Consider the following 57,671-nt stretch of genomic DNA (forward strand, 5'->3'; position numbering starts at 1 on the left):
ATCTTTCCCGCCTTGACAAACACCCGCCGCCCGTCAGCACACTCGGGCTTCGGGGTGCCCCACGCAACCACGGCCCCAGCCGAAACACGTGAAAACAATTCACCCCCGCTCAGGCAAACCCCCCGTGACATCCACCCCCGATATCACCCCTTATGGGGTATTCCTCCCCGAGCGGATCTAGCTAACCCCGGCAAACGCTCCTAGCATGCCGGGCATGGGGACCTTGCCGCCAAGGCGGGTAAATTGATTTCGCTGACCTTCCGGATCCTGGGGCCGCTGGAGGTCATCGCCGAGGGCCGGGCCGTACCTTTGGGCGGCCCGAAGCCCCGTCTGCTGCTGGCCGCGCTGGCGCTGCAGCCGAACATCGTCGTCTCCACCGAAGCGCTGGTCGAAGTCCTCTGGCCGACCACCGCCCCGCGCTCCGCCGCGGCCAACATCCGCACCTACGTCCACTCCCTCCGCAGGCGCCTCGCCGAAATCTCCCCCGACCTGGCCGACCGCATCACCAGCCGAGCGTCCGGCTACCTGCTCACCGTCCCGGAAGACGAACTGGACCACCTCGTCTTCACCCGCCTGGCCACCCAGGCCTGGGAAACCCAAGACGACCCGGAAGCCGCCCTCACCCTGCTGGACGAAGCCCACGCCCTCTGGCGCGGCGAAGTACTCGAAGGCCTCCCGCACGACCCCACCTGGGGTCCGGCTGTCGCCCGTCTGGACGAGCTTCGCCTGGCCGTACAAGAACAACGCCTCCGCGCCCGCCTCGCACTAGGCCGCCACAACGAGGTCATCGCCGAACTACGCGCCCTGGTCACCGAACACCCGCTGCGCGAAGAACTCTGGCACCACCTCATCACCGCACTGCGCGACGCGGGCCGCAGCACCGAAGCCGCGGAAGCGTACGAGCTGGTCGAGCAAACCCTCGCCGACGAACTGTCCGCTAGCCCCGGCGCGGCCCTGCGCGAACTGCGCGCCACCCTCGAAGTCCCGTGCGCCAAGGTCCCGCCGATCTGCCAGCTGCCACTGGATCTGCCGGACTTCACCGGCCGCAGCGAGGTAACCGACCACCTGGTCACGAAACTCCGCCAGCACGCCGAAGCGGAACGCCCCACGATCGTCGTCCTGTCCGGCGCGCCAGGCATCGGCAAATCGTCCATCGCCGTCCGGGTCGCGCACGCGGTCCGCTCCGTGTTCGCGGACGGACAGTTGCATGTAGACCTGGCCGGAACCTCGTCGTCCCCGCGCGCACCCATGAGCGTCCTGGCCGAACTCTTGCGCGCCTTGGGCATCCCGGATTCCGGCCTGCCCCGCGATCTCGCGGAACGCGCCGCGCTGCTGCGTTCCCACCTCGCCAGCCGCCGGATGTGCATAGTCCTGGACGACGCGGGCAGCGCCGCCCAAGTCCGCCCGCTGCTCCCCGGCGCGGGCGCGTGCGCGGTGCTGATCACCAGCCGGATCCGCCTGCCAGACCTCGCCGGCGCGCTTCCGGTGGACGTCGATCTGCTCCCCGAGCCGGAAGCCGCCCGTCTGCTGGAGGGCATCGTCGGCCACGAGCGAGTAGCCGCCGAACCCGAAGACGCCGCCGCGATCCTGCGCCAGTGCGGACATCTGCCGCTGGCGATCCGTGTCGCCGGGGCCAAGCTCACCCACCGGCCGACCTGGTCCCTGCGCATCCTCGCCGACCGCCTCCACGACGAGCACCGCCGCCTGGACGAACTGCGCGTCGGCGACCTAGCCGTCCGGGCAAGCGTGACCCTGAGCTACGACCTCCTGCCCATGTCCGCCGCCGCGGCCTTCCGCCGGCTCGGCGCGCTGGGCCCGGTGCAGTTCCCGGCCTGGGCCGTCGCCGCCGTCCTGGGCCGTTCGTCTGCCGACGACGTCCTCGATGTGCTCGTCGACGCCCACCTGGTCGAACTGGTCGCCACCGACGTCGCGGGCCAGCCGCGCTACCGCCTGCACGACCTCCTGCGCGTGTACGCCGCGGAGCTGGCCGAACCCGGCGAAACCCGCGCCGCGATCGGCCGGGTGCTGGAGGGATATCTGGCGCTGGCGGTAGAAGCCGCGGAACGCATGCCGATCCACTTCTTCGGCCAGTACCACGACGACGCCGGACTGCCCCTGCCCTCGGAAGCGAACCGCCTGCTGACCGACCCGGCCGCGTGGTTCGCCGCCGAACGCGCCACCTGCGTCGCCGCCGTCCGGCTGGCCGCCGAACGCGGTTTCGACGACCTGACCTGGCGGCTCACCGCGGCCCTCACCCCGTACTTCGACCTCCGCGGCCACCAGGACGACTGGCACGCCACCCACCTGATCGCCCTGGAGGCAGCGCGCCGGGCGGGAGCGGTCCGCGGCGAGGCGGTCGTCCAGCGCAATCTCGGCCAAGTCCTGCTGTACCAAGACAACGACGCGGACGCGATGGTCGCCTTCGAAGCGGCACGCGAGCTGTACCAGCGCATCGGCGACCAGCAAGGCCTCGGCGAAGCACACGCCGGCCTCGGCACCGTGCTGCGGATGCAAGGCCAGACCGACCGCGCTCTCGAACCGTGCCACGAAGCGCTGCGGCTGTTCGACGAGGCGGGCGACCCGCACGGCGAAGCGGTGATCCGGATCGCGATCGGCTCGATCTGGGTGGCGCGCAAGTGCTACGCGACCGCGCGCCGCTGGTACACCGACGCGCTGGAGCTGTCCTGCGAAATCGGCGACCGGCACCGGGAAGCCCATGCGCTGCAACGGCTCGGGCTCCTCCACCAGCGTGAGGGCAACCTCGCCGAAGCCCGCGAACACGTCACGCGCGCCATCGCCGTCTTCACCGATCTCGGCGACGATCACTGCGTCGGCTACGCGAACCAGAACCTCGGCGAGCTGTGCCTGTACAGCGGCGATCTCGCGCACGCGCAGCTGCTGCTGGTGAACTCGCTGAGCGTGCACCGCCGCAACGGGGATCGCCGTTCCGAGGCCCACGTGTCCCAGCTTCTCGGCGAACTCCACTCCGCGCTCAGCCAGCCCGAACGGTCCCGCAGCTACGCCGAGCGCGCGCATGCCATCCGTCGGGAGCTGTCGGCCGACCTCCCGGCGGGCGCCCGGCCGCGCAAGACCGGACCGCACCGGATCGTGTCCGCCTGACGCGCGGGCCCGGTTGCGCGGCCAATCCCGCGCGCCGGGCCACGATGCGCTGATGAGCAACAGGAAAGCTGCTGGTCACGTCCTTCTGACCCTGATGGTTATCGCTTTGTCGACCCCGGAGCCCGCCTCGGCCAAACCCAAGCACGGCAGAAGAGTCCTGGAAAGACCGCTGACCTACCGCCTCTACGCGACCCGCGAAGGACTCGTCGGCGGCACCACCTCGAGCGGGCACCGGATCACCGAACGGGACCATTTCGTGGCGCTCCCGTCCACGAAAACGGTGTCTTCCAAGGGAAAAGGGACCTTCACCGTCCGGGTGTGCCGCACCGACGGCACGCGCTGCGAGTACGCGCCAGTGCTGGATGTCGGACCGTGGAACGAACATGACGACTACTGGAACCCCGCCGACCGTCGCGCGACGTTCGGTTCGCTGCCGCAAGGCGTGCCGGAAGCGCAAGCGGCGTACCAAAACGGCTTCAACGGCGGCAAGGACGAACGCGGCCGCACCGTGCGCAACCCGGCCGGTCTCGACCTGGCCGACGGCACGTTCTGGGACGGACTCGGGCTCAAGGGCAACAGCTACGTGGACGTCACCTTCCTCTGGACAGGCAGCTCCCCGGCCAGCGGCGTCGTGACCACCACCGGGGCACCGCTGGTCGTGCGCACGTCCGCGGCCAACGACGCGCCGCCGGCCGGACTGGCGGCCGACTCCGCCCAAGTGCCGATCGAATGCTCCGTCCAGGGCGAACCGGTGGACGGCACCACCCGCTGGAACCGGATCGGCCCCGGACACTATGTGTCCGAGGCCTACCTCCGGGCCGACGCGGCCGTGCCGTCCTGCTGACCTCAGTGCTGGTGGTGGGCATGCACCACGGCGTGCCCGCGGCCGCGGCCGATCATCCACTTGTTGACCGGAACCGTGACCACGAAGGCGATCGCGAGCGACAAGGCCAGCGACAGCCAGAACAACCAGCTCGACAGGCCCGCGTCCATCGCGCCCGGGATCGCCACGACGACCGTATTGTCGATGACCTCCATGACCGCGATCGACACCGTGTCGGCGGCGAGCGCGACCTTGAAGGCGGCGGCGAACGCGAGGCCCGACTTGAGCACGCCGCGCATGGTGAGGGCGTAGCCGAAGACGAACGCCAGCGCGATCGACAGCACCACGGTGGCCGCGTTGTGCAGGCCGAGCGCGGTGCCGAGAACCATGCCGAGCACTTCGCCGATGGCGCACCCGGTGAGGCAGTGCAGCGTCGCCTGGGCGGCGGTGGACCAGGACGCTCCGTGCTGGTGTTCGTTCATACCGGTCACTATACCCCCCAAGGGTATCAATCGCACAAGGTCGCCCGATGTGATGACTGTCGCCCGGAGGCTCCGGCGAATCGGTATAACCGGAAGGGTGGTGATCAACTCGCCGCGCCGCCGCGCCGCCGCATTCGTCCTCGTTCTCCTCCTTCTCCTTGTCGGAAGCTTCCTCAGCGCTCCAGCCGCCGGCGCGCGCTCGTCCTCGCTCAAGTGGGGCGAATGCCCGGCCGGGACGCCGCGGCAGGTGTCGTGCGCGAGCCTGCGGGTGCCGCTCGACTACGCGAACCCGGACGGCGAGCAGATCACCCTCACCGTCTCCGGCATGGGCAGTCTCAGCTCGCCGCACTACCTCCTGGTGAACCCCGGCGGGCCGGGCGCGTCCGGGCTCGGCACCGAGAAGCTCGTGTTCAGCCAGCTGCCGCAGGAGGTCGCCCAACAGTACGCGGTGTTCAGCTTCGATCCGCGCGGAATCGGTTCCAGCACACCGGTTTCGTGCGGCGACACCGCGAAGCTCACGCCGCATCCGGCCGCGCCGTACCAAGCCGGCCTTGAGCAGGAACGGAATCGCGAGGACCTGGCCAGGCAGATCGCGGAGCAGTGCGCGGCGAACGGGAAAGACCTGCTCCGGCACGTCACCACGGAGAACGCCGCGCGGGACATGGACCGGATCCGCGCGGCGCTCGGCAAGGACAAGATCGACTATCTCGGCTATTCCTACGGCACCAAGCTCGGCGCCACGTACGCGACGCTGTTCCCCGGGCACACCGGCCGGATGATCCTGGACAGCGTCGTCGACCCCACGGTCACCACCTATCAGACGCAGTTCCAGCAAAACGCTGCCTTGCAGGCACGGGCCGAGCAGCTGTTCGCCTGGACCGCGGAGCGCGACAGCACGTATCACCTCGGCGCCACCACAGCCGCGGTGCAGACCTCGTGGAACGAACTGCGCGACAAGCTCGCGGCGCAACCGGCGGACGGCAAAACCGGAGTGTCCGAATTGGACGATCTGCTGTCGTCCGCGATGTACGGCGACGGGGCGTGGCCGTCGCTGATGCAGGCGGTCGCGAGCCATCGCGGCGGGGATTCCACCGGGCTGAACGTCGCCGCCGGACAGGCCCAGTACGCGGTCGATCCCGGCCAGCTCGCCTACAACTGCGCCGACGCGGGCTGGCCGCGCAACTGGGCGACCTGGCACGCGGACACCGCGCAATCGGCCAGGACCGCGCCGCTGTTCGCGTGGCTCAACAGCTGGTACAGCGCCCCGTGCGCGTTCTGGCGGGCGCCGCCGTCGCCGGAGGTCCGGATCGGCTCGGCACCCGTGCCGCCGATCCTGTTGCTGCAAGGGAAAGACGACCCGGCGACGCCACTGGTCGGCGCGCAGCGGATGCACCGGGTGCTGCGGGGTTCGAGCCTGCTCGTCGACGGCGGCGGCAACCACGCTGCCTACCTCAACGAGCCGAACCCGTGCATCGACGGCCCGGCCGCGCACTATCTGCTGACCGGTGAACTGCCGGAGGACGGGACGTGTCCGCCGGGTGGATCCGAGGCTGCCCCGTCCGACCCTGCCCCGTCCGACCCTGCCCCGTCCGACCCTGCCCTGTCCGACACTGCCCCCGCCCCGGCCGACTCTGGCCCGTCCAGCACTGTCCTCTCCAGCGCCGCGCCATCGGACACCGTTCTGTCCAACACCGCCTTGTCCCACGCTGCCTCGCCCGGCACCGCCCCGCCCAACACTGCCCCGCCCGGCACCTCCCTATCCAACGCTGCGCCGCCCAGCACCGCCCCACTCAACGCTGCCCCGCCCGGCACCGCCCCATCCGCCACCGCGCTGTCCGAAACCGCCCCGCCCGCCGCTGCCCCGCCCGGGGGTTGAACTCGCTTCCGTAACCGTTTGGTCGCGTTCGGTTGACCCCTTGCCGCCGCTGGCCCTACCTTCGGCTGCCAGGTCACATTGCCGGGGAACGGTGGGGGATGCGAGGGCGGACCAGAACGCTCGTGCCGGGCGCGGCGCTGCTGACGGCAGCGGCGATGCTGATCAGCAGTTGCTCGTCGGCCATACCGGACTCGGGCCCGGGACCCGCGAAGATCGCGTTCGTGCCGAAAATCGGCGGGATCCCGTACTTCGACGCGATGAACGCGGGCGGCATGCTGGCCGCCGAACGGCTCGGGGCGAAGTGGATCACCCGCGCCCCGGCGACGGTCGACCCGGCCGCGCAGACCGCGATCCTGCGGCAGCTCATCGCCGAACGCGTGGACGTCATCGCGGTGGCCCCCAACGATCCGGCGGACCTGGCCCCGACGATCGCCGAGGCGCGGGCGAAGGGCGTCCACGTGCTCACCACGGACACCGACGCCGCCGGTTCGCAACGCGAGGTCTTCGTCAACCAGACGACGGCCGAGGGCATCGGCACCGCGCTGGTCGACTCGCTGATGAAGAAAACCGGCGGTGCCGGCGAGTACGCGATCATCTCGTGCGGGCGCGCCGCGGCGAACCTCAACTCGTGGATCGAAGCCGAGAAAGCGTATGCGGCGCAACGCTATCCGCGCGCGAAGCTGGTCGAAACGGTGTACGCCGACGAGGACACCACCACCGCCACGAAAATGGCGAAAGACATCCTCAACCGGCATCCGAAGCTCACCGGGCTGATCGGCCAGTGCACGACAGCCACGCCGGGCATCGCGCGAGCGGTGCGTGACCAGCAGAAGATCGGCCAGGTGTTCACCGTCGGCACCGGCACGCCGCAAACGATGAAGCCGTATCTGGTCGACGGTTCCTGTTCCATGACCGTGCTGTGGAACGTCGAATCCCTCGGTTACCTCACCGCCTGGACCGCCGAGCAGCTCGCGACCGGCACCCCGCTCCGGCCCCGCAACAACGTGAGCCCGGAGCTTCCCGCGGTGCGCTACGACGCGGCCACCCAGACGGTGCTGCTCGGCGATCCCCTGCTGATCACGCAGAACAACGTGGACCAGTTCAAGTACTAGCGCACGTCGATAGTCACGGTGAGCGTGCGCGCCCGCGCCGGCAGCTTCGTCATGTCCACCCGCAGGTACTCGCCGTCGTCCTGACGGCCGTTCGGCTGCGTCTTGGCGTGCAGCGTGTACGGAGCCGCCGAGTTCGCGACGCCGTCGATGCCGAAGTCGCTGTCGTTGCTGATCACCACGGTACGGCCGCCGTCGGTCGTCGCGACGCCTTCGATCTTGTCGTGCCCGAAGAAGCCACCGCTCGGATCCAGGCCGGTCACCAGTCCGCCGAGGTCGAGAAACAGCTTCTTCGCCACCGGCGTCACGCCAACCTTCGCCAATGCGTCAGCAGCTTCCGCGGTCGTGGCCTTACCGACGTACGCCTCAATGCTCTTGCCGCCGCCGACGAGCAGCCCGCCCTTGGCCGCGTCGTAAGTCGCGCCCGGCACCTTCGCCGCCGGCCCGAGGTCGGTCGCCTTGCTCAGGTCGATCTCGAACAGCTTCTTGTACGCACCGGGCTCGGCCTTGCCGTCGCGCTCGTCCACGAGGAACCGGGTCGCCGACAGCGCGGTGATCTCGGAAACCGCGGCGCCGGTCTCGTCCGGGTTGTCGAGCAGGTAGGCGTACTCGTGCGTGGCACGGGTCCGCAGATCGACCGTCACGATCCGCAGCGCCGGGACCTTGCTGGGCTTCTTCGTGAGATCCGGCTGCTGCAGCGCGGACTGCATGATGCCGACGAGCGTCCGGCCGTCCGGAGTGAGCGCGAGCCCCTCCATGCCCTTGTTGGGCACGCGGTTCTTCAGTTCACTGGGCAATGAACCATTGAACGGAGACAGCCGCTCGATCGCACGGCCGTCAGCGCGGAAGTGCGTGATGAACGGGCCGTACTCGTCCGACACCCAGAACGTCCCGTCGCGCTGGGCGATGAGCCCCTCGGAGTCGTAACCGTCCGGCGAGGCGGGCAGCTTCGCGCCGTTGAGGTCCACGATGGTCTCGCCGGTGTTCGCCAGGGTGCTGACCTGGCCGTTGTACGGCGAACCGTCGGCCGCGCGCAGCGGAATATTCCGTTCCAGCACGGCTTTCCCGCCCCGGAGCCGGAACTTGCCGACGGCGGGCGTGAACGACGGGATCGGCTCCACTTTGGACCCGTCCGGCGCGTCGACGTTCGGGCCGCGGTCGGTGAGACCGTAGAACTCGTCGAGCGAACCCGGCACCGGCGTGAGCGCGGAACCGTACCCGCCGCCGGTGATCTTGACGCCGCCGACGGCACCGAGCGGCGGCAAGGCCGTCGGGTACAGCCGGACCGCGTCGCTGACGGTGTAGGTGAACGTGTCGCGCCCGGTGAACCCGGCGGCGGGCGTGTAGCGGAACGATCCGTCCGGGCCGATGGCCAGCGCGCCGTGCCCGGGGTCGGTGTGCCGGACGACCGCACCGTCGCGCTGCGCGTCACCGCGCACCTGCAGCGTGTGCCCGGCCCGCACCCGGTAATGGTCGTCCGGACGCCCCTTGGCCTCGGCCGGCCCCACGACGGCCAGCGGCAGCACCAGCACCCCGGCGACCAGCCCGATCTTCACGCGTTTCATCGGTCTCTCCTCCTCTGGCGTCGCTTCGACGCCCGACGGAGTCTCAACGGCCGAGTTGGACAACGTCCGTCATCGAGACGACTGCCGCGTTAACGAGCACGCCGTGCCCGAGCCGCTACCGCACCCGCCCCGACGATCAGCAGGATCGTCGTGATGCCCCAGCGCCGCTGCTTCTTGACGGTTTCCCCCGCTTTCGCCGCGCGTTTCTCGGCCTGCTTCTGGACCGCCTTCACCCGGGTGACGCGCGGCGGCTCCGGCGGGCTCGGCATCGGTATGGGCTGGATGATCGCGTCCGGCGGCTCCGGGGTCTGCGTCGGGGTCGGAGTCGGAGTGGGCCGAACCGGACTCGACGACGGCGTCGGTGTCGGACTTGGCGACGGGCTTGGACTTGGGGTCGGCGACGGAGACGACGATGTCGAAGACGGCGGCGTTGACGACGAGGACGGCGGCGAGGACGGCGTAGGACTGGCCGAGGTCGACGGCGTCGGAGAAGGCGAAGACGACGGCGGGGGCGGTGGCGGCGGCGGGGGCGGTTCCGCCAAACACCCCGCCCCGTCGGAAATCGCCAACGACGGCCCCGTACTCACCTCGACCGCGACCCCGCCGTCCAGCCGATACGTGACACTCCGCCCGTCAATCCAGTTCGCCGTAGCGTAAAGCCGGTGATCCGGCCCGAACACGACCGAACCGTAAGTCGCGTCCGGAAACTTCTCCCCCGGCACCCGCGTGACCCGCCCGCTCACCGGGTTCACGGTAACCACCGCGCCGTCCCCAGTGGACGAAACCCCATACAGCAGACCATCTTCCGGGTTGTACGCGAAATCGTCGACCCCTGACGCGAGCCACCACGGCTGCAACAGCAACGGCCCAGTCGCGGTAAGATAGCCGGAGCTGCGCGGATCAACGTCCACTGTGTACAGACTGGTTCCCTCTTTCACATACCAGGAATTGCCCGACATCGCCCCGGCCGTCGCACCGGTCACCCAGCTCCACACCCCGTGGTGCGTCTGGCGGCCAACCGGGCCGAGATCGGTCAGTTCGCCGTCGGAGTCGATCCGCACCGCGTGCCAGCCGTCGTGGAACCGGCCGTTCGCAACGCCGTACGTGACGTCCTGCGAAGCCGAATACGCGATCGCGTTCAGCGCGAAAGGACTGTGGTGCAACAGATGCCGCGCGCCAGAGGGCAACCTCAGCCGCATGATGTCGGACGACACTCCGTCCTGGCTCTCGACCTGCAGCACCCGGCAGGACGCCGCGGCCGCGCGCTGCCGGGCCGGGGCCAGCCAGCCGGACGCGACGAGCAGCCCGGCGACCGCGGCCGCGGCGGCCACCACAGTCAGGTACCGGGAACCCCGCACCGGTCAGCCGAGCCGCGAGATCGCCGCGACGAACGCGTCCGGATGCACGTTCGCGCTTCCGGCATAAGGGTTCTGCAATTGGTAAATCGCGTACAGCAGCACGACGATGGTGCCCGCCAGCGTCGACACGATCACCAAGTGGGCGGCCATCCGCGTGCCGCCGAAGAGGTTCGGCAGCAGCACCGAGATCACGCTGCCGAGGATGAGCGCGAACCACATCACCGGGCCGACGCTGTCGGTTTCCACGCCGGTCAGCCGCGTCTGGCGGGCCTGGTACACCTGCCAGATCTCGTCCGAGGCCCGCCGCTTGAGCTCGGTCGTCCACTCGTCACCACCCGGCGCGGCGGCGATCGCGCGGCGCATCTGGTCGAGCTGGGTCCAGCCGGTGGCCGGGACCGGCCCCTCGACGACAAGCTGCGGCCATTCCCGCTGTGCCACCGTGGTCGCGTATGCGATGGAAAGCCGGCGCACCTGTTCCCCGGTGTCTCCGGACAGCGCTTGAGCGGACCAGGTGGCCGCGACCAGGTTGTCCGCCTCGGTGTAGGAACCTTCGCGCGCGGAGGAGACCCCGTCGAAGAGCGAGATCAGCACGAACGCGATCAGCACCGCGTGCAGCCCGCCGACGATGGTGAACACCTGGCCCGCTGCGTCGTTGTTGTCGCGCCGCCCCTCGTCCCAGCCGAAACGCCGCACGAGATAGCCGACCGCCGCCGCCGCGATCGCCGCGCCGACGACCCAGAACACCCCGGTCACGTAGACGTTCATCCGGTTCCTTTCGCGCGGGGAAATACGCTGGCCGACGCTATCCAGCCGATTCCGGAACGGACAACGGCGGAACGCGCGATTCAGCCGGGTGGTCGCCCGGGGCCGCCGCGGTTCGCCGGATCGGAGCAGCGGGCCGGACACGCGTTCCCCCGATTGCCGTTGCTCGGCAAAGGAAAAGACCCGGATACCGGCCGCATGCGCACGACCGGGTTACGGCAGCGGACCCACCGTGACGCGTACGTGGTTGTCAGCCCGACAACAGCGTCGGCGAGGCCCGAAATAAAGCTCCGGCAAACAGGTGAATCGAACCCGGCTACCCGATCGAGTGATTGTCGGCGTGATCCGACTTGCTAAGTTGATGCGCGGCGCCGCTTACGATTCGCATTCCTTCGCCCGCTCCCGGAAAACACTCTCCCGGCGTATTCGACGTTAGGTGGTTTCGCAGTGACCGTCCCGTACCCCGCCGCACTGTCCACTTTGGCCGCTGCGCCGCGCAAGGAAGCGGAAGAACGATGACGACGGTGGACGCGCGCACCGGAGCCCGCTCGGTGGCCGAGGTGCTGGACTGGAGCCGGAGCCGATGGGAACCGGCGATGCGCGCGGCGGTCGACCGGCTGCCCGTGTCGATGCGCCGGATCGCCGGCTACCACCTCGGCTGGCGGGACGAAACGGGAGCGCCGACGACCGCGTCCGGAGGCAAGGCGCTGCGCCCGGCGCTGGTGCTGCTGTGCGCGGAAGCCTGCGGCGGAGACCCGGTAGACGCGATCCCGGCCGCGGTGGCCGTCGAACTGGCGCACAACTTCTCGCTCCTGCACGACGACGTGATGGACGGCGACCGCACCCGCCGCCACCGGCCCACGGCGTGGACCGTGTTCGGCACCGGACAAGCGGTGCTGGCCGGCGATTCCCTGCTCACTCTCGCCTTCGACGTCCTGTCCGCGGACGGCCCCGCCGCCGCGCGCCTCCTGAGCACCGCGGTACTGGACCTGCTGCACGGCCAGCACGAAGACCTGGCCTTCGAACAACGGTCGAACGTCGAAGTAGCCGAATGCATCAGGATGGCACAGGGAAAAACGGCGGCCCTGCTCAGCGCGGCCTGCACACTGGGCGTACTGGTAGTCGGCGGCCGCGGCGAACACGTCGAACGATTCGGCCGATTCGGCCGCTCGCTCGGCCTGGCCTTCCAGCACGTCGACGACCTGCTAGGCATCTGGGGCGACCCGGCGGTCACCGGAAAGCCGGTCTACTCGGACCTGCGCAGCCGCAAGAAATCGCTGCCAGTGGTCGCCGCACTCACGTCAGGCACCCCAGCCGGAGAGGAACTGGCGATGCTGTACCGCCACCCGCTCCCCGACGACTCCCTGGCCAAAACCGCAGCCCTGATCGACGAGGCCGGCGGCCGAGCCTGGAGCCACACCCAAGCCGACGAACTGCTCACCGACGCCCTCACCGCCCTGACCGCCGCCAACCCCGCCCCGCGCCCGACAGCCGAACTCACCGCACTGGCCCAGCTCATCACCCGCCGGGACCACTGACCCAGACGACCGCCCCGCCCTAACCCGGGCAACCGTCCGCCCTGGACAACCGTCTGTCCCGGGCAACCGCCCAACTAGGGCAACCAACCGCGCCCGACCCGGGCAACTGCCTGTCCCGAGCAATCGTCTGCCCTGAACAACCGCCCTGGACGATCGCCCAACCAAGGCGAACGTCCGCCCGAGGCAGCCGTCCGCCTCGGGCAACCGCCCAACCCGAACCATCATCTGCCCCGGGCAACCACCCAACCAGGGCGACTGCCCAACCAGGACGGTTGCCCGACTCGGGCGACCGCCCAACCCGAACGATCATCTGCCCCGGGCAACCGCCCGACCTGGACGACTGCCCAACCAGGACGACCGCCCGACTCGGACACCCACCAGGTCAACCGTTCAACCAGGACGACCATCCGCCCGCCCCAGGCGAACGCCCAACCAGGGCGAACGTCCGACCCGGGCAAACGTCCGACGGAGCGAACGCCCGACCAGTACAACCGTCCAACCAGGGCGACCGCCCAACCCGGCACCCAACCAGGGCAGTCGCCCAGGCCGATCGCCCGCCCAGGGCACTCGCCCTATCCCGCAGGGAGCACCCCGGCAGCCTCCAGCGCACCCGGCCGATCGCGCCACCACCGCACCGGACACTCGCGCCGCCCCCACCGGAGCCCCGGCCCGCGTCCAGCGCCCCAACGCCACGACGGACCAGCCCCGAACCGTCACCGCCCCGGGCGGCTCAACCCGTCATCCCCCGCACCCCGGGACAGCACCACCTCGTCGGTATTCGCGAGCGCTTCCTTCCCCCGCGGAGCAGGCGGCGCAGTCGTAAGGTCGCGCAACCGGATCGGCGGCCCAAGGTCGATCAACGTAGGCACGTACTCGGCCTTGTCCACCGTCCACTTCCCACCAGCACGGCTGAACCGGAACCGCGCCGCGACCCCTTCCTCAGTGGACCCACGCGGTTCGTCATGCCGGGCAACCTCATTGCCCAGCCCGAACGCCACCCACTTGCCGCCGACCTTCTGGAACGGCTGCACCACATGCGCGTGATGCCCGACGATCAGGTCGAGATCCGGCGACGCCGTCAGCTTCTGCGCCAACTGCTTCTGCTCAGCCGTCACGTCATGCTGATACTCGACCCCCCAATGCAGACTCGCGATCACGACCTCCGCACCGGCCGCCTTCGCCTCGCGTGCCGCGCCAAGGATCTCGTCGGGGTCGATTTCGTTGGCCAGCCACGGCTTCCCGGCCGGCCGCTTGATCCCGTTGAACCCGAACGAATACGACAGCTGCGCGACCTTCACCCCGTGCACGTCCAGGATCAGCGGCTTCCCGGCTTCCTCGGCCGAACGCGCGGAGCCGGTGTGCTTGAGCCCGGTCTGGTCGAGCTTGTCCAGCGTGCGCTGGACACCCGCCGCGCCCTGGTCGAGAGTGTGGTTCGAAGCGGTGGAACAGGTGTCGTATCCGGTGTCCTTCAAGGCATCCGCGATCTCCGGCGGCGCGCTGAACGACGGATACCCGCTGTACGGCCCGCCTTCCGGCGCGAGCGGCGTTTCGAGGTGGCAGATCCCCAGATCCGCGCCGGACACGAGCGGTTTGACCCCGGCGAACAGCTGCCGGTAGTCGATTTTCCCGCCGCCGTCCGCCTCGGCCTGTTCGGTGAGCCGCGGGTGGATCAGCACGTCCCCGGTCGCCACCACGGTGAACGAATCCGGCGAAGCGGAAGACGGCCCGGCCGAGGGCGGGGGTCCGTTCCGCTGCGGGGCGGCTTCGCTCCCACACGCCGTCAGCATCAGCGCGACCCCGGCGAGGGCGGCGGCGCGGCGCATGTTCGTCATGATCATCCCCTTTGCCCGACTGCCCGGCACATCCTTCCTCATCACTCTTGTGGGTTAACACCCCGGTCGTGACCAGGCAAAATGCTCAGGCTAGGCAGTCGGAGGGCTGCCCGCGAGTCAGCGCCGGATCGGTCTGGTCGAACGTCCGCGCGACCCCCGGCCCCGACGTGCGCGTCTCGAACCGCACGGTCACCCGGCCGTGCCCCGCGCCTTGCACCCAGCCCGTGCCGTGCTCGGCGTGCACCACGTCGTCGCCCGGACGCCACCCCGAAGACGACACTGGCGCGCTCCCGCCCGGCGACGGAGCCGAAGTGACCACCGGCTCCTCCGTCGCGGCAGGCACGGCCAGGCTGAACAAGGCGTCCTGATGCGGCACCGAAAGCCCGCTGAACGCGACTCCCGCCAGCCGCACGCCGCCGAACTCCTGCGGGTCGAGCAGCAGCCGTTCCGCAGTAGCCGCAAGCTGTTCGAGGTCGTCGGTGGGCGACGCGGTGGTTTCGGAACGGGTGACTGTGCTCATGTCCGTATGCCGCAGCTTGATCACCACCGTGCGCGCGACGCGGCCAGCCTTCACCAGCCGGGCGTGCGCGCCAGCCGCGATTTTCCGTACTTCCGCCCGCAACCGGACGAGGTCGACCACATCGACGTCGAACGTCGTCTCTGCGCTCACCTGTTTGGCCTCGCCCCGTTCCGCGACCGGACGGTCGTCCAACCCGCTCGCCAGCCGCCGCAGGTCGCGGCCGACCACGCCGCCGAGCGTCGACACCGCGTCCGGCTCCGGCAACGCCGCCAGCTCGCCCAAGGTGAGAATGCCGATCGTGCGCAGTTTTCCTTCCGCCACCGGCCCGATCCCCCACAACGCGCGCACCGGCAGCGGGGCCAGGAACTCGCGTTCGGTCCCCGGCGGCACGACCAGCAGACCGTCCGGCTTCGCCCGGTCCGAGCCGATTTTCGCGACCTGCTTGCCGGTTCCCGCCCCGATGGACGCGGTCAGCCCCGTCTCCGAACGGATCCGCGCCCGCAGATTCTCGGCCCACTCGGTCACCTGCCCGACCGACGCGCCGGCCAGCGCGGGCGGTTCCGCGAACGCCTCGTCGAGCGAAATCCGTTCCAGCACCGGCGCGACTTCGCCGACGACGTCGAAGACCTGCTTGCTCAGCACCTCGTACAACCGGAACCGCGGCGGCAGCACCACGCCGCCCGCCGGAAGCAGCCGACGCGCCTGAGACATCGGCATCGCCGAACGCACGCCGTACTTGCGAGACTCGTAACTCGCCCCGGCGACGACTCCGCGGTGCCCAGTACCGCCGACCACCACCGCTCGCCCGCGCAGCGTCGGCCGGGTGAGCTGTTCGGCGGAAGCGTAGAACGCGTCGAGGTCCAGGTGCACGACCCAGCGGGACATGTCAGGTCCCAGCGTCCAGGAGCCGCTGCAACGCCTTGGTGTAGCTCTCGAACGCGGCGCGGCCCTTGCTGGTGAGCCGCACCAGCGTGACCGGCGTGCGGTGTTCGTAGGCCTTGGTGATCTCGACGTACTCGGCGTCTTCGAGTTTGCGCAGATGCGTGGAGAGGTTGCCCGCGGTCATCTCCAGCAGCTGCTGCAGACGCGGAAAGGTGATCTGGTCGGCGGGACGCAGCCCGGCGAGCGCGACCGTGACGCGCAGCCGCGCCTGAGCGTGGATTACGGGGTCGAGTTCCGGCAGGTCAGTCACGAGGCCGCACCACGTAGACCAGCGCGGCGACCGCGAACCCGCCGCCGCCGGCGAGCGAAAGGACGAGGAAGTTGCCCGGCACGCCGGCCAGGACGCTCGCCCCGCTGCACGCGATGATCCAGCCGCCGAGGAAGTACTGCCGCAGGTCCTGCCACAGTGTCCCGCCCGCGAGGTAGAGCGCGCCGGTGAGCAGCAGCGAAGTGCCTGACCACAGCAGCGGCACGAGATCCGAGCCCGGCGGGAGGGCCCGGGTGAAGTGGATGTCGATGAGGAACATCCCGGCGAACGAGATCATCCATGTCCAGCCGTACATCGCGCCGATCCGCCGCGACGGCCCGCGGATTCCGCGGCCGCCTTTGCTGCCGTGCCACGCGGAGTACACGATCGCGCCCACCATCAGCACCGCCACGACGATTCCCGCGGCCCAGCCGGGCAGCAACGCCGCGGTCTGGTCGTCAGAGAGGTAGACGAGCCCCCAGCCGACCAGCCAGGTGAACGCCCAGACGGCGAACAGACGCGCCGGGCTGACTCGCAGCTCCCGGCGCGTCCGTTCGTTCTGCCGGGCGATGAGTTCGAGCGATTCGGCTGCGGACAGCGGCTCGCCTTCGTCCTCGACGGGGTCCCCCGCGTCGTCGTTCACCCCGGACCGCCCTTCCCCCGTACTGACCCCGCATGCAGCACGGAAGCTAACACGTCACGCGACCTTCACCGGGCCCAGCCGGAACCGCCGCATCACCACGAGCGCGGGCACGACCAGCCACGCCGCCAGCACGCCGGCCGCCAGTCCGAGCCCGCCTCCGTGGTCCACCGGAAGCGTGCCGACCCGGCCGAGCCAGTACGTAGGGAAGAAGTGCGCGAGCGTGGCCATCCATTCCGGCAAGATCGACAGCGGCATCCACAGCCCGCCGAACACGCCGAGCGGAAGCATCAGCGCGCCGGTCATCGCACCGACCGTGTCGCCCTTGCCGAACAACCCGAGCAGCAGCCCGAGCACCGCGAACGGCAACGCGCCCAGCCACAACGCGACCCCGCTGAGCAGCCACTGCGCCGCAGTCAGGTCCACCCCGCGCAGCGCACCGGCCACGAAGATCACCAGAACCACCGGCAACGCCATCGCCATCGAGGACGCGATCTTCACCAGGAGATAGCCCGGCCCGCGCATCGGCGTGAGCCGCAGCTGCCGCTGCCAGCCGTCAGTCCGCTCAGTCGCGACCCGGGTCCCGGTGAACAACGCGCCGCTCATCGCCCCGTACGCGCCCATGTTGATCATCGTGGTGACGCTCGCCTTGATGCCGTCCGCGCCGACCTGGTCCCCGAAGAGCCCGCCGAACAGCAGGAACATCCCGAGCGGAACCACGATGGTGAACAGCGCGAACTGCGGGCTGCGGACGATGCGCAGGATCTCCAGCCGGAGGTAGACGAGGTTCATCGGAGCGCTCCCTGCGGTTCGTCGGAAGTGAGGGCGAGGAACGCTTCCTCCAGCCCCGCGGAGGTGATCTCGATCGAGCTGGCGTGCGGAAACGCGGTAAGCAACGCCCGGATCGCCAGGTCGGAGTCTGTGCAGTCCAGTTCTGTACGATCGCCCTGTACGTGTGCCCTGGCGACTCCGTCGAGCACCGCCAGAGCTTCCGGACGGGCACCCTGTACGACTGCCCTGATCACTCGCCCGGACACATTCGCGCGCACCTCGTCGACCGCCCCGTCCGCGACGACCTTCCCGTGCCGCATCAGCACGACGCGGTCCGCATAGTCCTCCGCCTCGGTGAGGTAATGCGTGGCGAAGAGGACAGTGCGCCCCGTCGCGGTGAACTCGTGCATCGACGCCCAGAACTCGCGCCGGGCGTCGACGTCCAGCGCCGCCGTCGGCTCGTCCAGGATCAGCAGCTCCGGGTCGCCGGTGAGCGCGAGCGCGTACCGGACCCGCTGGAGCTGGCCGCCGGACAACTTGCCGCACCGCCGCTTCGCGAACTCCCCAATGCCAGCCCGGTCGTAAATCTCCTTGGCGGCCAACGGATTCCGGAACATCGACCGATGCAGTTCGACCAGCTCGGCCGGTGTGACGTCCCGCAGCAGGAATCCGTTCTGCACCATCGCGGCGAGCCGCCCGGAGTCGAGCGCCGCCCGCGGAGCGCCGCCGAACACCTGGACGCTCCCCTCGTCCGGTGCGGCGAGCCCGAGCAGCATGTCGATCGTGGTCGACTTGCCCGCGCCGTTCGGTCCCAGCAGTGCGACGACCTCGCCGCGCCGGACGGCCATGGACACGCCGTCGACCGCGCGGACCTGCTTGAACTGCTTGACCAGGCCGGTCAGCCTGAACGCTTCTGCCATCTCTTCCCCCAGTGCTTCGCTGTCCTCAACTTTGTAACACAAAGTCCGCTGCAATGGAAACCAGTAGGCAATGCGGAGTTGTTCACCTCAGCGAGTCCACACTCGGCCACCCCCGGTGAAATCCGGTTGCTCCCCGCGACCGGCCGCACTACCGTCCCGGCCCATGACGATCTTCGCCCGCTGCCGCCTGTCCTGATCCCGGCACGACCTTCCGGGCCGCCCGCCGCCGGGCGGCCCCTTCCTCGCGTGCCGGACCGCATCCCGTCCGGAAAGGACACTCCCGCCTCATGGGCAAGCACATCGTCGTGGTCGGCTGTTCCGCGCCCAGCCACGTCTACCCCTCGCTGGGGATCATCCGAGAACTGGTGCGCCGCGGGCACCGGGTCAGCTACGTCGTGGGCGAACCGCTCGCCGGACTGGTCGAAGCGACCGGTGCCGACGTCGTCGCGCACCGCACGATCTTCCCGCTCGGCCCGGACGCGGAATGGCCGGAAGACCCGGCCGAAGCGATGCGCGTCTTCCTCGACGAGGCCGTCGCGATCCATCCGCGGCTGATCGAAACCTTCGACCAGGACCGGCCGGACCTGGTGCTCTACGACATCGGCGGCCTCGGCGCCCCGCTGCTGGGCCTCCGCTACGACGTGCCGGCCGTGCAGCTCTCCCCCACCTATGTGGCGTGGGACGGCTACGAGGAAGAACTCGCCGACGTCCTCAAACCGATCCGTACGTCACCGTCCGGAGTGGACTACCACCGCACGTTCACCGGGTGGCTGAAGGAAAACGGGGTCGACGAAGACGCCTGGGCCTGGCTCGCGCGTCCGGTGCCGATCCTGTCGCTGATCCCGCGCGCGATGCAGCCGAACGCGGACCGCGTGCCGACGGACCGCGTACAGTTCGTCGGCCCGTGTCTCGACCCGGCGCGAGCCGCCGAGCAGTGGACGCCCCCGTCCGACGGGAAACCCGTGCTGCTCGTGTCCTTCGGCACCGCGTACAACGACCAGCTCGACATCTACCGGCACTGCATCACCGAGTTCGAGGACTGGCACGTCGTGCTCTCGATCGGCAAGCACGTGTCAAAGGACGACCTCGGACCGCTGCCGGAGTCGGTCGAGGCGCACGAAACAGTGCCGCAGCTGGCCATTCTCGAAGTCGCGTCCGCCTTCATCACGCACGCCGGCATGGGCGGCTGCACGGAATCCCTGTGGTACGGCGTCCCGACCGTCGCCATCCCGCAGGCCGTCGACCAGTTCGGCAACGCCGCGCAGCTGGAGGCGCTGGGCGTCGGCAAGCATCTGCCGGCCGATCAGGTGACCGCCAAGTCCCTCCGCGAAGCTGTCGACGCGGTCAGCGGTTCGCCGGACGTCGCCGCGCGACTCGCCGAACTGCGCGCGGAAATCCGGGCCAATGGCGGCGTCACCGCGGCCACGGACGCGGTGGAGAAGTTCCTGAAATAAGCGCGAGGAGCAGGTCGCGGTCGAACCATGCGCCGCCGGTGTGTTCCTAGTGCAGGTAAGCACTGACCGCCCGGGCCTGGCAGCATCGCGCTGCCAGGCCCGGATCTGTCTGTGCGGCCTGGGAAAACCGGGTGATCAACGCGTTCAGGTCATACGCCCGTTTCATTTTCGCGACAACGGTGAACGCGTCGAATGCCGCCGTCCCACGCCACCCGGCCGGGTCGATCGCCAGCCACGGTTCCCGTCGCGCCCGCAGCACGTTCCCGAAATGCAGGTCACCGTGGAGCATCGTGCCGGTCCGGTCGTCGGCGAGATCCGCGATCAGTTCGCGCGCCTGATCAACCTCCCGCTCCGGCAACAATCCCGGCACCGCCTGTTGATCCAACTGCGCGAGCCACGACCCGGATGTCGAAGCGAGCGACCGCATCCCAGCCGGTGCGGACACGGCCAGCTTGCGGGCCAGCTCTCCCGCGATCTCGGCCGCTTCCTCCGCTCGCACTGTTTCCAGCGTCTCGGGACCAGCGTGTTCGAGCAAAAGCGTGCTGCTGTCCGCGGAGGATGCGAGCAGCCGCACCGCCCCGGCACCGTCGAGGTGCTTCAACGCCGCCGCTTCCGCCGCACAACGCTGATGGGGAAACGAAATCTTGAGCACGGCCGACTGCCCAGGGCATTCGACCGGCAGCACCAACGCCGTCTCCCCGTGCACCGGAGAGCCCGCGACCTGACACCGCCACCGCGCGCAAGCCGCCACCACCAGCTCGGGCAGTTCCCGCAGCCAAGCCTCTCCAGCGGCACCCTCGCGCCGCCGCACCGCCGTCGCCAGCCCGGCCGGTACGACGACGCGCATCAGGCCCGGATCTCGTTGAGGTAGTTGTAAATCGTGTACCGGGTCACCTCGAGCTGGCCCGCCAGATGGTCCACCGCGTCCTTGATCAGGAAGTACCCCGCCTCGTCCAGCTCCCGGACGACCGCCGACTTGTGCCGCTTCTTCATCAGCTCCACCGGGATGCCGGACTTCCCGATCGCCCGCCCGACGAGGAACCGCTGCAGGCTGTCGACGTCCGGCAGGAACGTTTCGTCGCGCTGTTCCTCGGACGTCTGCGCCGCCGCCGGCAGTTCGCTGTTGACGCACAGGCACCCGATCGCCGTGCCTTCGGCGTCGCGCAGGAACAAGGTGGACGACCGGATCTCGCGGCCGTCCGGACTGTGCGTGCGGTAGTTGGTCAGATCCTGCGTCGTGCCGCGGCGGACGAGCCCGAGCAGCAGATCCGTCATCGGCCCGCCGACCGAGCGGCCGGTGAGCTTGCCCGCGATCGCGACGATCGAGTCCGGCAGCCGCGACAGGTCGTGCAGCAGCACCTCGTTGCCCGGCCCGAGCATCGCGGCCAGCCCGTCCACCGCCGGAATCAACGCGGTGAGCAGCTCGTGCGTGGCCGTGCCCGAAGCCGACGAGACCGGCACGACCCGGCGAGGCCGCAGCAACGTTTCCAGCGCATCGCGCACCAGGTCGGCGGCCGCCGCCGGGGTGGACGCGTGCGGCGACAATCGGACATGTTCCGGACGCACCGTCGCCGCGATCCCCGCCGCCGTCAGCGCCGCCCCCACCTGTTCCGCCGGTTTGCCGGGCAGCGAGAACGCGAGGATCCCGGCCCGCCGCTCGGTCGCCGACACGATCTCCGCGCCGAACGAGCGCAGCACGTCCTCCAGCTCGCCGACCCGTTCGCCGATCCGGCCCGCGATCGCCGCGACGCCGGTTTCCTCGACCAGTTCGAGTGCCGCCGCGAACGCCCCGGACGTGACCGGGCTGAGGTTCGAGATCGACCAGCTCGCCGCGGTCGGGTCGGCCGGGTGGATCTCGTTGTCGAACAAGCCCGGGTCGCGCGCGCCGGTCCAGCCGGACAGGATCGGGTCCATGCGTGCCAGCGCCCGGTCGGACAGCACCGCGAACCCGGTGCCCCAGCCAGCCCGCAGCCACTTCTGCCCGCCGACGACGAGCACGTCGGCGACCTCCCACGGCGCGTCGACGACCCCGAACCCCTGGATCCCGTCAACCACCAGCAGCCGGTCGCCCACGACCTCGCGCAACGCGGCGAGATCAGCACGGTAGCCGGTGCGGAAGTCGACCGCGCTCACCGAAACCACCGACGTATCCGGCGTGAGCGCTTCCGCGAGACGGTCAGCCGTGACGTAACCGCCTTCCAGTCGCCGCATCCGCACCCGGCCAGCCTGCTCGGCGCGGGCCCACGGGTACGTGTTCGCCGGAAACTCCGCGGCTGAAACGAGCACTTCGCCGTGGCTGTTAAATGCCGCCTGGAACAGGCCAAGGCTGGTGTGCGGGAGCAGCACGGTGTGGTCGGTGTCGCTGCCGCAGAGCCGCGCGGCCGCCGCTTTCGCCCGGATCTCCTGCCGCATCACCTCGTCCACAGTGGACGGACCGGCCTTGGTCGTCGCCTCGAGGAGCCGCGCAGTGGTGTCGAGCACGGCGTGCGACGGCGGCCCGAACCGCGCGAAGTCCAGGTAACCGGCGGGCTCGTCGAACTGGAGCAGGTACCGGGGCGGGATCCGGGTCACGAGAGGACCCGCGCGAGGAACTGCCGCGTGCGCTCGTGTTCCGGCGCTTTCAGCACCCGCTCCGGCGGCCCGGTTTCGACCACCGCGCCGTCGGCGAGGAAGACCACCTCGTCGGCGGCCTCCGCGGCGAAGGCCATCTCGTGCGTCACGACCACCATCGTCATCCCCTCCCGAGCCAACGTACCCATCACCGCGAGCACTTCCCCGACCAGCTCGGGGTCCAATGCGGACGTCGGCTCGTCGAACAGCATGAGTTTCGGCTTCATCGCCAGCGACCGGGCGATCGCGACGCGCTGCTGCTGCCCACCGGACAGTTGCCCTGGGTAAGCGCCCGCTCGGTCCACGAGCCCGACGCGGTCCAGCAGGTCCAACGCCTCTTCGCGGGCCCGCGCCGGATCGACGCCGAGCACCCGCACCGGCCCCTCGACCACGTTCTCCAATGCCGTCCGGTGCCCGAAGAGGTTGAACCGCTGGAAGACCATGCCGATGTCACGACGCTGCCGTGCGACGTCTTTCTCCCGCAGTTCGTACAGCTTGCCGCCGCGCAACTTGAACCCGATCGGCTCGCCGTCCACCCAGACCTGGCCGCCGTCGATGGCCTCAAGATGGTTGAGGCAGCGCAAAAACGTGCTCTTCCCCGCCCCGGACGGCCCGAGCAGGCACACGACCTGTCCTTTGTAGACCTCCAGGTCGATGCCCTTGAGCACCTCGGTGTGCCCGTAGTTCTTGCGCACCCCGACAGCCTTCAGCAGCGGCTCAGACACGCGCACCCCTCACTAGCGGCATCCCCTTGAGCGCCTTCCCGACCCGCGCGGCCGGACCCCGGTCAGCCGCCCCGAACGATCGTTCAAGGTAGTGCTGGCCGACGCCGGCCACGCTGACCACGACCATGTACCAGATCGCCGCCGCGATCAGCGTCTCCATCACGAGCAGGTTGTTGGACGAGATGTTGTTGGACGCGTGGATCAGCTCGGTCACGCCGATCACCGACGCCATCGACGTGCCCTTGAGCATGTTGATGAAGTCGTTGCCGGTCGGCGGGATGATCACGCGCATGGCCTGCGGAAGCACGACCCGGCGCAGCGTCGCGCCCGGCGTCATGCCGATGGACTTCGCCGCCTCGGTCTGCCCGGAGTCCACACTGCTCAGCCCTGCACGGACGATCTCCGCCATGTACGCGCTCTCGTTCAGCGCGAGCCCGAGCAGCGCCGCGGTGAACGCGCTGATCAGCACGTTCGTCGGTTCGTGGACGAGATAGCCGCCGAAGGGCAGCGGGAGCGAGACGGTCGGGAAGATCAGCGCCAGGTTGTACCAAAGGAGGATCTGCAGCAGGACCGGAAGCCCGCGGAACAACCAGATGTAAGCCGCCGCGAACCACTTCGCGACCGGGTTGGCGCTGAGCCGCAGCAACGCGATCAGGATGCCGAGCACGATCGCGATCGCCTGCGCGATCACCGCCAGCACGACGGTGTTGAGCAGTCCGAGCGCCATCACGCGGTAGAAGACGAAGTCGGGCACCGACCCCCACTCGATCTGCGCCTGCGCCAGCGCGAAACCCAGCAGCACCAGCAGCACGACGATCACCGCCGCACTGACCCAGCGACCCCAATGCCGCAACCGGACGATCGGCAGCGGTTCAGCTTCCGCCATTGACGGCCGCCTCCTTCACCGCGCCCTGCTCGACGCCCCAGGACTGCAGGATCTTGCCGTAGGTCCCGTCAGCGACGAGCGACTGCAACGCCTGTTTGACCGCGTCCCGCAGCTTCGTATTGTTCTTGGCGAAGCCCATCCCGTACGGCCCGCCCTCGAGCGGCTGGCCAGGCACGACCTCGAAGAACTTGCCGTCGCCCGCGGTGCGCGAGATGTAAACCGCGCTCGGCAGATCATTGAGGATCGCCGCGACACGACCGGTGCGCAGCTGATTCTGGTTCTGGTTGTCGCTGTCGGTCGCCGTGACCGTGATCGCCGGCTTGCCCGCCTGCGTGCATTTCGCACTCTGCGCGGTGGCGAACTTCTGGTGACTAGTGCCCTGTACGACTGCCACGTTCTTGCCGCACAACGTGTCCGGCCCGGTGATGCCGTCCGGATTGCCCTTGCGGATCATGATCGTGATCCCGGACGAGAAGTAGTCGACGAAGTCGATCTGCCGCTGGCGTTCCTTGGTGTCGTTCATCGCCGCCATGGTCAGGTCGACGCGACCGGACTGCAGGCTGGTGATCAGCGACCCGAACGCCAGATCCTGGTAAGCGACGGTCACCCCGAGCTTCGCCCCGACCGCCTTGGCCAGATCCACCTCGTACCCGATCGGCGTTTTGCCGTCCGCGGCGTAGAAATTGTTCGGCGCGGACTGGATATTGGACGCCAACCGCAACGTCTTGACCTGCCCGACCGCCGCCGGCAACGCCTGAACGAGCTGCGGATCAGCCTTGATCGCACCGAGCAACGCGCTGTTGTCCGGGACAGCGCCCGGTTTCTGCTGCTGCCCGCCGCCGGCCCCGTCTGGACCTCCTCCGCAGGCGGCGGCGAACACGAGCAGGGCGCCCAGCAGCGCGGCCTGCCAGGCACGAGAACGAAGCGACGACATGCGGGCCCTCCAGGACGTCGTTGGTTCCGCGGGACGCTACAACTGGTTGTTAAAGAGGTCAACAAGCAGTTGAAATCCTGTCTCGTCTAGCGTGCGGACATGACACTCGACGAGGGCTTCCGCCAGTTCTGGACCGAACGGCGGCTCGCGTCGCTCACGACGGTGCGCCCGAACGGAACGCCGCACGTAGTCGCGGTTGGCGTGACGGTCGACTTCGAACAAGGCATCGCCCGCGTGATCGCCTCCGGAACCTCCTACAAGGCCCGCCTCATCCGCGCCGCCGGCGACACCGGCTTGGCCGCCGCGGTATGCCAATTCGAGGGCCGGACCTGGTCCACGCTGGAAGGCCGAATCCGCCTCCTGGACGACGCCGCTTCCGTCCGCGACGCCGAAGAGCGCTACGCCCAGCGGTACCGGCAACCGCGGGAGAACCCGCAGCGAGTCGTCCTGGAACTCACTATCGGACGAGTCCTGGGCAACGCCTGACGTTCCAGCTGTTGCCCCGGCCCCGACCCCGGTTCTTACTTCCGCTCCGGCCCCAGTTTGTTCTTGCTCCCGTTCTCGCCGCGGCGTCGGTTCCTGCTCCGACCTTGCTCCTACCCAGCTCTTCGATCCGTTCCCGCTCCAGCCCCGTCACCCATGCCGAACCCAGCTCCTAGACCCGTGGCCGCCCCTGCTCCAGCCGGCCCTCTGCTTCCGCCTCTGCCAGAACGATCCCCGCCTACGCCCGATCAGACCCTCTCCATCACGTTATGCAGCAATGCTTCCCGCCAACGCCACCAATCCCGGTCAAACCCACTCCGCGCCGATACCCGCCGCCAAGCCCCGCTCCGGCCCCACGCTGCACGACCCGCACTGACCAGTCGCCCTGATCAACCGCCCCAGCCAGTCGCCTCAGCCGACTGTCTCGGTCAGGTGCCTCAGTCAACAGCGCAGGTCGATCTCCCCAACCGATCTCCCCGAACGACTGACCCGGCCGATCTCCCAGCCAACCGCGCTGGCCGATCTCCAGCCAATCTCTCCGGTCAACTGCCCCGGTCGACTGTCCCGACCGATCGCACCAGTCGACCGTCCAGGGCGACCGCCCAGGTCGGTTGCCCAAGCCAACTGCCCCAGCCAACCGCCTCGATCAACCGCCCCAGCCAGTCGCCCCGGCCGGCTGCCTCGGTCAGGTGCCCCAGTCAGACGAACTGCGCCAGCAACCCTTCCGCACTGCGCACCACAACCTGCGCCGCAGCCCGCTCCGCCAGCGCCCGGTCCGGCCGCTCCGCCTCATGCCGCCACCGCATCACCGCGTCAAGACCGGCGTCGTACATCTCGCGCGGATCCGTACCCTCCACGAGCCCCAGCCGCTCTTCCGATGTCGTCCCCTCGGCACCCAGCAACCGCACGGCTTCCTCCGCCGACTCCCCCGTCAACGCCGTACGCCCGCCGCGGATGTCCGCGATCAGCCGCAACTCGCGGAAGTCATGCGCACTAGCCGAAAACCGCTCAACCCGCGCCGCGAGCCGGTCACTGTGCGGTCGAGGTTCCGCGTTCAACACGGTCTCCAACCGAATCACCGCAGTCCGCGCGCGCAAAGCGTCGGCACGCGCGGCGAAACAACCCGCAATGGTGTCGCGAAGCTCGCCAAGGCCGCTACGCCGCACCAGTTCCGTCGACAGCTTCATTCGGTCGTCACAGCCCGTACGGATCAACGTCAGCGCAAGCTTCACCCCGAACAACCCGAAGCGCACCACCAACGACCGTCGCGTCTCTACTGACACCGGCCCTGGGAATGCGGGATCAGTAAAGGTATCCACCGACAGCAGATACCTCTCCAGCTCCTCACGCGGCACAGCCGCGAAGGCCGCGAGAAGCTCGAACTCGTCATCAGTGAACGCGCGCGCCCCGTACGCAAGCTGCGCCGCCACAGCGATCACGCCTTGGAACCCGCTGCACAGCGGATCTTCGCGCCACGCGCGCCGCGCGATCTGCTTCGCGGTAAGCAGTGCGTCAATCCGTCCCGCGCCCGTCTCGTCCGCACGCGCGAGCACCAGGATCGTGTCGACCGCTGTCTGCCGCGCGAACGTCGAAGGAGCTGTCGGACGCAACGTCGCCAACTGGTCAGGCTCAAGGTGGCGAAGTAGCCGTACGGACGCGTCAGTGAGCGTCGAAGCATGCGGCGCGTCCAGAAACTCCAGATCGCGCAACGCCCGCGTCGGCCAGTCCCCCAACGCCGCAGCCAGCGTGGACTTCCCCGTCCCCGCAGTGCCGCCGATGCTCACCCGAAGCGGCTCGTCGAGATGGTCAAGCGCTTCCCTCAGCAACGCCGAAGCCCGCGGGCTGTCGCGGTAGTACGCACAAGCATCCGCCAGAAGAGCCCGAACGTCCTCAACCACGCGCGACACCACTCCTCACTCGACTCACACCACCCAGCACAGCCCCGAACATCCTTGACTACCCGGCAACGCCCCGCTCACCGAACACCGAAGCCGGCCACAGCCAATCCAGCCACCGCTCCCAAAACGCCCTCAACCACCCAAGAACGCCGTCTCCCCGCGCCCGCGACCGACCTCCACAGCTCAGTCGCACCTCCCCACCTCAGCGCTCGTAACCGAAGCGGCTCGACCCCGCCAAAGCACGCCGCAACTCACCAGCCACCTACCGCGGCTCGGTCCAAGCTCGCGGCCATAGCGAACGCCCCAACCCGTAAAGAGCCAACCCGCTCCCACGATGCGGAAGCACTCAGCGGCCACAGACAAAGCACCTGCTCTCAGAAGCCGCCCACAGCCAGCACCGGACCCCGGCAAAGGCCGAGTCCGCTGAACCAATCCCCCAACACCGCCGAAGCCCGGCAAGCCAAGCCGAAGTTACGCATACAGTTCGCCCGGCACCCGATTCGCCAGCATCCCCGGCGCACCAACCCGCAAAACCATCACCACCGCCGCACCAACCAGCCCGGCCGAGGTCACGCAGGCAGCTCCTTAGGCGTCCGGTTGGCCAGCATCCCCAGCTCCCCAGCCCGCTTGTGCAACCCCGCGAGCCGGTCGATCTCCCGCCGCAGCGACGCACTACGGCGTTCCCGCTCGGCCGACCCGGCGATGATCATCTCGCGTTCCCGCGTCAGCTCGTCGGCAAGACCGTCCGCGAGGTCGGTGAAGTGGTCCCGCAACCGTCGCTGCACGTGCCGGATCGCGTCGCGGCATTCCTTGCTGAACCGCAGGAACACGTCGTCGACGTGCCGTTGCGCGGTCATCTTGGCCACCGCCTGCCGGCGTTGCAGCCGCATCCCGCCCTCGTCGCTGATCGTCTTCGCCGCGAACGCGACCCCGGCCCCGATCGACACCGGGTTGATCAACGGCAACCCCGCCAGCCCGGTCACCAGGCCGAACATCAGCACGCCGCCGTACGAACCGCGCAACCCGGTGAAGGCCTTCTGCCCGATCTTGAACCGCTCGATCCGCGGCTGCCGCACCTCGGCGATCCGGTCCGCGCCGGAGTCGGTCAGGGCCAGTTCCGGCAGGTCGTACTGTGCGCCGAAGCTGACCGCAACCGCTTGCGCGATCCACTCCGCGCGTTCGGCCGCGAACGTGTAGGTCGTCTCGACTGCTTCCGCGAGCGTGCTGTCCAACCACGGCCCGAACTCGTCCCACACCTTCACCGGGTCTCCGCGGTCGAAGGTCTCGTCGATCGTCTCGACGATCTTCCGGGTGCGTTCGCGCAGGTCGTATTCCGCGTCGGACTGCAGGTCGGCGATCTCGTCGGACAGGAGGTTCTGCCAGCGGGCGTTGCGGCGACGCAGTTCGTCGGCGCGACGTTGAGACCGTTGCAGCAACGTCGTCTGGTCAACGCCTGCTTCCTGCCCCGCAGCCTCGGCCCGCGCCCGCAACGTCTCGACCAACTCCGCCGCCGCCGCGCGCACACTCACGGCGGCAAGCAATGCGGCCGTGCTCTCCGCCGGCCGCGAAACCTGCGTCGCGATCCAGGAAAGCAGCTCCGGGAACCCAGACCGCGCGTTGAGGTCTTGATCGCCGCCCTTCGCCGCGGCGAAACGAACCGTCGCGGACACCGGCAGCACCGGCGAATCGATCCCGGCCCCGGACAACGCGGTCCGATTCTGTTCGGCGACCACGCGCCATCCCGCACTGACATCGATCTTGGTCAACGCGACCACCACGTGCGGACACCACGTCCGGATGTGATGTGCCAGCGCCAGCTCAGCCTGGTTCAACGGAGCGGCGGCGTCGGAAACGAGAATGACCGCGTCGGCGTCCGCGAGAACGTCCAGTGCGGCAGCCGTGCGAGGCGACCGCGGGTCACCGATCGCCGGAGTGTCGATGAGCACCAGGCCCGCGGACAGCAAATCGCGCGGTACTCCGACTTCAACCCGCCGCAGCGATCCGGCAGGCCGGGCACCGACCTCCCCGGTCAACTGCTCTATCTCGACCGGTATGCGTTCGTCAGCACGTCCGACGAGCGTCGCGCCGGGTTCGGCCGCGTATCCGACCTCGATCGGCACGGAAGGAGTCGCCGCGTCGCCGACCGGGCAGACCGGCGCGTTGAGCACCGCGTTGACCAGGTAGCCCTTGCCCTGTTTAGGGAATCCGAGCACGGCGATCCGCGTGCCCCCGGGCGACCGGTCCTGACGCCGACGAAGTCGCTGGGCCAGGTCTTCGCGGCCGTGCGCCCGGCAGGCATCCGAGGTCTCGGAGAGCACTTCGAGCCAAGCTGGAGCCGTCACGGCGAACCAGTGTCCCCCGTGCACGGGGAGTATCCGAACCGGGTGGTGGCTCCGCGGTCGCACCCAGACCGCGGAGCCACTCCCGAATTACCCTTGCTCAGAGGGAAATGTGCAGCTCACCGCCGCCGTGCGAGGTCTCCGCACCGGCGTGCAGGTCAAGACCGAGGCCCTGGTGGCCGAGGTCGGACACGGTCGAAACGGTGTCGTGGACCGCGCCGACGCCAGCGTCGGTCCCGGTGTGCGCCTCGGTGGCGGCGTCGGAACGCTCGGCCTCGCCGTGCGAGATGAGCGAGTGCGCCTGCTGGGTCACTCCGTTGACGGCGTGGTTCAGCCCGTCGGCGCTGAGCGCGCTGCTCAGGCTGCCGACGTTCCCGGTGACGGTGCCGACAGCCTCGGTCGCGTGGTCAGCGACCTGCCCGGCGGAGTTCGCGACCGGCAGATCGCCGACGCTGACCGGCGCGGCTGCGGCGAGTTCGCCGCCGACGTGCTGCACCTGCGAGATGGCACCGTCAGCCGCGGCGGCCGCCTGCCCGCTGGCCTGCGCGACAGCGCTGGAGTCCAGCCCGTTGGCCAGGTCGTTGCCCAGGGCGAGTGCACTGGTCGGGTTCTGCACCAGCGCGGTGACGGACGCGGCAGCGTTCTGGACGTCGCCGACGCCCGGCACCGAGGGCAGCCCCGGAACTGCCGGAACGCCCGGCACCGCCGGCAGCTCGCCGACCGCGGGGATCGCCGGAACGGCCGGAACCGCACTCGCGACGTCGCTGACGCCAGGCAGCGCGCCGACGCCCGGAAGAGCACCAGCACCCGGCAGCTCGCCAAGACCCGGCAGCTCGCCGAGACCAGGCACCGCCGGCAGCTCGCCGAGGCCCGGCAGGTCGCCGGCCGCGGGCAGCGCCGAGGCACCGGCCACGTCGCTGACGACAGGCAGTTCGCTGAGCCCAGGCACGTCACCGACAGCGGGAAGCGCGCCGGCACCCGGCAGCTCGCCGAGGCCGGGCAGCTCGCCCACGCCCGGCACCGCCGGCAGGTCGCCGAGGCCCGGAAGCCCAGGCGCGCCCACGGACGCCGCCGCGCCGCCTGCCGGAAGGCCGAGCGAAGCGGTGAGCGCCTGCAGCTGCTCGATCGCGCCCTGCGGGCCGTCGGCGAGCGCGGTGTTCAGGTCGCCCGCCTGGGGCAGGTGGCCGAGCGAGGCCAGGTTGTCCACCGGGACGTAATCGAGCACCAGCGGCGCGACCTCGTTCACGTCGGCGGCGCTGATGTCGCCCAGCCCGGCAGCGGCCAGCGCGGCCTGCGGGTCCTGGCCGAAAGCGGCGAGCGCGGACGGGTCCTGCAGCAAAGTGAGCGTGAAGTCGTGCAGAGTCTGCACCGAGTCCATGGGGGGATCTCCACTTGTAGTGATTACGGGGGATGCCCGGCCCTCCCCGGCCGGGCGTGGCGATCAAGGTAGGGACGGGGCGCCCCCGCTCACATCGGGGTTTACACCCAGTCGCGCCTCGCTCAGCCGTTAGGGGGTCGATATGAGATCGTTAGGGAGTTAGGGGATAGGACACGCGGAACCCGGTTGGGTTAAATCCCACCCCACCCTTGCCCGTCTGACCCGAACGGGTGAGGATGCGTATGCGTTGAGTGAGTTACGCCCCTTGGCCGAACCCGGACTGCGACGAAGGGAGGAAGCGGCGGTGCCCTACGTGCTCGGCATCGACCTCGGCGCTGCCCGGACCCACGCCGCGCTCCGTCGCAGGCAGGGTGACCGGTGGGACGATCCTGAGCCGCTGTGGCTGGGCGAGACCGCGCCGGCGACCGCGTCCGCGCTCTTCCTCGACGACGAGGGTTACCTGCTCACCGGCGATGCCGCCGCTCAGGCCGGCGCTGCCGTGCCATCCCAGCTGATCACCGGTTTCCATCGGCGCATCGGCGACGACGTGCCGGTATTCATCGGCAGCGAACCGTTCACGCCGGAATCCCTGACAACAGTCTTCATCGAAGGCGTCGCCGACGTCGCCGCAAGCCAGACCGGCGGACCGCCGCGCCAGCTCGTCGTCACCCACCCTGGTGACTGGGGCGGTTACCGACGTGAACTCCTGCGCCAGGCGCTGGCGGAGTCCGGATTCACGGCGGTCACTCTCGTCCCCAGCGCGGTCGCCGCGCTCTACGCCCACCTCCCGGAACCTGGTGCGGGCGACCGGGCGGCCGCCGTGTGCGAGTTCGGTCCGGACGGCGTCACCGTCACCTTGGCGACCGCTTCGGGAGCCAGCGGTTGGATCGCCCGCACCAGCACCGAAGGTGTCGCCCCCAGCTCCGCGATCACCACCGCGTTCGGACTCGCGCAAGCAGCCAACGTCACCCCGGAGTCACTGGCCGGCATCGTGTTCTGCGGAGACCCCGCCCCGGGCGCCCTCCCAGGGCGACTGCCCTGCCCGTTCTTCACCGGCCCCCAACCCGCGCACACGGCCGCCTTCGGCGCCGGCATCCTGGCCAGCCAGCGGACGAGGCCCCTCGCACGGCGGGAAGCCCCCGCCCCCGAAACCACCTTGCTGCCGCGAGTCGACCGCGAACCCGAACTTCCCGAAAGACCCGAGCGGCCGCCGGTGGACATCACTCCATTCGCGCTGCCGGAGCCCGAGGGCGCTGCCAAACTGTTGCGTCGATGGCGGCCACTCGCCGCCGCGGCGGCGGTGCTCGCGATCAGCTCCTCGATCCTGATCGCGGTCCTCACGTCCCACGAAGCGACCGCAGACAAAGAACCTGCTTCTCCCCGTCCCCCTGTCCTGAGTTCGTGTGCCCACCCAGCCACAACTCCCTCCGGTGAAGGTCACTGTTGAACGCACTGCTGGCGAAAACCGGCAACGACGCCGTCCACCCCGCAGCCCGCCGCCTCCTTGAACAACTCGCCGACACTCCCGCGGCCCCAGTCCGGCTCGTGGTCGTGGCCCCGGGCGGCTACGGCAAGACTGCGCTGCTGGACGCCCTCGGCCGCAGCTACCGCGAAGCAGGAGTCGAAGCCACTGTCATCGACGACGCAGACCAACTCGGCGACGAAGACCTGGCCAGGCTCACCATCCTCGCTGCCGCCAAAGAGGGACCGCTCGTGGTGGCCCACCGCCCAAACCCCCGCGCGCAAGCACTGCGGGCTCTAGGCGAAACACTGTTGCTGCCACCACTGACTGTCGATGAAGTCGGCAAACTCGCGAAGCAACTCACCGGCCGCACTGCGGACGCCTCCACCCTGCACGCCAGCACCGGTGGTGTCCCCCGCCTCGTGGAGCGTGTCGTAACAGCCCGCCTCGCCGACTTCCGCGCCGAACTGGCCGCATTGGACGACGACGTTCTCCGCTACCTCATCGCCGCCGAAGCCGGCGCGGCCCGCAACTTGGACCTGCTCTGTTCCTTGCTGGAGCGCACCCCAGACGAACTGCCCGAAGTCGTCGACGGAGCCCGCGCGACCGGCCTCCTCGATGCCGAAGACACTCTCCTGCCAGCCGCCGCCGAAGCAGTGCGCGCTTACGGTCCGCCAGCCCGTCGCCTTGCGGTGCTGCAACAACTCGTGGAAGCACAACTGACCCGCGGCCTGCCCGTACTAGACCTCGCAACCTCGCTCCTCGATGCCGGCAGCTCAGGTGCCTCCGCTGCAACCGCATTCGCAACCGCCGCAAACGAGGCACTGCCCACTGACCCGAAGCTCGCCGCGCGCCTCTTCGAAGCCGCAGCCGAAGCCGGTGCCCGCGACGCCGCGACCACCACCGGCTGGGCTCGCGCCGCCGCACTGTCCGGAGACCTGGACACCGCCCTCCGCCTAGGTGACGGCATGCTGTCCGGCGAAGACCCCGAAGCCCGAGCCGCCGGTGCAGAGATCGCCGCGACAGTCCTAGCCCACCGCGGCGAACTGGCCCGAACCGCAGAGCTGTACCGCTGGGCCGCAGCCACCGACAACTGGTCTCGCTCAGCTTCGCCTGGCAACGAAAATCCAGACGCCACAGCCACGAACCACCCGGCTCCGGCCGCTTCGACACACCCGCAAACCTCCGCATACCCCCAGCACGCAAACACTGACGGGACGCCAAGCCACCCCAATCCCGCAGCACCAACCGGATACGCCGCCAACGGCAATGCCTCGTTCGCAACCTCACCCCAGCCAAGCGGCGAAAGCTATCGCTGGGTAGGTCCTGGCGCAGTGGATGCATTCGCCACGATCGCGCTCGTCGGAACCGGTCAGGCAACCGACGGTCCAGCTGTCGCCAACTCCCCCATGGCGGGAGTCGCACCGACGTTGTTCACCGGTGCCGCCGCGCGAACAGCGAGCGGGATCGTGGAATCGGTATCCGGTTGCGGGACAGAAGCATTGCAAACACTCGTAGGCGCCGCAGCAATGCTCGAACCAACAGTCGGCGGCGCTCCGCTTCCAGACAGCCCCGCAGCGCTCGCAGCGCTCGCCGGCCTGCACGCTGGTGAACTGGCACTCGCAGAATCAGTACTGGAACGAGCACTGGCGAGCAGCGTCGGCGGCGACCTGCTCGCCACCCGCCACCGGCTGCTCCTCGGCTGGGCTGCGATGACCGGCGGCCACCTCGCCGCCGCGACTGAACATCGAGACGCAGTCGCCGGCACCAAGCTGGAAGCCCGTGACGAACTGTTCTTTGCAGCGCTGGAACTCGGCCTCGCCCGACGGGCGAGCGACCTGGTCGGGCTGCAACAGTCGTGGGAACGCGCGTATCAGGCGTCCATGCGCCAGCAAGTGGACTTGTTCACCCTGCTGCCGTTGGGCGAACTCGCCATCGCAGCCGCCCGAACCGGTGCTCATGCCAAGTTGTCCCGCCGGCTCGAACGCGCCCACGCCATGCTGGACCGTCTCGGCAATCCTCCTTTGTGGACAGTTTCGTTGTGCTGGCATGAGCTGCATGCCGCGATCACCACAGAAGACCGCGCTACCGCCGAACGACAACTGGCTGCCTTGAACCGCTTCGCTGACTGCGGCCGCTATCCGGCTGCACTCGCCCGCGCCGCCGGATGCTGGCTCGCGGTGCTCAGCGGCACGTTCGATCCGAGCGAAATCTCCTCAGCAGCTGCGGAACTGCACGAACTGGACCTGTGCTGGGACGCTGCCCGGCTAGCCGGGCAAGCCGCGATTCGCACCTCGGACCGCAAGGCGATGGTCCAGCTCCTCGAAGCCGCTCGGCAGTTCCAAGGCACGACCGGACGTCTTGAATCCGCCGCCCCGACGCCCGGCGCTGCGACCGGTTTGAGCGCGCTGAGCGAGCGCGAACTGGAGGTCGCCCGCCTGGTCGTCGATGGCCTGACTTACAAGCAGGCTGGCAGCAAGCTCTTTATCTCCGGCAAGACTGTCGAACACCACATGGCCCGCATCCGCGGCAAGCTCGGTGCCACAGACCGCCGCGAGCTGCTTGCGACCCTGCGCGAACTCCTCGCCAAACCCACGGTGCACTGACGCACGAACGGCCTCAGTCCCGGCTGGGGCCGAATCGCTCGGTCCTGATCGACTGCGGCGAGTGTCGTAGCGCGAGCATGATGTCCGCAGCGGTCTCGACAAAGCCAGTCGGACCGCAAATGTACGTAGTGGCACCGAATTCAACTGGCCAAGCGGCAGAGTTCAACGTGGCGACATCGATGCGCCGCGGAATGCCGGCTCGTCCTTCTGGAAGCTCACGCGTGTAGACGTAGGTGATGTCCAACCCCGCGAACGGTCGGCGAAGTTCCTCGGCGTAGTACAACTCCGCCGGTGTGCGCAACGAATAGACAACCCGGAACAATGCCTTGCTGCTGGCTTCGCGGCGAGCCCGGATCATCGCCATCAACGGGACGATGCCCGCTCCGCCGGCGACCAGCAGCACCGGCGTCGCGTCTGCGGGACGCCACACGAACCAACCGCCGATCGGGCCGCGGATTTCGACGGGGTCCCCGACCGCGTAAGGACCGGTGAGATGTTCGGACACTTCGCCGTCGGGGACCCGCTGGACGGTCAGTTCGATGCGGTCTCCGTTCGCCGGCGCGGCGAGCGAGTAGCTGCGCTGTGCCGTGTAGCCGTCAGCTGCAGTGAGGCGAACGTCGACGTGCTGCCCCGCAAGGTGACCCGGCCAACCCGGCATGTCGAAGACGAGTGTGCGCGCGGTCGGTGTCTCCTGCCGGATCTCGGCTAGCCGGGCGACTCGCCACGCTAGTCGCCCTGATACCGCTGTTCCCGCCATGGATCTCCGTAGTCGTGATAGCCGGACGCTTCCCAGAAACCTGGATCGTCCTTCGTGGTGAGTCGCAGCTCCCGCACCCACTTCGCGGACTTCCAGAAGTACAGGTGTGGCACCAGCAGACGAGCCGGTCCGCCGTGTTCCGGGGTAAGCGGCTTGCCGCCATATTCATAGGCGATCCACGCCTGGCCGCCGAGGAGGTCGGCGAGCGGCAGATTTGTCGTGTAGCCGCCGTAGGAATGCGCCATAACGTAGTCAGCGGCTGTATCGAGATCCCCGACGAGCGAGTCCACTGGGACGCCGCGCCAGCGAGTGTCCAGTTTGGACCATTGGGTGACGCAGTGGATGTCGACCGTGATCTTCTCGCTCGGCAACGCCATCAGTTCCGGCCACGACCACGAGCGACGTTCGCCGCTCTCGGTCACCACCGAGAATTCCCATCGCTCCGTGCTCACTCGTGGGGTAGGCCCGGCGGTGAGGACGGGGAATTCTTCGGCGAGGTACTGGCCTGGCGGTAGCCGCGGGTTCGCACCGCGGGCGCGCCCGGTGAAGCCTGGTGTCACGACTCCCATCGCGCTCCTCCAGACATATCCGGCAGATCAGCTCTCTGCCGCGAGACTACCCGCGCACGTGCAATCCGAGCGACGTGACGAGCACCGCCGCTTGCTCTGGCGACACGATCGCACCGGTCAACGACGCGCGGGTCACATCAAGCGACGACAGATCGCTTCCCCGCAGCTCAGCACGCGTGAGGTCGATGTCCTGCAGTTCCGCGCCGGATAGATCCACGTCCGCGAACACCGCTCCCGAGCAGTTCGCCTTGGTGAGGTCAGCCTCACGCATCCGGACGTTCTGGAACGTGACTCCACGGAGGTCAGCGCTGCTCAACCCTACGAAGGACCAGTCTCCGCCGGTCACGCGCAGCGGCCGCAGATCGCAGTCTTGGAACCGGCTGCCGACCAGCTTGCATCCGGTGAACTCGGCGTCGAAGAGGTTGCACCCCTTGAACACACATCCGGTGAACGCCGAGTCCGTGTGCCGGGAGGCGTTGAACTGCACGTTGCCGAACACACAGTCCAGGAAGATGACACCGCGCGTGACTGCCTCGGTGAGGTCGACCTGGTGGAACTCGCAGCGCTCGAACCGCCGCGCCGTGAACTCCTCGGCGTACCAGTCTTCCCGCCGGTAGGTGCGGTCCTCGACCGTCTCGAGGCCGGGCTGCTCCGGGTCCTGTTCAGGCATTCGCCGAGCCTAGTTCGCCCACCCGCTGGTCGGGCACCGGACATGAAGGCCATCGTGCCGCCGCGGAGTTTTGGCTGGTGGTGGCCAGGGTCACTGGAACCAAGGCAGGTGCGGTAGCTCCGGCTGGTCCGTCGACTTATGTGGTCGGCCCCTTCCGCTCTGCTACGCGGCACATGCCACAGCGAGAAGCGGTCTCCTCAAGGTCGCCATACGATGGCCGGATGAGCGAAGGCCGATGGTTCGATGCCTGGGTGCCCTGGCCCGAACTGTCGGGCCTGGCCGCCGCGGGGCGGGCACTGCTGCCCGCAGTGCCCGCGACCCAGGCCGCACTCGCCCGGACCGTCACCGAACAGCTGGTGGGCCGTCGACTCACGACAACGGTGCAAGGCCATGAGGTGGGCCTGACCCTCACCGAACTCGATTACCCGGCGGACTCGCTACGTCTGGCCACCGGTCGGGTGGGAGACGTTCGCATCGTCGCGGAAGACGTCGACTGGCCCGTTCCGAATGCCTCGGCGGCCCCCGTTGTGCACGGCGCTGGCAGTCTTCCTGACACCGCTGGCCCGTCTCGAAGCGGAGCGGGCGCAAGAGGGCCGAACGCGCGTGGCGAAACGAAGGACCCGACCATCGCGGATGCTTTCGATACGCCTGCGGGGAAGAGCACGCGGTCTTCTGCTGACGCGCCGAGCAAGGCGGGCGGCCCGCCCGACACATCTGCTCTTGCGCCCGAGTGCACCGAGCAGTCCGGCGGCGACCGAACTGGCGCACGCCCGAACGGTCCACGAGAGAGCGCGGCATGGTCGGATTCCGCTCAGGCGCAACGTGATCGGCGGAACGCGGAAGCCGCGCCAGCTGCCGCAGCGCGGAACACCGTTGAGGAATCTGACGCACCAGATGCGGGACCGTACGAACGCGAACAACCGACTTCTCGACGCGACTCCGGACGTCCACCCACTGGCCGCGAAGCCAGTTCGGCAGCCCAGTCAGCTGTCGAGATGCCTGTGCCGCCAGCTGTCGACCGCATTCCGCTGCGCCGCGTAACCGTGCTCGCCAGCGACGTGCGGCTTCGAGGATTGCCTTCGCCAGCGGTGATTCCCGGATCTGTCGAACTCGAGATAGAAGTGAGCGGGACGGTGGTGCGGGATCGGGTTGCCGCCGCACGTCCGGATCTGATCGCGACTCCGCATGCGGAAGGGTTCCGGGTGCGATGGCGGAAGCATCCGCGCTGGGGGCACTTGACTCTCTCCGCAGGCATCGAAGACGACGCAGTAGTGCTGACCCCGGCCGCGCTCCACATCGGACGGTGGACGAGGCGCCCGCCGAAGCGGATCCGGCCGATCGTGCTTCCTCTGCCGGATCTGCCGAAAGGCTTGCGCCTGACCGGAATTCGGCCTGGTGAAGACGAGCTAGCACTGACGGTCGCAGCCGACGAATGGCCTGGGCGGCTCGCCCGGATTCCGTTGCCCGACCTGCTGAGCTGGCTGACAACAGCGGCAATGACACTGACACTTCCCGGATTCGGATCACGGTCCCTCCCCTGAACCGGCAGCGGCGCCCACCGGGCCCCCGCTGGGCCCGATCAATGGATGCCGCGCTGCCGAGATCCAGAGTGCTCGAACATCCGTTCCCAATCATCACCCGATCAGGGAAAGATCGAAAACCGTTGGCGCGCAAGGAAAACACGAAAAGCGCCCAAAATCCTGTCGGTGCGGTCGGCTAACCTCGGAATCGAGCCGTCAGTCCGCTCCGAGGGGAGACCACCGATGACAGTCGCCGCAGAAACACTCCGGGGAACTCGAAGATTCCGGTCCTGTGCCGGGTTTTCGCGGGCAAGCGCACGTTCAGAGCGACGCTTGTTCCTCCACCGGAAGGCAAACCTCGAACCGCGTGTCGCCCGGTGCCGAGGTCACCTTGATGTCGCCCGAGTGCCGTTCCACGACGATCCGCCACGAGATGTCCAGTCCGAGACCGGTTCCTTCGCCCACGCCCTTGGTGGTGAAGAACGGCTCGAAGATGCGGTGGCGCACCTCTTCCGGGATGCCGGGTCCGGTGTCGCCGATCTCGACGCGCACCTGCTTGCCGACCTGCCAGGTGCGCAGGGTCAGCGTTCCCTCGCCGCTCATGGCGCCGACGGCGTTGTCGATGATGTTGGTCCACACCTGGTTCAACTCGGCGGCGTAGGCGGGAACCCGGGCGATCGAGCAGTCGTATTCCTTGACCACGCGGATTCCCTCGCCAAGCTTGCCCGACATCATCACCAGCGTGGAGTCGAGTCCTTCGTGGACGTCGATGAACTGGTGCGGGGCGCGATCCATTTGCGAATACTGCTTCGCCGCGCCGACGAGCGTGGACACCCGGCTGGTCGAGTCTTCGATCTCGCCCATGAGCATCTCGGTTTCGAGTGCGTACGCGAGCCAGCGGATGGCACCGTCGAGCAGTCCTTCGCCCACCGACTCGAGAACGTGGTCGAGGTTCTCCGGGGTGAGCCCGGCGGCGACGAAGATGCTGGCCAGGTCCCAGCCCTGGTCGAGGCCGTGGTCGTCGAGCCAATCGCCGATCTCGTCCTCGCGGTCGGCCTGTTGCATCGCGGAGAGCTTGGGCGCGTCGCCGACCTGCTTCACCAGGCGTTCCTGCACGTCGAGCAGCAACTCGAGCAGGTCTGGGTCGATGTCCTTCTTCGCCAGTATCGCGAGCTTGTGCCGCATGCCGGCGACTCGTTCCCGCAACGCGGCAGTGGCCCGCACCGCGGCCGCGGCCGGGTTGTTGAGTTCGTGCATGAGCCCGGCGGACAGTTCGCCGAGGGCGACGAGCCTGCGGCGCGAGGACACCAGTGCGTCGGTGTTGCGCCAGCCGAGGTACATCCCCTCCAGCAGATGCGCTGCCATCGGGAACCACTGCCGGAATTCGACGGCGAACTCCGCGGCGGGAAGCGTGAGGAAAGTCAGGTCGCTGACCGCGTAGATGGTCGCGCCGTACGTGGCCTCGCTGTCCTGGTAGGCCAGGAACTGCGTTGCGCCGCAATAGGAACCGCGCTGGTCTGATCGCTTCATCTCGACCTCGGCACCGGCCACCACGCGGGTCATCCGCAGCGCACCGTTGAGCAGGACGTAGAAGCAGGTCGCCGGATCGCCCTCGCGGATCACCACGGAGTCAGCCTTGAACTCCTCGCGCACCGCGTTCTGCTCGATCCAATCGAGCTGCGCGTCGGAGAGATGTTCGAACAAGAACAGGCCGCGCAGCTCCTCGCGCGGCAATGCGGGCTGAGTCACTGTTCCTCCAAGTAGCGGTGGACCAGGGTCACGGCCATCGCACCCTCGCCGACGGCGGACGCCACGCGTTTCACCGACTGCGAGCGCACGTCTCCGGCCACGAACACGCCGGGCACTGACGACTCCAGGTAATGCGGATCGCGGTCCAGGGACCATCCCGGTGGCCTGCGCCCGTCTTCCACGAGGTCTGGGCCGGTCCGGACGAATCCGTGGGAATCCCTCAGGACGTTTTTCCCCAGCCACTCCGTGCGCGGAGCGGCTCCGATGAAGATGAAGAGGTGTTCTGTGTCCAGCTTCTCGGTCACGCCGTCTTTGCAGACCGTGATGGACTCGAGGTGATCGTCCCCGTGTGCTTTGACCACTGTGGTGTGCGTGCGGACGTGGACGTTCTCGATCGCGGTGATCTGTTCGATGAGGTAGTGCGACATCGACGCTTCCAGCGACGCGCCGCGGACCAGGAGCGTCACGTTGGCGGCGTGCTGTGCGAAGAACACCGCGGCCTGTCCTGCGGAGTTCGCGCCGCCGACGATGTACACGTGGTCGTTCGAGCATTCGGGTGCTTCCGTCGCCGCCGAGCCGTAGTAGACGCCCCGCCCGGTCAGCTCCGCGATGCCTTCGGCGTCAAGCGCGCGGTAGTTGACGCCGCTGGAGAGGATCACGGAGTGCGCCGCGATCTCGGATCCGTCGCCGAAGGTCACCACCCGGCTCGATCCGCGCGCTTCCAGGCCCACGACATCGCGCGCCGTAAGCACTTCGGCACCGAACTTCTGTGCCTGGCGGCGGGCTCGATCCGTGAGCTGCGCGCCAGACACTCCGTCCGGGAAGCCCAGGTAGTTCTCGATCCGGGAGCTGGTTCCGGCCTGGCCGCCGGTCGCCTTGCGCTCGACCAGCACAGTCCGCAGTCCCTCAGAAGCGCCGTACACCGCGGCGCCGAGTCCGGCCGGGCCGCCGCCGATCACCACCAGGTCGTAGAAGTCCTGCGCGGGCTGGGTAGAAAGGCCCACCGCATCGGCGATCTCGCTTCCCGATGGCTGTTTCAGCACCGTTCCGTCCGGCGTCACCACGACCGGGATATCGGTCTCGCACGCGCCCGCGGCTTGAAGGATGCGGCCGGCTTCTTCGTCGTCGACCGAGTACCACCGGTACGGCACGGCGTTGCGCGCGAGGAAGTCACGCATCCGGAACGAGGGGGCCGAGTACCGGTGCCCTATCAGCTTCGTCTCCTCCACCGGACGGTCGCCGACGGCGAGCCAGGTCTCGACGAGAGAGTCGATGACCGGGTACAGCTTCTCCTCGGGCGGATCCCAGGGCTTGAGCAGGTAGTGGTCGACATCGACCACGTTGATGGCCTGGATCGCGGCGTCGGTGTCGGCGTAGGCCGTCAGCAGCGCGCGCCGGGCGTTGGGGAAGAGATCCATCGCCTTTTCCAGGAAGACGATGCCGTCCATGTGCGGCATGCGGTAGTCGGCGAGGATCGCCGCGACGGCGTCGCCGCGCAGCTTGATCTCGCGAAGTGCGTCGAGGGCGTCGGCACCGGAGTCGGCGCGGATGACGCGATAGTCCTTGCCGTAGCGGCGACGCAGGTCGCGCGCCACCGACCGCGAAACGGCGGGGTCGTCGTCAACGGTCATCAGGATCGGCTGGCTCACACGGCACAGCCTACGGTGTCTCGCCAGCCGTCGCGGCAAGCAACAGAACCAGGGACCGGTGCCCGCCGCGGCCGCCACTGCGGCGGGCACCGGTTGTTTAGGCGGCGGCTACGGATAGCGCGCCAAGTTGACCGGCTTCGTGCCCGCTGGGGTCGTCGCGCCGACGTCGTTGATCACGCGAGTGATGGTTCCCTGGTGGTTGAGCGAAACCGTCACCATGCTGTGGAACCGCACGTCCGGGGCGGCGGGGGCGGCGAATGCGTGCGAACAAGTCACCGAGGGGTTCGTGCTGAAGAAGCAGTAGCTGCCCAAGCCCCAGGCTTCGTGGCTGGTCACGTCCGAGGCGACCTGGTAGGCGGCGTAGCCCGCCTTCGCGCCGCTCGTCCAGGCATCCTGGTCAGGGACGTCGTAGGGCATCTCGTTCTGGAAGAAGTAGGTACGTCCGCCGTTTCCGTTCCAAGCCACCTGGGTCTGCTGGAAGTGTTCGACGAACAGTCCGTAGACGGTCACGTCGTCGCCGTTCACGACCAGGCCGGTGTCGGCGGTGTTGGAGGTCCAGCCGACGTGGCTGTCGTCGGCTGCGTGGTCGGCCCGCCAGAGCCACAGGTGGTCGCCGATCACGTCGTTGCTGTTGATGACGAGGCTTGTGCGTGCTTTGCCGGCAGCGGCACCGCCGATGCGGAAGAACACGTCGTGCAGCGAGGTCGGGTTCGCCGAATGGTCTGCGTTCGAGCCGGGATCACCGACTTGCATGAGCACCGGCGACGAGGTGGTTCCGGCGTCGATCAGCAGGCCGGCGATCTTCACTCCGTCCACGTCGTCGACGGTCATCGCGGTGATTCCGCCGTCCGGCACCAAGGTTGCGATGCCGAGGCCGAGGATCACGGTGTCTGGACGGGTCACGTGCAGCGGCTGGTCCAGGTGGTACACGCCTGGGGTGATCAGCAGGTTTTTGCCCGCTGCCAGCGCTGCGTTCAGGTCGGCCGCGGCAGCGCCGGGTTTCGCGATGAAGAACTGGTCGATCGGCAGCGAAGTGCCTGGTGCGGTGCCGTGTTCCCAGGTGACCCCGGACGTGCTGGTGCGCAGTGCGGGCACGAACACCCGGTAGCGCCCGGACTCGTCAAGCTGGAGGCATGGCTTCTCGCGCACGATCGGGGTCTGGTCGACGGTCGTGTACGGCGGGTCCGGGAAGGTGCTGACGGGTGCGCCTTCCACTCCGACGAACACCATGTTCCAAGTGGACCCGTTCCAGCTGCCGAACTGCGAATCGCGCGAAATCCACTGTTGCTGCGAGCCCGAGCGGACCTGGCCGTCGATCTTCGTGTCCGAGATCCAGCCGCCGCTCGACCAGCCGCCGCCGTGGTCGAGGCGGAGGTCTCCGCGGACGTGCATCCGCCGGTACGGGCTCGCCTGCGAAACGGCCCACTGGTCCGCGCCGCCGGCCGGGTTCACCGACAGGTTTTCCGCGCCGCGCCAGAAGTTCTGGGTCGCGTTGTTCGGGGGGAACCAGTCTGCCTCGACGTGCACCGCGCCGTTGATCGTCACGTCGTCGGGGGTGCTGCCCAGCCCGAGGATTTGGGTGTAGAAGCCGACGTTTACGTCATTGGCGTACGTGCCCGGCTTGAACAGCACCGCGTAGCGCTGACTGCCGAACTGGTTCTTCTCCTGCTCCGCGAAGATCGCGTCCAGCGTGCGCTGAATGCTCGCGCTCGGCATCGACGGATCGAAAACGACGACGTTCGGCCCCAGGTCCACTTGTCCCGGCGGCGGAGAAGTAGTGCCACCCACGGAGGTCAGTGTGAACGACTGGGCGGTGGCGTCATGACGGACGTATTGCTGCGGCTTCGGGCGGTCGGCGGGCAGTGCGGCCTGGTGCGTTTCGGCGGTTTGGCTGTGGTCAAGATCGACAATCAAGGTGGGTGGATTCGCTGGCCATCGTGCGTCGGGCCTGGGGAAAGGCGGTTGCGGGGGCGCTGTGGCGAGGTGGGGGTCTGGGAGGTCGTTGCGCTTCGGCATGGGGAGTTGGGCGGTGCGGGTGGTCGTATCCGCATCGCCCTCGTGGGTGAGGTGGAAGTGCCAATCGTGCGCGTTTGTTCCGGCGCGGGTGTACGAGCGGGCCAGCGAGCCGGGGCTGATGGACCGCGGGGCGGCAGCTCGCTGAGCGGGCGACGGCGGGGCGGCGACTGTCCGTGTTCGGGAACTCATCGCCACCTCCTCATCGGGACGGGACCGCCGGGTGACAACGGCCGGGATGAACCTCGCCGTACGGTGCCGGCGGCGCATCTGCGGAGGAATGTAACCCCGGACACACTGGGGCTCAACGCAAACCTGAAAGAAAGTCAGGAAAGGCAGTGGACCTGCACTGACGTGCCCTCGGCTGCGGGGGACAAGGCCGGTCTGGCTGGCGTGAAGCGGGCCTTGAGCGGGTCCGCGGCGCGTAACCGACCCCCTGCTGGAGGCCGTGGCGGCGGGGTGTACTGTATGTCCATACGAGATGCGGAGTTCACCTCTGCTTCGGGGCTATGGCGCAGCTGGTAGCGCACCTCACTGGCAGTGAGGGGGTCAGGGGTTCGAGTCCCCTTAGCTCCACAATGTCGATGAACCCCTTTGATCACGCGGTTGGCGCTGGTCGGAGGGGTTTTCTCGTGTCCGCGGGTTGATCTTGCGTGACCGGGTAGCACTGATCCGGGGTATCCCAGGTGGGGAGTTTCTGGGGCGTGCTGCTCCAAGGCACGCGCTTGCGGGCAGCGCCGTTCCTCTCCCCCGCTGGGCAAGCCGGGAGTTGTCCCTCTTTCCATCGAGAATAAGGGCGGGCGGATTCGGCCTTTGCCGTCGTGTCCGGGACGGCGGAATGGGAGGACGAGATTTCGCCGCCGCCCTTTTCTGTTGCGCGGGCCGGGCGGGACGCGGGCTGCGGGCGGCTTTGCGCCAGCGGCGCTGCAGGTCGGCCAGCAACCGGGTCTCCACTTCGCGCGCCACGTGCGAATACGTCTCCACGACCCGGTCCGGGCAGGTGGTGGCCCAGACGGCGGGCCTGCGCGATCTCCGGAGCCCCGCCGGCGATCAGCCACGTCTTGTGGCTGTGCCGCAACCCGTGGAACGTCAGCCCGGGACACACCGAATAGGCCCGGACACCGGGCCGGTGGCAGCCGTCGATCGCGGGCCGCAGGACACGACGGTCGAACGTGGAGCGCCACAGCCACGTCCCGCGCGAGGTCGTGAACACGAACTCGAACGGATGGCTGTCCAGGTGACGGCGCAGCAACCGGACCAGGAACGGCGGCAACGCGATCCGCCGCGCCGACGACGGCGTTTTCGGCGGCCCCAGCCACCGGCGGCCCCGACTCTCGTGCAACGATCCCCGCTCCGGGTCCACGATGAGACGCCCGGTGTCGAGGTCGAGGTTGTCGCGGTGCAGCGCGGCGAGCTCGCCCCACCGGCACCCCGTCCACGCCGCGGTGATGACCAGCAGCCGCGCGATGTCGCCTCCCAGCGCCGCGGCCTGATCGGCGATCCGCAGCACCTGCTCCGGCGTCGCCCACACCCGCTCCCGCACCAGAGTCCTGCACCGCCGGCCGCGACGACGGCGCTGCCGCACCGGATTCACCGCGATCAACCGCTCGTCCACCGCATCAGCCAAGATCATCGACAACAGCTTCGCCCAGCTCGACACCGTCGCCGCCGCGTACCCCGCATCGGCCGCCGCCGTCTTCCAAGCATCGACCTGAAGCGCGGTGATCTCCCCGATCGGCGTCGACCCGAAACGCGCCAGCAGATGACACCGCAAGTAACTGTCGTAGTTGTCCACCGTCCGCGGATCCAGATCCTGCACCGGCAACCACCGCCGCACCCAATCCTCAAACAACACACGGCCATCGGCAGGATCGACCCACACCTTGCGACGCCGATCAGACTCCATGTCCCCGGCATAACCAACCGCCGCCCTGCGCGACGCGAACCCCGGCACCGAACCAACCCCGCCGCCCGCCCGGCGGTAACGAACCCGCCACGAACACCGCCCGGACTGGTCCACCCACGCCATGACAACCTCCCGACACGCAACAACACACCACTTCCGTCATGCGCCCAGACAACCGGGAAGTCAACCCAGGGCGGCCAGGAGGACGGTGAGTCTCGCCCTGCAGTTGAGAAGTACAGTGTGGCGAGGCGGTCTTAGCGTGAACTGCCCGTCTGTTATAGAGCAGTCTTAGTCAGTACCGGGCCGCACGACCTTCGAACAGACGGATTCGATGACAAACGCGCGAATACAGCGTCGAGCGCCGGCCACAGCATGCCTTTCGCACTCAAGCTTTCCGTTGTAGCGCCACCTGTGCTCTTGGCTGCGGGCCGATCAAAACGCAGGCCGCCAAGTTCGTCCGGGTCCACATGCTCTCGCGAACTAAGACCGCTACCCGTGCATCCACTGTCGACTCAGCATTGGATGCGCGCAATGACTCCAGAAGCCGGCTGTCGTAGTCCGTTCAGTACGCACTATGCACTCTTGTCGTCGGAGGCGAAGCGGGGTGCCATCGCCTCCATCTGCTCGATGACAAGCCGGATAGCCTCAGGCTGCTTGTCCGGAGGGTACTTGTGCTTCACGAGAAGCCGTTTGATCGACGACCGCAGCTTGGCGCGCACGTCGTCTCGGACAGTCCAGTCGGTCTTGACGTCGCGTCGCATGACTGCCACCAGCTCGCGCGCAATCTCGGCGAGCACATCGTCGCCTTGCATCTCCACGGCCGACTCGTTGGTGCTGACGGCGTCGTAGAACGCGAGCTCGTCGTGGGACAGCGGCGGAGTGAAGAACTGCCCGCGGTTGCCCTCCTCTGCGACTTCCTTGGCCAGCTCGATCAGCTCGGCGATGACTTCTGCAGAGGTGAGCTGCTGGTTGGTGTACTTGCGCATCAGCTCAGCGATTCGCTCGGAGAACGCACGCTGGCGGACGAGGTTGTGCTGGGTGACATGATCCGCTTCCTCGACGAGCAGCGCGCGCAGCGCCTCGATCGCCAGATGCGGGTTCGACGCCGATTGGGCCTTGAGCTGGAATTCCGGCCCCAGGTCGGACAACGACGGTTTGGGCAGGCCGGCGGCTTCGTAGATGTCGACGATCTCGCCGGATGCCGTAGACGTCGCGACCAGCGTGGAAAGCATTCGCTCGATCTCTTCCGGCACGGGCTTGCCCTCGGCCTGTCGCTCCGAGGCATCGAACTTGCCCATCCAGACGCGGACTTCTTCGTAGAACTTCGCGGTAACGCGAAGATGATCGAGGGTCTGGTTACCGGCGCACAACGCCCACGCCCGAGCCAGCTGGTTCGCCAGCTTGCGGAACCGATCACCGAGCGGCTCCTCGCCCTCCGGAGGCCGGTTACCCGGAGTGCCCGGGGAACGGAGGTAGTTCGTCAGGCCGTAGGCCGCTCGGACCCAGCTCTTCGGCCCGCCGTCCAGCTTGCTCCGCCACGGGTAGCCGGCGCACAGCTGATCCAGCGACGCGACGAGCATGGTGGTGAGCGCGACAGCTTCGTCGATGTTCTTGCCGACCGGCTTCTGGGCCCGGTCGGTGTCGGTGTACACGGCGAGCGCCTTGTTCAGGTTGTCCGCCAAGGGCGCGTAGGCGACGAGCAATCCGTCCGGCTTGCCGCGGAACGTGCGGTTCACCCGCGCCAACGTCTGCATCAGCAAGGCACCTTTGAGCGGACGGTCGAGGTATAGGGTGTGCAGCGGAGGTGCGTCGAAGCCGGTAAGCATCATGTCTTTGACGAGGACGATCTGAAGCTCGTCCTCGGCATCGCGGAGCCGCTTCTGGATGACCTTGTTCTGCCCGTCACGGCGGACGTGCCGAGCCACGGGCATGACGTCCTGGGCGGTACCGGAGTAGACGACCTTGATCACGCCCTTGTCGACCGCGTCATGGTGCCACTCGGGCTTGATCTTGACGATCTCGTCGTACAGGTTGGCGCAGATTTCACGCGTCGCCCCGACGATGAACGCCTTGCCGGGAGACCCGATGAACTTGCGCATCTCCTCGGACCGCGTCTCCCAATGCGCGACGATGTCCGCTGCCAACGCCTCCAGACGGGCTGGGGCCCCGTACACGGCGTTGATCACCGCAACGGACTTCTCGATCTTCGCGCGCTCGGCCTCGTCGAGCCCGAGCGTCGCCTCGTCCGCGGCCTTGTCGAGGTCGTCCTCGGTGACGTCATCGATCAGCTTGACCTTGACGAGCCGGGGCTCGAAGTAGACCGGAACGGTAGCACCGTCGTCGACCGCGCGGGTCAGGTCGTAGATGTCGATATAGTCGCCGAATACTTCGCGGGTGTTGCGGTCCTCGAAGGAAATCGGCGTTCCGGTGAACGCGATCAGCGCCGCGTTGGGCAGGGCGTCTTTGAGATGACGGGCGTACCCGTCGAGGTCGTCGTAGTGGCTGCGGTGGGCCTCGTCGGCGATCACGATGATGTTGCGACGGTCCGAAAGCAGCGGGTGCTCCAGGCCGGCGTCCTTCTCGGCTTTGCTGAGCCCGAACTTCTGCAGTGTTGTGAAGTAGATGCCGCCCGTAGCGCGGTTGGCCAGCTCGTCGCGCAGTTGCGCGCGAGTCGTCACCTTGATCGGAGACTCGCTCAGCAGGCGGGAGCGGTTGAACGACTCGTACAGCTGACCGTCGAGTTCCTTGCGGTCCGTCACCACGATGATGGTCGGGTTCTTCAGTTTGGGCTGCGTGGCCACGAGGTGGGCGTACAGCTCCATCTCCATCGACTTGCCCGACCCCTGGGTGTGCCACACGACGCCGGCCTTGCCGTTGCTCTCGACCGCGGCCACGGTTGAGCCCACCGCTTTGGTCACTGCGAAGTACTGATGCGGCTTGGCGATGCGCTTCGCGTAACCGTCGGCTCCGCCGTCGAACGCGGTGAAGTTCCGTTGCAGCTGGAGGAACCGCTCCGGATTGAACACGCCTTCGATCAGGAACTCCAACTCGGTACCGAGATGGACGTCATCGAGCGGCTCACCGAGCTGCACCGGCTTGCCGTCGTCGTCGACGTTCCAGGGCGAGTAGTGGTTCAACGGCGTGAACGGCGTGCCGTAGCGGGCGGTGATCCCGTCGCTGATCACGGTCGCTACTGCGAACCGGAACGCCATTGGGAACTCACGCAGGTAGGTCGCCAGCTGGGCGTGCGCGGCGTCGAGGTCGGCCTTGGCCGCGCCCGCTTGCTTCAGCTCGAAGATCGCGACCGGCATGCCATTGAGATAGAGGACAACATCGAAGCGGCGTTCGACCTCCGCCGTGCGGACGGTGACCTGGTTGACCGCGAGCAGTTCGTTGTCGCCGACCTGGTGGCTGACCAGTCTGATCGTCGGGTTCTGTTCGACGCCGTCGGCGTCGATGTAGCTGATCCCGCGGTAGCCCTGAGTACAGATCTGGTGCAGCCGGTAGTTCTCCGCGATCGCGTCCTGTGAGGTCGGTTGAATGATCTCCGCGAGCGCCTGCTCCAGGTACTCCGCTGGCACATGCGGGTTCAGCTCCCGCATCTTGGCCAGCATTCGCGCAGGAAGCACGATGTCGGCCCATGACGCACGACCGTCTTCAGTGCCTGGCGCGACGGCGATCCCTGGGAGCGGCTGCCACTCCTGCTCGGCGAGCGTCTCCAACGCGACGATTTCCCATTCCGTCTCACTGAACCCCGGCTGCCCCACCATCACACAACCCCCTCCACGATCTTTTCGGCCTCCCGCACGCGAACATTTCCGGACATCATTAGGGGCAGCAGCTCGTCGCGCGTAACAGCCAGAGCCTTCATCTCTTCATGCACCAGCTTCATCCAGCTGAATCGCTGTCGAAGATTTCGACTCAATGTCTCTAGGGAGTCCTTCTCTGGAAGATTGACCTGACAGGCGTACGCTTCATCGCGATTCAGCCCCGGCACAGCAGAGTCTGAGTTCAATTCCGCAAGCGGAGCTGAGCGAAGCAAGTAGTAGAGAATCTCGTCGGTCGCGACTTCACGAGGTTCGACGTAATACGTCGTGTCGATTGGAAAATGTGGCCCACTAGCCCAGTAGATGGCGCCAACGGTCCCCTTTCGTCCCACGATCACGCCTGGACGATTGACCAGCGGGCGAGAATGCATTCCAGTGATGCCACCGCTTCCATACACGACAACATCGCCCGGTGTTCGCTCTGACGCAGGGAGCGCCTTCCCGTAGTGCAATGTCAGCACGTCGCGAAGCTGACGTCGAACACCCATCACCGAAGCCTTCTGAACTTGCGCAGCGCAAAGTTGGTCCGCCAGGCTGCAAAGGCGCTCGTTGACTGCGATCTTGTCATCGAGCGCCCCCAGAACTTCCGCAACGACTTGCTGCGTTACAATTGGTGGCAGTTCGAGTTCAATGGATCGCTGATCAGTCAAACTCACGTATGGTGCCATATCAGTCTGCCCCTTGAGAACCTCAAGCTGGCGCATAAAGCTCGGGGAACGCATGGCATATCTCAGGTATCGCTGGTCGAGAACAGTAGGATCGAGGGATCGCCAAAAAGTAGTCTGCGGCGAGCAGACGAAGTCAGGTGAATCCATCGGCGCTATTGCGACCCGCCCGACAGTACCCTTGTGAGAGAGGATCACGTCTCCAGGCTTGCCAATACCTTTACGGATTCGATCGCGAGCGATTGCGTTGATTTTTCCAGCGCCATCGAAATCAATTGTTCCACTCGACATATCTGCGGCCCGAATAAATGGCACTCCTACGTCGACGAACTCGCCTGGGCGTGGCCGGTACTCTCCATGGTTTCCGTCTTCAACGAGTAGGACTCTTTGAGCCACGAGGTCCCGAACGATCTTTCGCGTCATGACAGTCGCTCCAGCTGCTCACGGACGATCGTTTCCAGACGTGCTGACTCGGCGAATGTTGTCAGCAACTCCTTTGCAAGCCGCTGGATCTTGTCGTCGACGGGTTCACCATCGTCTTCAACTTCAGCGGCGCCGACGTAACGGCCAGGGGTGAGGCCATAGTCGGCGGCCTTGATGTCGGGCAAGCCCACCGACTTGCAGAAGCCGGGAATGTCCTCGTATGTCAGATGCTTCTGGGCCGCGGAGTGAGTGCCGCGCCAGGCGTGGTAGGTGTCGGCGATCTTGGCGATGTCCTCGTTGGACAGCGCGCGTTCGGCGCGGTCGACCATGTAGCCGAGTTCTCGGGCGTCGATGAACAGCACCTGGCCGGATCGGTCGACCGCGCCGTGCTTCCCTGCGCTCTTGTCCTTGGCGAAGAACCACACGCAGACTGGGATTCCGGTGCTGCGGAACAGTTGCGTCGGCAACGCGACCATGCAGGAGACGAGGTCGGACTCTACGATCTGGGCGCGGATGGAGCCTTCGCCGTTGGAGTTGGACGACATCGAGCCATTGGCCATCACCACGCCTGCGCTACCGCCCGGGGCGAGCTTGTACAGGATGTGTTGAATCCAGGCATAGTTGGCGTTGTTGGCGGGCGGAACACCGAATTTCCAGCGTGGGTCTTCGGTGTTGCGGGACCAGTGTTTGATGTTGAACGGCGGGTTGGCCATCACGTAGTCCATCTGGACGTCCGCGTGCTGGTCGCGAGCGAAGGTATCGCCCCACCGGGCCCCGAGGCCCTTGTTCTCGATTCCGTGGATGGCAAGGTTCATCTTCGCCATCCGCCAGGTCTCTTCCAGGCTCTCCTGCCCGAAGATCGAGATATTCTTCGGGTCGCCGTTGTGTTCGTAGATGAACTTCTCGGTCTGCACGAACATGCCGCCGGACCCGCAGCACGGGTCGTACACGCGACCGCTCGAGGGCTCCAGCACCTCGACGATCACCCGGACGACGCTGGGCGGCGTGAAGAACTCGCCGCCGCGCTTTCCTTCCGACCGGGCGAAGTTGCCGAGGAAGTACTCGTAGACCTCACCCATGAGGTCGCGTGCGCGGTGTTCACCTTGCCGGCTGAACCGAGCGCTGTTGAACAGGTCGATCAGTTCGCCGAGGCGGCGCTGGTCGATGTTGTCCTTGTTGTACAGGCGCGGCAGCGTGCCCTGCAGCGTCGGGTTGGTCTTCATGACGAGGTCCATTGCCTCGTCTATGAGCTGACCGATGTTCTTGGCAGGTTCGGAGCCCTCGGCCGGCTTACCCTTGGCGTACTGGGCGAGGCGGTCCCACTGTGCGGTGGGCGGCACGACGAAGACGCCGTAGCCCTGGTATTCCTCGGGGTCGTCGATCAGGTCGGCGATCTGCTCGTCGTCGTAGCCTTCGGCCGTCAAATCGGTACGGATGGCTTCGCGGCGTTCGTCGTAGGCGTCCGAGACGTACTTGAGGAACACGAGGCCGAGGATGACGTCCTTGTACTGGTTCGCGGACAGCGAGCCGCGGAGCCGGTCGGCGGCCTTCCAGAGCGTGTCCTTCAGCTCCTTCATCGTCGACGGCGCCGACGGTTCCTTCTTCTTGCGGGGAGGCATGCTGCCTGTCCTTCCTATTCCGTTGTCCGCGTCGCGAGAGTCACCACGCCTGCGGCGACTCCGTCGATCATGGCAGTGACGAGATTCCGTGTTTCTTCCAAGTGGCGTCGAAGCGTCGCTTCATGCTCGGCCGCGGCCGCGAGGACCTCTTCGAGTCGATCCACTTCAGCGGTGTCGAGGATCGGCACGCTCCAGGTCTTCCACTCCGAGGGCGCGCGCGGAAGCCGGTTGACGATCGCGACGACCGCCCGAGGGCCGATGCCAGCTTTCGGGTTGATCCGGAGGATCTTCGACGGGGCGGCCACCAGCGCTCCGCCGATGTCGTCGACGACGGCGGCCGGGTGCGGTCGGTCGGTGAACACGACGTCGCCAGCGTTGGTGCGTGCCGCGCGGGGGTACTGCTGCGTCGCATCGAACGGGTCGAGCCGCAGCAGACCGTGCGGAGCGGTCGCGGACAAGACCGGGACCGACCCGGCGGGGTCGGCGTGATCACCGTGTATCCGGCTGCCGCGAAGGACCCGGAGGTGGCCCTGATCGCTGAGTTCGCCGAGCGACCGGCGGCGCAGCAGCATCGTGCCCGCGGCGGGTTCTGCCAGGACGTCGAACGGACGAATCAGTTCGCTCGTCACCAAGGTCGCGGTGTTGATGGCAGCTGTGTGCCGTCCGGTGTCCGCCGTGGCGAGCCGGATCGCCCGTGCACCTGCGGGTACGACGGTCGCGCGGGAGCTGAGGATCGCGGGCAGGTCGTGCGGGCGAAGGTACCGGAATGCGCGGCCGCGGACCCTGGCCAGAGCCGCGGTCACGTCCGAGGCGAGGTCCTCCAGGTCCCGTTCGGCGCTGTCGAACGCCGCCAGATCGGCGACCAGCGGCCGCTGGGTGAACCCGCCAGGCGCGCAGACCCACAATCCGAGCGCCTGCCGATGCGCTTCGCGCCACATCCCCCGCGGCAGGCGCAGCGCAACAGCCAGCCCCTCAGCACGGAGAGTCTGAGCTCGGCGCTGCTCCTGAGTGCCGTGCAGCTCGTCGCACAGGGCTGCGGCCGGCCCGACGATGACGGCGAGCTCCGCCTCGTCGAGGTCGAGCACCACCTCGTCGACCAGCTCGAGGGCGGAGTCCACGGTTTCGCCGACGGCCGAGAGGAAGCGCGCGCGGGGCGCCGCCGCCCGCTCGACCGTCTCGATGCCGCGGATTGCTGCGCGACGCCGCATACCCCGCACGTCCAGGGTATCGCCCGGCACGATGAGCTGGGTGAAGCTCGGGGCGAGGGCAAGGGTCGCGCTGGTCGCGCTGCCGGCGTGTACCAGCGGCACGCCTTCGGGATCGAGGTGAAGAGCGCATGCCTGGGCGACGGTGCGGACGAGGTCTACCGCGTCCGAGGTCAGGTCGCGGCTGCCCCGTCCTGCCCGGCTCCGGTGCAGGCGATCGAGGGCTTCCCCGGGGCCGTACGAGGCATCGAGGAGCCCGTCGACAAACCGCAGCGTGGGCGGTGCAGGCCAGGTCGAGGCGATTTCGCGGAGCAGCATTCGGTCGCCGGGGTCGACGTCACGCGCCTTGTCGGTGCGCTGCTCGGTCGTCGTCGCGGCCAGCTCGTCGCCGGTCAAGGACGCCAGACAGAGCCACACGACGAGTTCCTCCAGCGACACTGCCTCCGGCACGCTCAATGCTGGTGCATCGAGGCCCGCCTCGGGGTTGTTACCGCGCCCGGTGCGCTCGAGCCACGCGACGATCTCGTCGCGGCTGAACCGCTCCACCCCGCCCACGACCTCGACCGGGTCGGGAAACGGAAGGTGCACCCCCCGCACCCTGGGCCTGCGGCGCCACATGCTCACCACCGGCCGACGAACACGAGCAAGATCAGCAACGTCCTGCAGCGTCAGCACCGGTCCCGCACCCATCACAGTCCACCACCCCTCGGTTCGTCCGTAGTGCCTCCAAGACTACGCACCCTGCCGCAAATCCGAGAAACATCAGTTCTGATAAGCCTGGTTATCAGAGTTCAGAATCGGAGATCCGGTTCAATGCTCGGATGCTGGGGTGCACGAGCTGCCGGCTAGCGGCAGCCTGAGCCCAGGAGCTGAAATGACGCACCCCATCCCGCGGCCGGCGCACTTCGACCACGACGCCGCCAGCGTGATCATCGAACAGCTGAGCATCAGCGACCGCGACGTCACCCGGGAAGCCCAACGATGGATCACGGGTGAGCGCGGCCCGCTTGTCGAGGACCCCGGTCAACTCGCCGCCGCCGACCTGACCAACTACGTCACCGAAGCCATCCGGATCGGCGCCCACGCCCTCAGCGTCACCGGGCAGGCCCAGGAGGCCCAGGCCATCGAACGGCTGCTCAAGGACGTCGGCGACAAGACCGCAGACTCCACCGCACGCGCAGCCGAGCTGACCCAGCGGGCAGTGCGCGAAGCATCCGACGTCGTCACGAAAGCCGCGCGCGACGCCAAGACCGCGATCACCGAAGCCGACGTACAGAGCCGCACCGAGTTCACCACCGCCGTGTCAGCGGCGAAGAAGGACCTGCACGACGAGGTGCGCCGCATCTTCGCCGGCGACAACCCGGAACTCCTCGAACGGCTACGTCCCCTGCTGGACAAGTTCAGCACCGACCTCGGTGCCAAGCTGACCGCCGGCACGACGGAACTTCTCGCCACCGCCGCGCAGCAATTCGACGCAACCAACCCGACTTCGCCGATGGCCAAACACGCCGCCGAACTCGCCGCCCGCCAGGAGCAGCTCGCGCAGCAACTGAGCAAGCAGCACACCGAGCTCGCCGGCAAGATCGACGAAGTGTCCACGGCACTGCGCGTCCAGGAAGCCAGGACCAGCCTGGCGAAGGTCACGCCGATCAAGGGCGACTCCTACGCCAACCAGCTGCATGCCGTTCTGGCCACGATCGCCTCGGGCCTCGGCGACGACTACAGCGACACCAGCTCGGTCCCCGGCAACCTGCCCCGCTGCAAAAAGGGCGACGGCGTCCTCAGCCTCGACGACGGCACCGTGCGCATCGTCATCGAGATGACCGACTCTTCTCGAGCCGGATGGACCGCATACCTGGAAGACGCCGAACGCAACCGGGACGCAGCAGCATCGCTCGGCCTGGTCCGCACCGCCGAACAGAACAGCGGTCAGACCATCCGGGTCCTCGGCTCCCAGCGGGTCATCCTCGCGTTCGACCCGGCCACCGACGACCCGAACCTGCTGCGCACCGTCATCATGCTGCTGCGGACGACGGCCATCGCGACGTCCGGACGCAAGGGAGTCCAAGAAATCATCACAGCCGAGGACAAGATCACCGAAGCGCTGACCCACCTCGCGAAGATCGACTCCGTCAAGAAACTGTCCGCCACCATCCAGAAGTCGGCGACGAAGATCGACAGCGAATGCGCGATGCTGAACGCAGCCATCCAGCGTCTGCTCGACGAAGCGCTCATCGCACTGGACGGAGCCGATGCTGACGCAGCGTCGAGCGAGGATTCGACAGACCAGCACGGAGCCGCATGAAACACCGCGCAGCTGGGCGGCCGAAGCCTCGGCCGCCCAGTCTCTTTCGGCCCCCTCCGTCCGTCGTCGTGGGCCGACTTCATCGGGCGGCGGCTCGAACTTCGCCACTGCCTCTCCGGAGTCGGCACACGAACCAGATATGGGCGCAGTCGGCATCAGTCAACCTACAGGCAGCCACGGACGCATGACCGACGCATCCAACGAGCACGTTCCCGCAAGTGCCGAGCAGAGGTCGTCGTCGCCGTGTGATCGTGAGTGGTTCCGCGTTCGCGTGGCCTTCAGCGATCCAAACCGTCTCACGCCCGGATCGGAACGTTCTGAGTCTGCTTGATTCGAGCGATTCCGTCAGGGATTACCGCTAGGCTCCGTTGCGTGAACGAGGACTTCGACACAGACGACCACGAGGAGCCGGAACCCGGCCTGGACGAGCTCATGGAGATCGCAAAGGCTCCCTGGTCAGAGAGCACTGAGCGGCTGCGGGCGTGCGTAGCCGCGTGGCACGAAGAACCTGAAACCGGGCGCGATCTGTTGTTGGCGTTGTCGATCGATCTGGATGTCGACGAAGAGGATCGTCTCAGCGCACTCCAACGTCTGGTCAGGATGGATCCGCCGGCAGTCGCCGCCGCCTCGTGGCTGATGCAGCAGACCGATTGGGGGCAACTGGAAGGCGTATACAAAGGCGAAGCAGCAAGCATCGCTTCTGGGGTCATTGAGGAAGATCTCGCCGCAGGGCTCGCCCTGATTGTCGCGAACCCTCACCTCGACGACCTGTACCGGATCTGGGCTGGAGCCCATCGTGTCATCGAATGGACCAACGACTCGTTTGCCGAGCTCAGGACGCTGTTCAGCGACACTGCGATCTTGGTCCGCCTAGACGAAGTGGCTAAGCTCGGCGGTCAGGATTCCAGAGGCGTCCTTATCGGGCACACCGCTCTCGAGTGGATCGTCGACGACAGCACTTTGCCGGCTGCGATGCGTTTTAGAGCCGCGGATCGACGGCACATCGACGATAAACGTGCTGGCGCGGACGCGTTCGAGAAACTCGCGACGGATTCAACCCTTGACCAGGACCATCGGCTCCGCGCTGCGAAGGAACTTGCGAGCATCGATCCCGTAAGGGCGGCCAAGGTGTATCCAGACCTCCCGGAGAATCAGGCCGACTAGATCACGGAGCGACGGCGCTGGCTTCAGCACGGAGGAAAGCGGAGGGTCCATGTTGTCGCCTGCCAGGTGCCGATGGTCGACTCGCCAGCGGTACCCAGGCAAACAGATCCGGCCAAAGCATGGCACCGCCGACTTGCTTCGCCGAATCCGCGCGTCCGCACTCGGAGGAGGTCCCAGTACGGGCTGAAGATGCTGGGCGGCGTGGCGGTCTTCCCGCACGAGCGGGAGTGGCCGGGAGAAGAGGGCTGACGGCCCGGGCTCCAGCGCTCTCTTCCCTACGTGAACGGGACGGCCCGGCATCGGAAGTCCTTGCCGAGGCGTTCCCGTGGGGGGTGGTCCGACGTTCAAGC

General features: G+C 67.9%; 41 protein-coding genes and 1 tRNA gene. 13 read left to right on the forward strand and 29 right to left on the reverse strand.

The annotated features are described in order from the left end of the window. Positions 1-243: 243 nt before the first annotated feature. Together ACFSVL_RS34830 and ACFSVL_RS34835 are read left to right on the forward strand one after the other, a co-directional pair. On the forward strand, positions 244-3,120 hold the full coding sequence (locus ACFSVL_RS34830) for an AfsR/SARP family transcriptional regulator (protein WP_378310439.1): 2,877 nt from the start codon (positions 244-246) through the stop codon (positions 3,118-3,120). Between the two features lie 52 nt (positions 3,121-3,172). Next, positions 3,173-3,964 (forward strand): hypothetical protein, encoded by a 792-nt coding sequence (locus ACFSVL_RS34835; RefSeq protein WP_378310441.1) that lies wholly within the window; start codon positions 3,173-3,175, stop codon positions 3,962-3,964. A gap of 2 nt (positions 3,965-3,966) precedes the next feature. On the opposite strand, the gene ACFSVL_RS34840 is transcribed toward ACFSVL_RS34835, so the two are convergent. After that, complete coding sequence (locus ACFSVL_RS34840; RefSeq protein ID WP_378310442.1) at positions 3,967-4,425, reverse strand: DUF4396 domain-containing protein; 459 nt, start codon at positions 4,423-4,425, stop codon at positions 3,967-3,969. 97 nt (positions 4,426-4,522) lie between these two features. On the opposite strand from ACFSVL_RS34840, the gene ACFSVL_RS34845 reads away from it, so the two are divergent. Then, positions 4,523-6,301, forward strand: a complete 1,779-nt coding sequence (locus ACFSVL_RS34845) for an alpha/beta hydrolase (RefSeq protein ID WP_378310444.1) — start codon at positions 4,523-4,525, stop codon at positions 6,299-6,301. 98 nt (positions 6,302-6,399) lie between these two features. Beyond that, a complete protein-coding gene (locus ACFSVL_RS34850; RefSeq protein WP_378310445.1) occupies positions 6,400-7,413 on the forward strand; it encodes an autoinducer 2 ABC transporter substrate-binding protein in 1,014 nt (337 codons plus the stop codon). Here ACFSVL_RS34850 and ACFSVL_RS34855 read toward each other — a convergent pair. From ACFSVL_RS34855 to ACFSVL_RS34865, 3 genes are all read right to left on the reverse strand, one after another. Further along, entirely contained in the window at positions 7,410-8,975 is a 1,566-nt protein-coding gene (locus ACFSVL_RS34855; RefSeq protein WP_378310447.1) for an esterase-like activity of phytase family protein, read from the reverse strand. The two genes, ACFSVL_RS34850 and ACFSVL_RS34855, sit on opposite strands and share 4 nt — an antisense overlap. 89 nt (positions 8,976-9,064) lie before the next feature. Then, positions 9,065-10,333, reverse strand: a complete 1,269-nt coding sequence (locus tag ACFSVL_RS34860; RefSeq protein WP_378310449.1) for a DUF6923 family protein — start codon at positions 10,331-10,333, stop codon at positions 9,065-9,067. Positions 10,334-10,336: 3 nt separating this feature from the next. Beyond that, entirely contained in the window at positions 10,337-11,098 is a 762-nt protein-coding gene (locus tag ACFSVL_RS34865; RefSeq protein ID WP_378310451.1) for a bestrophin-like domain, read from the reverse strand. A gap of 512 nt (positions 11,099-11,610) precedes the next feature. Between ACFSVL_RS34865 and ACFSVL_RS34870 the strand changes: the two genes are divergently transcribed. Continuing rightward, on the forward strand, positions 11,611-12,633 hold the full coding sequence (locus ACFSVL_RS34870; protein WP_378310453.1) for a family 2 encapsulin nanocompartment cargo protein polyprenyl transferase: 1,023 nt from the start codon (positions 11,611-11,613) through the stop codon (positions 12,631-12,633). Between the two features lie 713 nt (positions 12,634-13,346). On the opposite strand, the gene ACFSVL_RS34875 is transcribed toward ACFSVL_RS34870, so the two are convergent. The 6 genes from ACFSVL_RS34875 to ACFSVL_RS34900 all read right to left on the reverse strand — a co-directional run bounded on the left by ACFSVL_RS34875 (position 13,347) and on the right by ACFSVL_RS34900 (position 18,505). Further along, a complete protein-coding gene (locus ACFSVL_RS34875) occupies positions 13,347-14,471 on the reverse strand; it encodes a CapA family protein (RefSeq protein ID WP_378310454.1) in 1,125 nt (374 codons plus the stop codon). 79 nt (positions 14,472-14,550) lie between these two features. Further along, positions 14,551-15,870 carry a DNA polymerase IV gene (locus ACFSVL_RS34880; RefSeq protein WP_378310456.1) on the reverse strand — a complete coding sequence of 440 codons (1,320 nt, stop codon included), beginning with the start codon at positions 15,868-15,870 and terminating at the stop codon, positions 14,551-14,553. 1 nt (position 15,871) lies between these two features. After that, positions 15,872-16,177, reverse strand: coding sequence for a winged helix-turn-helix domain-containing protein (locus ACFSVL_RS34885; protein ID WP_378310458.1), 306 nt, complete (start codon positions 16,175-16,177; stop codon positions 15,872-15,874). After that, positions 16,170-16,817, reverse strand: a complete 648-nt coding sequence (locus ACFSVL_RS34890; protein WP_378310460.1) for a hypothetical protein — start codon at positions 16,815-16,817, stop codon at positions 16,170-16,172. Before ACFSVL_RS34890 ends, ACFSVL_RS34885 begins: the two co-directional genes overlap by 8 nt. 54 nt (positions 16,818-16,871) lie before the next feature. Then, the gene (locus ACFSVL_RS34895) at positions 16,872-17,606 is read right to left on the reverse strand and encodes an ABC transporter permease (RefSeq protein WP_378310462.1); all 735 of its coding nucleotides are present in this window, start codon (positions 17,604-17,606) and stop codon (positions 16,872-16,874) included. Next, complete coding sequence (locus ACFSVL_RS34900; RefSeq protein WP_378310463.1) at positions 17,603-18,505, reverse strand: ABC transporter ATP-binding protein; 903 nt, start codon at positions 18,503-18,505, stop codon at positions 17,603-17,605. Before ACFSVL_RS34900 ends, ACFSVL_RS34895 begins: the two co-directional genes overlap by 4 nt. Positions 18,506-18,792: 287 nt before the next feature. On the opposite strand from ACFSVL_RS34900, the gene ACFSVL_RS34905 reads away from it, so the two are divergent. After that, positions 18,793-19,959, forward strand: coding sequence for a macrolide family glycosyltransferase (locus ACFSVL_RS34905; RefSeq protein WP_378310465.1), 1,167 nt, complete (start codon positions 18,793-18,795; stop codon positions 19,957-19,959). 46 nt (positions 19,960-20,005) lie between these two features. Here ACFSVL_RS34905 and ACFSVL_RS34910 read toward each other — a convergent pair whose 3' ends face one another. Genes ACFSVL_RS34910 through ACFSVL_RS34930 form a run of 5 tightly spaced genes read right to left on the reverse strand, consistent with a single transcriptional unit; the run spans position 20,006 to position 25,114 of the window. Then, on the reverse strand, positions 20,006-20,806 hold the full coding sequence (locus ACFSVL_RS34910) for an aminoglycoside phosphotransferase family protein (RefSeq protein ID WP_378310467.1): 801 nt from the start codon (positions 20,804-20,806) through the stop codon (positions 20,006-20,008). Beyond that, positions 20,806-22,530 carry an aminotransferase class V-fold PLP-dependent enzyme gene (locus ACFSVL_RS34915; protein WP_378310469.1) on the reverse strand — a complete coding sequence of 575 codons (1,725 nt, stop codon included), beginning with the start codon at positions 22,528-22,530 and terminating at the stop codon, positions 20,806-20,808. Before ACFSVL_RS34915 ends, ACFSVL_RS34910 begins: the two co-directional genes overlap by 1 nt. Beyond that, entirely contained in the window at positions 22,527-23,294 is a 768-nt protein-coding gene (locus ACFSVL_RS34920; RefSeq protein ID WP_378310471.1) for an amino acid ABC transporter ATP-binding protein, read from the reverse strand. Before ACFSVL_RS34920 ends, ACFSVL_RS34915 begins: the two co-directional genes overlap by 4 nt. Next, positions 23,287-24,180 (reverse strand): amino acid ABC transporter permease, encoded by an 894-nt coding sequence (locus ACFSVL_RS34925; protein ID WP_378310473.1) that lies wholly within the window; start codon positions 24,178-24,180, stop codon positions 23,287-23,289. Before ACFSVL_RS34925 ends, ACFSVL_RS34920 begins: the two co-directional genes overlap by 8 nt. Continuing rightward, the gene (locus ACFSVL_RS34930; RefSeq protein WP_378310475.1) at positions 24,167-25,114 is read right to left on the reverse strand and encodes an ABC transporter substrate-binding protein; all 948 of its coding nucleotides are present in this window, start codon (positions 25,112-25,114) and stop codon (positions 24,167-24,169) included. The genes ACFSVL_RS34925 and ACFSVL_RS34930 overlap by 14 nt, the downstream gene beginning before the upstream one ends. 99 nt (positions 25,115-25,213) lie before the next feature. Between ACFSVL_RS34930 and ACFSVL_RS34935 the strand changes: the two genes are divergently transcribed. After that, positions 25,214-25,600 (forward strand): pyridoxamine 5'-phosphate oxidase family protein, encoded by a 387-nt coding sequence (locus tag ACFSVL_RS34935; protein ID WP_378310477.1) that lies wholly within the window; start codon positions 25,214-25,216, stop codon positions 25,598-25,600. A gap of 695 nt (positions 25,601-26,295) precedes the next feature. Here ACFSVL_RS34935 and ACFSVL_RS34940 read toward each other — a convergent pair. The 3 genes from ACFSVL_RS34940 to ACFSVL_RS34950 all read right to left on the reverse strand — a co-directional run bounded on the left by ACFSVL_RS34940 (position 26,296) and on the right by ACFSVL_RS34950 (position 31,212). Continuing rightward, positions 26,296-27,495 (reverse strand): GTPase, encoded by a 1,200-nt coding sequence (locus ACFSVL_RS34940; protein WP_378310872.1) that lies wholly within the window; start codon positions 27,493-27,495, stop codon positions 26,296-26,298. Positions 27,496-28,064: 569 nt separating this feature from the next. Next, complete coding sequence (locus ACFSVL_RS34945; RefSeq protein WP_378310478.1) at positions 28,065-29,837, reverse strand: dynamin family protein; 1,773 nt, start codon at positions 29,835-29,837, stop codon at positions 28,065-28,067. A 97-nt stretch (positions 29,838-29,934) separates the two neighbouring features. Then, complete coding sequence (locus tag ACFSVL_RS34950) at positions 29,935-31,212, reverse strand: IniB N-terminal domain-containing protein (RefSeq protein WP_378310480.1); 1,278 nt, start codon at positions 31,210-31,212, stop codon at positions 29,935-29,937. A 304-nt stretch (positions 31,213-31,516) separates the two neighbouring features. Between ACFSVL_RS34950 and ACFSVL_RS34955 the strand changes: the two genes are divergently transcribed. Then, positions 31,517-32,659: a molecular chaperone DnaK gene (locus ACFSVL_RS34955; protein WP_378310482.1), complete on the forward strand. Its 1,143-nt coding sequence runs from the start codon at positions 31,517-31,519 to the stop codon at positions 32,657-32,659. Next, positions 32,656-35,280 (forward strand): helix-turn-helix transcriptional regulator, encoded by a 2,625-nt coding sequence (locus tag ACFSVL_RS34960; protein ID WP_378310484.1) that lies wholly within the window; start codon positions 32,656-32,658, stop codon positions 35,278-35,280. Before ACFSVL_RS34955 ends, ACFSVL_RS34960 begins: the two co-directional genes overlap by 4 nt. Before the next feature lie 13 nt (positions 35,281-35,293). On the opposite strand, the gene ACFSVL_RS34965 is transcribed toward ACFSVL_RS34960, so the two are convergent. The 3 genes from ACFSVL_RS34965 to ACFSVL_RS34975 are packed head-to-tail and all read right to left on the reverse strand — an operon-like array spanning position 35,294 to position 37,276. Continuing rightward, positions 35,294-36,037: a ferredoxin reductase gene (locus ACFSVL_RS34965; protein WP_378310485.1), complete on the reverse strand. Its 744-nt coding sequence runs from the start codon at positions 36,035-36,037 to the stop codon at positions 35,294-35,296. Further along, positions 36,007-36,606, reverse strand: coding sequence for a sulfite oxidase-like oxidoreductase (locus tag ACFSVL_RS34970; protein WP_378310487.1), 600 nt, complete (start codon positions 36,604-36,606; stop codon positions 36,007-36,009). The genes ACFSVL_RS34965 and ACFSVL_RS34970 overlap by 31 nt, the downstream gene beginning before the upstream one ends. A gap of 46 nt (positions 36,607-36,652) precedes the next feature. Continuing rightward, complete coding sequence (locus ACFSVL_RS34975; RefSeq protein ID WP_378310489.1) at positions 36,653-37,276, reverse strand: pentapeptide repeat-containing protein; 624 nt, start codon at positions 37,274-37,276, stop codon at positions 36,653-36,655. 221 nt (positions 37,277-37,497) lie between these two features. Between ACFSVL_RS34975 and ACFSVL_RS34980 the strand changes: the two genes are divergently transcribed. Further along, complete coding sequence (locus ACFSVL_RS34980; protein WP_378310491.1) at positions 37,498-38,817, forward strand: hypothetical protein; 1,320 nt, start codon at positions 37,498-37,500, stop codon at positions 38,815-38,817. Positions 38,818-39,117: 300 nt separating this feature from the next. On the opposite strand, the gene ACFSVL_RS34985 is transcribed toward ACFSVL_RS34980, so the two are convergent. From ACFSVL_RS34985 to ACFSVL_RS34995, 3 genes are all read right to left on the reverse strand, one after another. Next, entirely contained in the window at positions 39,118-40,545 is a 1,428-nt protein-coding gene (locus ACFSVL_RS34985; RefSeq protein WP_378310493.1) for an ATP-binding protein, read from the reverse strand. Then, entirely contained in the window at positions 40,542-42,194 is a 1,653-nt protein-coding gene (locus ACFSVL_RS34990) for an FAD-dependent oxidoreductase (protein ID WP_378310494.1), read from the reverse strand. The genes ACFSVL_RS34985 and ACFSVL_RS34990 overlap by 4 nt, the downstream gene beginning before the upstream one ends. Before the next feature lie 108 nt (positions 42,195-42,302). Next, positions 42,303-43,910, reverse strand: a complete 1,608-nt coding sequence (locus ACFSVL_RS34995) for a coagulation factor 5/8 type domain-containing protein (protein ID WP_378310874.1) — start codon at positions 43,908-43,910, stop codon at positions 42,303-42,305. An 800-nt stretch (positions 43,911-44,710) separates the two neighbouring features. On the opposite strand from ACFSVL_RS34995, the gene ACFSVL_RS35000 reads away from it, so the two are divergent. Next, positions 44,711-44,783, forward strand: a tRNA-Ala gene (locus ACFSVL_RS35000). Between the two features lie 22 nt (positions 44,784-44,805). Here ACFSVL_RS35000 and ACFSVL_RS35005 read toward each other — a convergent pair. The 5 genes from ACFSVL_RS35005 to ACFSVL_RS35025 form a co-directional block, all read right to left on the reverse strand. Next, positions 44,806-46,161, reverse strand: coding sequence for a tyrosine-type recombinase/integrase (locus ACFSVL_RS35005; RefSeq protein ID WP_378310495.1), 1,356 nt, complete (start codon positions 46,159-46,161; stop codon positions 44,806-44,808). 524 nt (positions 46,162-46,685) lie between these two features. Next, positions 46,686-49,883: a type I restriction endonuclease subunit R gene (locus ACFSVL_RS35010; RefSeq protein WP_378310497.1), complete on the reverse strand. Its 3,198-nt coding sequence runs from the start codon at positions 49,881-49,883 to the stop codon at positions 46,686-46,688. Next, the gene (locus ACFSVL_RS35015; RefSeq protein ID WP_378310499.1) at positions 49,883-51,028 is read right to left on the reverse strand and encodes a restriction endonuclease subunit S; all 1,146 of its coding nucleotides are present in this window, start codon (positions 51,026-51,028) and stop codon (positions 49,883-49,885) included. The genes ACFSVL_RS35010 and ACFSVL_RS35015 overlap by 1 nt, the downstream gene beginning before the upstream one ends. Next, positions 51,025-52,647 (reverse strand): class I SAM-dependent DNA methyltransferase, encoded by a 1,623-nt coding sequence (locus ACFSVL_RS35020; protein WP_378310501.1) that lies wholly within the window; start codon positions 52,645-52,647, stop codon positions 51,025-51,027. Before ACFSVL_RS35020 ends, ACFSVL_RS35015 begins: the two co-directional genes overlap by 4 nt. 14 nt (positions 52,648-52,661) lie before the next feature. After that, on the reverse strand, positions 52,662-54,440 hold the full coding sequence (locus ACFSVL_RS35025; RefSeq protein WP_378310503.1) for a hypothetical protein: 1,779 nt from the start codon (positions 54,438-54,440) through the stop codon (positions 52,662-52,664). 286 nt (positions 54,441-54,726) lie between these two features. Between ACFSVL_RS35025 and ACFSVL_RS35030 the strand changes: the two genes are divergently transcribed. Both ACFSVL_RS35030 and ACFSVL_RS35035 read left to right on the forward strand, forming a co-directional pair. Beyond that, the gene (locus tag ACFSVL_RS35030) at positions 54,727-56,157 is read left to right on the forward strand and encodes a Fis family transcriptional regulator (protein ID WP_378310505.1); all 1,431 of its coding nucleotides are present in this window, start codon (positions 54,727-54,729) and stop codon (positions 56,155-56,157) included. A gap of 372 nt (positions 56,158-56,529) precedes the next feature. Then, positions 56,530-57,321 (forward strand): hypothetical protein, encoded by a 792-nt coding sequence (locus ACFSVL_RS35035; RefSeq protein WP_378310507.1) that lies wholly within the window; start codon positions 56,530-56,532, stop codon positions 57,319-57,321. Positions 57,322-57,671 lie beyond the last annotated feature (350 nt).

The organism is Amycolatopsis silviterrae, from assembly GCF_042684085.1.
Lineage (GTDB): Bacteria > Actinomycetota > Actinomycetes > Mycobacteriales > Pseudonocardiaceae > Amycolatopsis > Amycolatopsis silviterrae.

Excerpts from the sequence above, each read along its gene's own strand:
- ACFSVL_RS34840 (WP_378310442.1), bottom strand. The coding sequence starts at position 4,425 with ATGAACGAACACCAGCACGGAGCGTCCTGGTCCACCGCCGCCCAGGCG.
- ACFSVL_RS34970 (WP_378310487.1), bottom strand. The coding sequence starts at position 36,606 with ATGGGAGTCGTGACACCAGGCTTCACCGGGCGCGCCCGCGGTGCGAAC.
- ACFSVL_RS34925 (WP_378310473.1), bottom strand. The coding sequence starts at position 24,180 with ATGGCGGAAGCTGAACCGCTGCCGATCGTCCGGTTGCGGCATTGGGGT.
- ACFSVL_RS35015 (WP_378310499.1), bottom strand. The coding sequence starts at position 51,028 with ATGACGCGAAAGATCGTTCGGGACCTCGTGGCTCAAAGAGTCCTACTC.
- ACFSVL_RS34895 (WP_378310462.1), bottom strand. The coding sequence starts at position 17,606 with ATGAACCTCGTCTACCTCCGGCTGGAGATCCTGCGCATCGTCCGCAGC.
- ACFSVL_RS34975 (WP_378310489.1), bottom strand. The coding sequence starts at position 37,276 with ATGCCTGAACAGGACCCGGAGCAGCCCGGCCTCGAGACGGTCGAGGAC.
- ACFSVL_RS34900 (WP_378310463.1), bottom strand. The coding sequence starts at position 18,505 with ATGGCAGAAGCGTTCAGGCTGACCGGCCTGGTCAAGCAGTTCAAGCAG.
- ACFSVL_RS34980 (WP_378310491.1), top strand. The coding sequence starts at position 37,498 with ATGAGCGAAGGCCGATGGTTCGATGCCTGGGTGCCCTGGCCCGAACTG.
- ACFSVL_RS34835 (WP_378310441.1), top strand. The coding sequence starts at position 3,173 with ATGAGCAACAGGAAAGCTGCTGGTCACGTCCTTCTGACCCTGATGGTT.
- ACFSVL_RS34905 (WP_378310465.1), top strand. The coding sequence starts at position 18,793 with ATGGGCAAGCACATCGTCGTGGTCGGCTGTTCCGCGCCCAGCCACGTC.
- ACFSVL_RS35010 (WP_378310497.1), bottom strand. The coding sequence starts at position 49,883 with ATGGTGGGGCAGCCGGGGTTCAGTGAGACGGAATGGGAAATCGTCGCG.
- ACFSVL_RS35020 (WP_378310501.1), bottom strand. The coding sequence starts at position 52,647 with ATGCCTCCCCGCAAGAAGAAGGAACCGTCGGCGCCGTCGACGATGAAG.
- ACFSVL_RS34865 (WP_378310451.1), bottom strand. The coding sequence starts at position 11,098 with ATGAACGTCTACGTGACCGGGGTGTTCTGGGTCGTCGGCGCGGCGATC.
- ACFSVL_RS35030 (WP_378310505.1), top strand. The coding sequence starts at position 54,727 with ATGACGCACCCCATCCCGCGGCCGGCGCACTTCGACCACGACGCCGCC.
- ACFSVL_RS34855 (WP_378310447.1), bottom strand. The coding sequence starts at position 8,975 with ATGAAACGCGTGAAGATCGGGCTGGTCGCCGGGGTGCTGGTGCTGCCG.
- ACFSVL_RS34910 (WP_378310467.1), bottom strand. The coding sequence starts at position 20,806 with ATGCGCGTCGTCGTACCGGCCGGGCTGGCGACGGCGGTGCGGCGGCGC.
- ACFSVL_RS34880 (WP_378310456.1), bottom strand. The coding sequence starts at position 15,870 with ATGTCCCGCTGGGTCGTGCACCTGGACCTCGACGCGTTCTACGCTTCC.
- ACFSVL_RS34995 (WP_378310874.1), bottom strand. The coding sequence starts at position 43,910 with ATGCCGAGCGCGAGCATTCAGCGCACGCTGGACGCGATCTTCGCGGAG.
- ACFSVL_RS34965 (WP_378310485.1), bottom strand. The coding sequence starts at position 36,037 with ATGGCGGGAACAGCGGTATCAGGGCGACTAGCGTGGCGAGTCGCCCGG.
- ACFSVL_RS34875 (WP_378310454.1), bottom strand. The coding sequence starts at position 14,471 with ATGATCATGACGAACATGCGCCGCGCCGCCGCCCTCGCCGGGGTCGCG.
- ACFSVL_RS34950 (WP_378310480.1), bottom strand. The coding sequence starts at position 31,212 with ATGGACTCGGTGCAGACTCTGCACGACTTCACGCTCACTTTGCTGCAG.
- ACFSVL_RS34850 (WP_378310445.1), top strand. The coding sequence starts at position 6,400 with ATGCGAGGGCGGACCAGAACGCTCGTGCCGGGCGCGGCGCTGCTGACG.
- ACFSVL_RS34935 (WP_378310477.1), top strand. The coding sequence starts at position 25,214 with ATGACACTCGACGAGGGCTTCCGCCAGTTCTGGACCGAACGGCGGCTC.
- ACFSVL_RS34930 (WP_378310475.1), bottom strand. The coding sequence starts at position 25,114 with ATGTCGTCGCTTCGTTCTCGTGCCTGGCAGGCCGCGCTGCTGGGCGCC.
- ACFSVL_RS34870 (WP_378310453.1), top strand. The coding sequence starts at position 11,611 with ATGACGACGGTGGACGCGCGCACCGGAGCCCGCTCGGTGGCCGAGGTG.